General features: G+C 74.0%; 47 protein-coding genes and 1 pseudogene (2 of these 48 cut by a window edge). 16 read left to right on the top strand and 32 right to left on the bottom strand.

Features of this window, described 5'->3' with window-relative positions:
• From IEZ20_RS35890 to IEZ20_RS35820, 16 genes and pseudogenes are all read right to left on the bottom strand, one after another.
• Positions 1–46: the beginning of a hypothetical protein gene (locus IEZ20_RS35890; protein WP_189306618.1), read on the bottom strand. It extends 335 nt beyond the left edge of the window; 46 of the gene's 381 nt are visible here — the first part of the coding sequence; the start codon lies at positions 44–46; its stop codon lies off the left edge, out of view.
• Between the two features lie 155 nt (positions 47–201).
• Positions 202–621, bottom strand: a complete 420-nt coding sequence (locus tag IEZ20_RS35885) for a YbaB/EbfC family nucleoid-associated protein (protein ID WP_189306616.1) — start codon at positions 619–621, stop codon at positions 202–204.
• Positions 622–801: 180 nt separating this feature from the next.
• On the bottom strand, positions 802–1,482 hold the full coding sequence (locus IEZ20_RS35880; protein ID WP_189306614.1) for a type VII secretion system-associated protein: 681 nt from the start codon (positions 1,480–1,482) through the stop codon (positions 802–804).
• Positions 1,483–1,625: 143 nt separating this feature from the next.
• Complete coding sequence (locus IEZ20_RS35875) at positions 1,626–5,243, bottom strand: WXG100 family type VII secretion target (RefSeq protein ID WP_189306612.1); 3,618 nt, start codon at positions 5,241–5,243, stop codon at positions 1,626–1,628.
• 143 nt (positions 5,244–5,386) lie between these two features.
• On the bottom strand, positions 5,387–5,998 hold the full coding sequence (locus tag IEZ20_RS35870; protein WP_189306610.1) for a hypothetical protein: 612 nt from the start codon (positions 5,996–5,998) through the stop codon (positions 5,387–5,389).
• Positions 5,999–6,000: 2 nt separating this feature from the next.
• Entirely contained in the window at positions 6,001–6,294 is a 294-nt protein-coding gene (locus IEZ20_RS35865; RefSeq protein WP_189306608.1) for a hypothetical protein, read from the bottom strand.
• An 81-nt stretch (positions 6,295–6,375) separates the two neighbouring features.
• The gene (locus tag IEZ20_RS35860) at positions 6,376–6,678 is read right to left on the bottom strand and encodes a WXG100 family type VII secretion target (RefSeq protein WP_189306606.1); all 303 of its coding nucleotides are present in this window, start codon (positions 6,676–6,678) and stop codon (positions 6,376–6,378) included.
• 228 nt (positions 6,679–6,906) lie between these two features.
• Positions 6,907–7,026 (bottom strand): annotated as a pseudogene (locus tag IEZ20_RS40915) (IS481 family transposase); the annotation flags it as partial.
• Positions 6,983–10,342, bottom strand: a complete 3,360-nt coding sequence (locus tag IEZ20_RS35855; RefSeq protein ID WP_189306594.1) for a right-handed parallel beta-helix repeat-containing protein — start codon at positions 10,340–10,342, stop codon at positions 6,983–6,985. The gene IEZ20_RS35855 and the pseudogene IEZ20_RS40915, both read right to left, overlap by 44 nt.
• Positions 10,339–13,809, bottom strand: coding sequence for a hypothetical protein (locus IEZ20_RS35850; protein WP_189306592.1), 3,471 nt, complete (start codon positions 13,807–13,809; stop codon positions 10,339–10,341). The genes IEZ20_RS35855 and IEZ20_RS35850 overlap by 4 nt, the downstream gene beginning before the upstream one ends.
• Entirely contained in the window at positions 13,809–15,212 is a 1,404-nt protein-coding gene (eccB, locus tag IEZ20_RS35845) for a type VII secretion protein EccB (protein ID WP_189306590.1), read from the bottom strand. The genes IEZ20_RS35850 and eccB overlap by 1 nt, the downstream gene beginning before the upstream one ends.
• A gap of 9 nt (positions 15,213–15,221) precedes the next feature.
• Positions 15,222–16,613: a type VII secretion integral membrane protein EccD gene (eccD, locus tag IEZ20_RS35840; RefSeq protein ID WP_189306588.1), complete on the bottom strand. Its 1,392-nt coding sequence runs from the start codon at positions 16,611–16,613 to the stop codon at positions 15,222–15,224.
• Positions 16,614–16,683: 70 nt separating this feature from the next.
• The gene (gene eccCa / locus IEZ20_RS35835; protein WP_189306586.1) at positions 16,684–20,634 is read right to left on the bottom strand and encodes a type VII secretion protein EccCa; all 3,951 of its coding nucleotides are present in this window, start codon (positions 20,632–20,634) and stop codon (positions 16,684–16,686) included.
• A 206-nt stretch (positions 20,635–20,840) separates the two neighbouring features.
• Positions 20,841–21,944, bottom strand: coding sequence for a hypothetical protein (locus IEZ20_RS35830; RefSeq protein ID WP_189306585.1), 1,104 nt, complete (start codon positions 21,942–21,944; stop codon positions 20,841–20,843).
• A 237-nt stretch (positions 21,945–22,181) separates the two neighbouring features.
• Positions 22,182–22,832, bottom strand: a complete 651-nt coding sequence (locus IEZ20_RS35825; RefSeq protein WP_189306583.1) for a response regulator transcription factor — start codon at positions 22,830–22,832, stop codon at positions 22,182–22,184.
• Positions 22,833–23,138: 306 nt separating this feature from the next.
• Positions 23,139–23,498, bottom strand: a complete 360-nt coding sequence (locus IEZ20_RS35820; RefSeq protein ID WP_189306581.1) for an ArsR/SmtB family transcription factor — start codon at positions 23,496–23,498, stop codon at positions 23,139–23,141.
• A gap of 133 nt (positions 23,499–23,631) precedes the next feature.
• Here IEZ20_RS35820 and IEZ20_RS35815 point away from each other — a divergent pair, with 133 nt between their 5' ends.
• A complete protein-coding gene (locus tag IEZ20_RS35815) occupies positions 23,632–24,861 on the top strand; it encodes an MFS transporter (protein WP_189306580.1) in 1,230 nt (409 codons plus the stop codon).
• 132 nt (positions 24,862–24,993) lie between these two features.
• Here the strand turns inward: IEZ20_RS35815 and ku are convergent, their stop codons facing one another.
• Positions 24,994–26,001, bottom strand: coding sequence for a non-homologous end joining protein Ku (gene ku / locus IEZ20_RS35810; RefSeq protein WP_189306578.1), 1,008 nt, complete (start codon positions 25,999–26,001; stop codon positions 24,994–24,996).
• 53 nt (positions 26,002–26,054) lie between these two features.
• Between ku and ligD the strand changes: the two genes are divergently transcribed.
• Positions 26,055–26,942, top strand: coding sequence for a non-homologous end-joining DNA ligase (gene ligD / locus IEZ20_RS35805; RefSeq protein WP_189306576.1), 888 nt, complete (start codon positions 26,055–26,057; stop codon positions 26,940–26,942).
• A 1-nt stretch (position 26,943) separates the two neighbouring features.
• Here the strand turns inward: ligD and IEZ20_RS35800 are convergent, their stop codons facing one another.
• Positions 26,944–27,747: a nuclease-related domain-containing protein gene (locus IEZ20_RS35800; protein WP_189306574.1), complete on the bottom strand. Its 804-nt coding sequence runs from the start codon at positions 27,745–27,747 to the stop codon at positions 26,944–26,946.
• 99 nt (positions 27,748–27,846) lie between these two features.
• Here IEZ20_RS35800 and IEZ20_RS35795 point away from each other — a divergent pair, with 99 nt between their 5' ends.
• The 5 genes from IEZ20_RS35795 to IEZ20_RS35775 all read left to right on the top strand — a co-directional run bounded on the left by IEZ20_RS35795 (position 27,847) and on the right by IEZ20_RS35775 (position 33,329).
• Entirely contained in the window at positions 27,847–28,353 is a 507-nt protein-coding gene (locus IEZ20_RS35795) for a protein-tyrosine phosphatase family protein (RefSeq protein WP_189306572.1), read from the top strand.
• Positions 28,354–28,438: 85 nt separating this feature from the next.
• Positions 28,439–29,185: a hypothetical protein gene (locus IEZ20_RS35790; protein WP_189306570.1), complete on the top strand. Its 747-nt coding sequence runs from the start codon at positions 28,439–28,441 to the stop codon at positions 29,183–29,185.
• On the top strand, positions 29,182–30,438 hold the full coding sequence (locus IEZ20_RS35785; protein ID WP_189306568.1) for an ATP-binding protein: 1,257 nt from the start codon (positions 29,182–29,184) through the stop codon (positions 30,436–30,438). Before IEZ20_RS35790 ends, IEZ20_RS35785 begins: the two co-directional genes overlap by 4 nt.
• A gap of 36 nt (positions 30,439–30,474) precedes the next feature.
• Positions 30,475–31,836: an FtsW/RodA/SpoVE family cell cycle protein gene (locus IEZ20_RS35780; protein WP_189306566.1), complete on the top strand. Its 1,362-nt coding sequence runs from the start codon at positions 30,475–30,477 to the stop codon at positions 31,834–31,836.
• Positions 31,837–31,871: 35 nt separating this feature from the next.
• The gene (locus IEZ20_RS35775; protein WP_189306637.1) at positions 31,872–33,329 is read left to right on the top strand and encodes a penicillin-binding transpeptidase domain-containing protein; all 1,458 of its coding nucleotides are present in this window, start codon (positions 31,872–31,874) and stop codon (positions 33,327–33,329) included.
• A 21-nt stretch (positions 33,330–33,350) separates the two neighbouring features.
• Here the strand turns inward: IEZ20_RS35775 and IEZ20_RS35770 are convergent, their stop codons facing one another.
• Both IEZ20_RS35770 and IEZ20_RS35765 read right to left on the bottom strand, forming a co-directional pair.
• On the bottom strand, positions 33,351–34,196 hold the full coding sequence (locus IEZ20_RS35770; protein ID WP_189306563.1) for a hypothetical protein: 846 nt from the start codon (positions 34,194–34,196) through the stop codon (positions 33,351–33,353).
• Positions 34,197–34,249: 53 nt separating this feature from the next.
• Positions 34,250–35,359 (bottom strand): ferritin-like domain-containing protein, encoded by a 1,110-nt coding sequence (locus tag IEZ20_RS35765; RefSeq protein WP_189306561.1) that lies wholly within the window; start codon positions 35,357–35,359, stop codon positions 34,250–34,252.
• 123 nt (positions 35,360–35,482) lie between these two features.
• Here IEZ20_RS35765 and IEZ20_RS35760 point away from each other — a divergent pair, with 123 nt between their 5' ends.
• The 4 genes from IEZ20_RS35760 to IEZ20_RS35745 all read left to right on the top strand — a co-directional run bounded on the left by IEZ20_RS35760 (position 35,483) and on the right by IEZ20_RS35745 (position 38,592).
• Positions 35,483–36,421 carry an AurF N-oxygenase family protein gene (locus tag IEZ20_RS35760; RefSeq protein WP_189306559.1) on the top strand — a complete coding sequence of 313 codons (939 nt, stop codon included), beginning with the start codon at positions 35,483–35,485 and terminating at the stop codon, positions 36,419–36,421.
• Between the two features lie 104 nt (positions 36,422–36,525).
• The gene (locus IEZ20_RS35755; protein ID WP_189306557.1) at positions 36,526–37,182 is read left to right on the top strand and encodes a TetR/AcrR family transcriptional regulator; all 657 of its coding nucleotides are present in this window, start codon (positions 36,526–36,528) and stop codon (positions 37,180–37,182) included.
• Between the two features lie 4 nt (positions 37,183–37,186).
• Positions 37,187–37,456, top strand: coding sequence for a DUF8847 domain-containing protein (locus IEZ20_RS35750; RefSeq protein ID WP_189306555.1), 270 nt, complete (start codon positions 37,187–37,189; stop codon positions 37,454–37,456).
• 95 nt (positions 37,457–37,551) lie between these two features.
• Entirely contained in the window at positions 37,552–38,592 is a 1,041-nt protein-coding gene (locus tag IEZ20_RS35745; RefSeq protein WP_189306553.1) for a C40 family peptidase, read from the top strand.
• Between the two features lie 8 nt (positions 38,593–38,600).
• Here IEZ20_RS35745 and IEZ20_RS35740 read toward each other — a convergent pair whose 3' ends face one another.
• The 6 genes from IEZ20_RS35740 to IEZ20_RS35715 form a co-directional block, all read right to left on the bottom strand.
• On the bottom strand, positions 38,601–39,104 hold the full coding sequence (locus tag IEZ20_RS35740; protein WP_189306551.1) for a hypothetical protein: 504 nt from the start codon (positions 39,102–39,104) through the stop codon (positions 38,601–38,603).
• A gap of 88 nt (positions 39,105–39,192) precedes the next feature.
• Positions 39,193–40,446 carry a styrene monooxygenase/indole monooxygenase family protein gene (locus IEZ20_RS35735; RefSeq protein ID WP_189306549.1) on the bottom strand — a complete coding sequence of 418 codons (1,254 nt, stop codon included), beginning with the start codon at positions 40,444–40,446 and terminating at the stop codon, positions 39,193–39,195.
• A 41-nt stretch (positions 40,447–40,487) separates the two neighbouring features.
• The gene (locus IEZ20_RS35730; RefSeq protein WP_189306547.1) at positions 40,488–41,144 is read right to left on the bottom strand and encodes a GTP-binding protein; all 657 of its coding nucleotides are present in this window, start codon (positions 41,142–41,144) and stop codon (positions 40,488–40,490) included.
• Entirely contained in the window at positions 41,125–41,550 is a 426-nt protein-coding gene (locus tag IEZ20_RS35725; RefSeq protein WP_189306545.1) for a DUF742 domain-containing protein, read from the bottom strand. The genes IEZ20_RS35730 and IEZ20_RS35725 overlap by 20 nt, the downstream gene beginning before the upstream one ends.
• Entirely contained in the window at positions 41,547–42,044 is a 498-nt protein-coding gene (locus tag IEZ20_RS35720; RefSeq protein ID WP_189306543.1) for a roadblock/LC7 domain-containing protein, read from the bottom strand. Before IEZ20_RS35720 ends, IEZ20_RS35725 begins: the two co-directional genes overlap by 4 nt.
• Positions 42,041–44,965, bottom strand: coding sequence for a sensor histidine kinase (locus IEZ20_RS35715; protein ID WP_229896432.1), 2,925 nt, complete (start codon positions 44,963–44,965; stop codon positions 42,041–42,043). Before IEZ20_RS35715 ends, IEZ20_RS35720 begins: the two co-directional genes overlap by 4 nt.
• A gap of 385 nt (positions 44,966–45,350) precedes the next feature.
• On the opposite strand from IEZ20_RS35715, the gene IEZ20_RS35710 reads away from it, so the two are divergent.
• Complete coding sequence (locus tag IEZ20_RS35710; RefSeq protein WP_189306539.1) at positions 45,351–46,139, top strand: protein phosphatase 2C domain-containing protein; 789 nt, start codon at positions 45,351–45,353, stop codon at positions 46,137–46,139.
• A 225-nt stretch (positions 46,140–46,364) separates the two neighbouring features.
• Here the strand turns inward: IEZ20_RS35710 and IEZ20_RS35705 are convergent, their stop codons facing one another.
• Positions 46,365–46,856, bottom strand: a complete 492-nt coding sequence (locus IEZ20_RS35705) for a MarR family winged helix-turn-helix transcriptional regulator (protein ID WP_189306537.1) — start codon at positions 46,854–46,856, stop codon at positions 46,365–46,367.
• Between the two features lie 242 nt (positions 46,857–47,098).
• Between IEZ20_RS35705 and IEZ20_RS35700 the strand changes: the two genes are divergently transcribed.
• Complete coding sequence (locus tag IEZ20_RS35700; protein WP_229896431.1) at positions 47,099–47,959, top strand: lysozyme; 861 nt, start codon at positions 47,099–47,101, stop codon at positions 47,957–47,959.
• Between the two features lie 513 nt (positions 47,960–48,472).
• On the top strand, positions 48,473–50,833 hold the full coding sequence (locus IEZ20_RS35695; RefSeq protein WP_189306535.1) for a SpoIIE family protein phosphatase: 2,361 nt from the start codon (positions 48,473–48,475) through the stop codon (positions 50,831–50,833).
• Positions 50,834–50,903: 70 nt separating this feature from the next.
• Here IEZ20_RS35695 and IEZ20_RS35690 read toward each other — a convergent pair whose 3' ends face one another.
• The 5 genes from IEZ20_RS35690 to IEZ20_RS35670 form a co-directional block, all read right to left on the bottom strand.
• Positions 50,904–51,107 carry a hypothetical protein gene (locus tag IEZ20_RS35690; protein WP_189306533.1) on the bottom strand — a complete coding sequence of 68 codons (204 nt, stop codon included), beginning with the start codon at positions 51,105–51,107 and terminating at the stop codon, positions 50,904–50,906.
• Between the two features lie 94 nt (positions 51,108–51,201).
• Positions 51,202–51,495, bottom strand: coding sequence for a hypothetical protein (locus IEZ20_RS35685; protein ID WP_189306531.1), 294 nt, complete (start codon positions 51,493–51,495; stop codon positions 51,202–51,204).
• Positions 51,496–51,632: 137 nt separating this feature from the next.
• A complete protein-coding gene (locus IEZ20_RS35680) occupies positions 51,633–52,712 on the bottom strand; it encodes a serine/threonine-protein kinase (protein WP_229896430.1) in 1,080 nt (359 codons plus the stop codon).
• A gap of 149 nt (positions 52,713–52,861) precedes the next feature.
• Positions 52,862–55,288 carry an endopeptidase La gene (gene lon, locus IEZ20_RS35675; RefSeq protein ID WP_189306529.1) on the bottom strand — a complete coding sequence of 809 codons (2,427 nt, stop codon included), beginning with the start codon at positions 55,286–55,288 and terminating at the stop codon, positions 52,862–52,864.
• A gap of 172 nt (positions 55,289–55,460) precedes the next feature.
• On the bottom strand, positions 55,461–56,258 hold the full coding sequence (locus tag IEZ20_RS35670; protein ID WP_189306527.1) for a rhomboid-like protein: 798 nt from the start codon (positions 56,256–56,258) through the stop codon (positions 55,461–55,463).
• 195 nt (positions 56,259–56,453) lie between these two features.
• Here IEZ20_RS35670 and IEZ20_RS35665 point away from each other — a divergent pair, with 195 nt between their 5' ends.
• Complete coding sequence (locus IEZ20_RS35665; RefSeq protein WP_189306525.1) at positions 56,454–57,131, top strand: spermidine synthase family protein; 678 nt, start codon at positions 56,454–56,456, stop codon at positions 57,129–57,131.
• A gap of 112 nt (positions 57,132–57,243) precedes the next feature.
• Positions 57,244–57,508, top strand: the 5' end (the start) of a protein-coding gene (locus IEZ20_RS35660; protein ID WP_189306523.1) for a response regulator transcription factor. The gene runs 476 nt beyond the window's last position; the window shows 265 of its 741 coding nt (coding positions 1–265); its start codon is at positions 57,244–57,246; the stop codon falls past the right edge of the window.

The raw sequence follows: 57,508 nt of genomic DNA, 5'->3' as shown, positions 1-57,508 counted from the left end.
CGCTCTGGAGCCCGTCGGGGTTGACGATGAACGTGTTGTCAGGCATGGCAGGCTCCGTTCCGAACGGGTGGGTCAGGGAGTCGGCTGGTGGGCCTGGGCGGGTCGGCGCCGCCGGGCCTCAGGGGCGGCGGGTACGGCCTGCCGCGGGAGGAAGGACGTGACGAGCCGGTTCCGGGCTGTCCGGGGACCGGCGCCGGCCCGTCACACCGCGCGGCCCCGTTCGACGTACTCCCGTACCGCGTCCGGCATGGCCGGCTCGGACGGAATCAGCTGCGTCACATCGGCCGTACCGCGCAGCAGTTGCTCCGCGTCGAGACCTTGGGGCAGGTGCGGGGCCATGACCTCGGCAACGGCCGCGGTGGCCTTGGCTCTTGCCTCCTGGACGGTGCCCACGATCAGATCGGCCAGCTCCTTGGGGGCCATGCCGCGGTAGGCACCGGTGGGGAACTCCACCGACAGCAGCTCGCCCTGCGGTCCGACCGTGACCTTCATGGCCTGTGCCTTGGCCGTGGCGGTGCCCGTCACCTCGCGCATGCGGTTCTGCAGCTCGCCGATCTGCGCCAACTGGGCCTCGTAGCCGGCCCGCAGTTCCTCGAGCTGCTCGTCGAACGGCGTGGACACCTGCTCGCTCCTCATGGGTCGGACGTCCGGGCGGTCCCCGGCGCGGAGCCGGCGGCGCGCGAGGCGGTCACAGCCTCTGCCCCCTACGGAAACACGGCCCGTGCCCGGCAGAGAACCGCAGCTCACAAGGCGTGCCCGCGCGAACACCGGCCCTGTCCGAACAGACGCGCGGCGAACGGCTCACACCGCGCCGTCGGCGTCCCCGGCCGTTCCTGGCTCCGACCGTGCGTCCAGTGCGTCCAGTGCGTCGAGGAGCGGCTGCGTCTCCACGGTGAGGGAGACGGCTCCGGCCGGGTTGAGGTAGAGCAGGTGCCCGGGCGGAAGCAGGGCGACGACGTCCCGGCAGGGCATGACCTGGTAGGCCAGTCTCCCGGCCGCGTCCACCTGGAGCTGGGCGGTGAAGGCGGGCAGTACCGCGGTGCCCTCCGGGGTCACCGCGGTGACGACTCCGCCGTCCGGGCGGACGTGCACGGCGAGTTCACCCACGACGAGGGCGCGTACGACCTCCTCGAAGCGGCCGTATCCGGTGGCGACCCGTTGCACCGCGTGGTCCGCCGGGTCCGTGGGCGGGGCCCAGCCGAGCGCGGCGGGCGAGGGGCGGTAGGTGTCGTTCTCCTGCCACTCGACGATCTCTCCGCTCGCGTCCGAGCGCCAGCGGCCGATGACGGCCCAGTCCGGCGGCGGTCCCTCGGCCTCGCTCCAGGCCGGGTCGACCATCCCGAGCCAGTGGTCGGGGGCCCGGCGTGCGGCTTCCCGGATGTCGTCGGGCGGTTCCGGCACGACGGGGCTGGCGGCTGTGATCGGTGCAGTGGGTGTGGCAGCCGGGACGGGCGGTGTGGGGCGGGTGCTGCTGACGCTCATGGATCCGTACTCCTTGGCGGCCGCGGCGGCCGGGGCGCTGTGGGACGTGGGGGGGGCGAGGAGGTGGATGACGGGCGAGCCGCCCGTGCCGGACGGTGGCGGGCCGTCCGGCACGGGCGGTGGAAGGACCGGGTGAACGGTGCCTAGCCGAGGGAGTCCGGTACGACGGGACGGGCGCCCCAGGTCGAGGCGTCCTGCGTCAGCAGGTCGACCATGCCCTTGTCTTCGGCGTCGTCGTCCTCCTGCTCGCCGTCCGCTGCGGTCCGCCCGGTTTCCCCGGCCTCCGGCTCCTCCGGCGGCTCGCCGGCCCCGTTCCCGCAGCGGATCTCGTCGGGGTCGAGGTGCACGGCCGCCGCGCCCTGAGCCGTTGTGCCGGCCCGCGCGGCCGGCCGCCAGGTGGTCAGCTCCGGCTCGGCGAAGGGAGCGGTGCCCGGGTCCACCGTGCGCTCGGCGGCGCGGACGGTGCCCGTGCCTTCCGCCTCCCAGACGGCGGGCGCGGCGGTGGCGTACCCGGTGGTGCTCTGTCCGTGCTCGTCGACGGCGCCGGAGCCCTGCCCCGCGAAGGCGAGCATCAGCATGCCGAATCCGGCCGCAGCCACGTCCCATGCGGAGGTGTCGTCGGCCGCTTCGGACCGCGCGGGCACGGGGACACGGTCATCGGGCAGGTCCGGCAGCGGGACGGCGATCGCCGGTTCGCCGGGAACGGCCTCCGCCCCCTCCGGCCCCGTGCCGGCCGCGGCCGCTCGCTGTGCGGTGACGGCCGCCTGCGCGACCGAGGGGGCCGTAGCGCCGGTCGGCACGACGGCGGGGAACCCCTGCGCCGGTGTGTCGGGGGATTCCTGCGCCGGTGCGGCGGGGGCCGACGGTGCCTCCGTCTCGGCTTCGCCGTCGGGCGACCACACCGCGGACGAACCGCCGAGCAGCGCGGACGACGTGGTGGGGCCGCCCTCGTCCTGACCGCTGCCCGAGCGCGCGTCCTCGGTTCCCCGGCGTGCCGCCGGCATGACCGGCAGGGGCAGCACGGGTACGGGCATCGCCGACGCGGTGCCGGCCGTGCCGGACAGTCCGGAACCGCCGGCCGGTGCTCCGGCAACCGGCCCCGTCTCCGCGCCCGCTTCTCCGGCACCGGTCCAGGGCGTGGTCCCGGCATCCAACAGCCCGGACGTGTCGGGCCGTTCGCCGCCCGACGTGTTCGCGGCCCCGGCGCCCGCGGCGCCCGTACCCGGAGCCATCGGCATGAACGGCATCCCTGCCGCCACACCAGCGCCCTCACCCGCACCGGGCACCGAGGACGCCTCCGGCTGCGCCGCCTCGGCCACACCCGTCACCGGCAGCGACGAACCCGCCCCCAGCCCGGACAGACCCGCACCACCGGCCGCCGCACCCGCCACCGGCTCCGCCTCCGGCAACCCGCCCAACTCCGCACCACCGGACCACGGCTTCACCTCACCACCCAACAGGCCGGAGGCGTCCGGACGTTCGGCACCCGCACCACCCTGCCCACCAGCACCCGGCGCACCCATACCCGGAGCCATCGGCATCATCGGCATCCCGGCCGCCACACCAGCGCCCTCACCCGCACCGGGCACCGAAGACGCCGCCGACTGCGCCGCCTCGGCCAGACCCGTCACCGGCAGCGACGAACCCGCCCCCAGCCCGGACAGACCCGCACCACCGGCCGCCGCACCCGCCACCGGCTCCGCCTCCGGCAACCCGCCCAACTCCGCACCACCGGACCACGGCTTCACCTCACCGCCCAACAGGCCGGAGGCGTCCGGACGTTCGGCACCCGCACCACCCTGCGCACCAGCACCCGGCGCACCCATACCCGGAGCCATCGGCATCATCGGCATCCCGGCCGCCACACCAGCGCCCTCACCCGCACCGGGCACCGAGGACGCCGCCGGCTGCGCCGCCTCGGCCACACCCGTCACCGGCAGCGACGAACCCGCCCCCAGCCCGGACAGACCCGCACCACCGGCCGCCGCACCCGCCACCGGCTCCGCCTCCGGCAACCCGCCCAACTCAGCACCACCGGACCACGGCTTCACCTCACCGCCCAACAGGCCGGAGGCGTCCGGACGTTCGGCACCCGTGCCATTCTGCGTCCCCGCGCCCGTACCCGGGGACATCGGCATCATCGGCATACCCGCGCCACCGGCGGAACCCAGCGCCGACGCATCGGGCAGGCCGGGGGCGGAGGCGAGACTGGAGGACGGCATCGCGGCGGGCGTGCCCACGCCGGGGGCGCTGCTCAGGAGGTCGCTCGGCAGCGCCGCCGCACCGGTGCCGCCGGCGGATCCGAGGTCCGGCGTGCCGATCGTCCCGGTCTCCGGGAGGGAGGCTCCCGTGCCGCCGGCGCCCAGCTGCGGCGCATCGGCCCCGCCGGTCCAGGCCGAGACGGGTGTGTTCAGGCCCTGACCCGAGGTCGAGGAACCGGTGTTCCCCGTCGTCGGCCTGCCCACGGAGCCGAACCCGGGCAGCGGGACGGCGCTGCCCGGGACGGTGCCGGTGCCGGTGCCGGTGGACGGATCGAGGTTCAGGCCGGTGCCCGTCGAGCCGGGGAACGGATCGACCGTGCCGGTGCCCCCGGTCCCGGTGGGCAGACCCGGTGCCGTGGTGCCGCCGGTGAACGGGTCCACGGTCCCGCCCGTGCCGCCCGCGTTGCCGGTGCCCGTGTCGGGGAAGGTCAGGTCGGGCGAGCCCGCCCCGCCGGAGCCGAGGCCGCCGGTCGAAGTGACGCCGGGGAACGGCGAGATCGAGCCGGTGGTACCGGGGTCCCCGGTCGTGCCCAGGTCGCCCGTCCCTCCCCCGCCGGTCGTGGCCAGGTCGGGCAGGGAGGTGCCGCCGGGGAAGGGGGACGGCGAGCCGGTACCGCCCTCTCCGCCGCCACCGCCCAAGGTGCTCAGATCGGGCGCGCCGCTGCCGCCGCCCCCGCCGCCCAGGGTGCTCAGGTCGGGTCCGCCGCTGCCGCCGCCCCCGTCGCCGCCCAGGGTGCTCAGGTCGGGTCCGCCGCCGGTGCCGCCGCCTCCACCCGTGCTCAGGTCGGGTCCGCCCTTGCCGCCGCCCGTGCTGCCGGGGTCCTTGACCGGCGAGACGACCGGCTTGGGCTGCACACGGCCGAGTACCTGGTTGACCTGGGCGTAGTTGGTGGCGAGTTTCTTCAGCTCGGCACGCATGTCGTCCGTCATCATCTGCACCAGCTCGGGCTTCTGGCTGATCGGCATGAGCCCGTTGGCCATGGGCTTGACGCCGAGCCGGGCCGCCTGGTTGGCGTACCAGGAGTCGATGGCGTGGATGTTGGCCTGGGCGACGGTGAGCGCGTTGGCGCTCCAGACGAGGTTCTGGGCGACGGAACTGCCGGTGGCACCGCCGCCGAGGGCTTCGGCGTTGGAGACGACCTGCTTCGAGAACGTGGTCATCGTGTCCAGGAAGGCGTCCGCCGCGCCGCCCTGCCAGGGCGCGCCGTCGCCACCGGCCAGGGCTTTCGCCTGGTCGGCCAGGCTCGTGGCGACCATCGCCATGACCTGCTGGACGAACTGGAAGTCGTTCGCCGCCGCCACCAAGGTCTGCGGGGAAGCCACGGACGAGGCGCGGGCGTCCCCGCCCTCACCGGGCACCAGGGCGGAGCCACCCGTGATGGCCGCCATGATCTGCTTCCAGTCCCAGCTGTCGTAGTCGGACGGGGAGCCCTGGACCGTGGGGTCGGCGTAGATCCCGGTGCCGTCGTCGTGGAATCCGCCCTGGTTGTAGTCCGGCATCAGCCTGCGCTCTCGTCTGGGGCCTCGGCCTCCGGCACGCGAGCACGACCACGGCGGAGGGACCGAGCGCTGTTTACGTCCATGCCTGAGCCGCTGTCGGTGGCACCGGGTCCCGGTGCCACCGACAGCGGCGGGTGTTGCGGTTATGCCTTGGTACTGCCTGTTCCGGAGCCCGTGCTGGTCGACGATCCACCGACGGTTGCACCGCTGTCGTTTCCCAGCCGCTGGAAGTCCGCCAGGGCGTCGCTCAGCGCGTCCTGGAGGTCGCTGGTCTTCAGCTTGGCGAGCTGGGACGCCGTCGTGTACTTCTTGCTGACCGACCGCATCCCGTCGCTGATGTCCTGGAGGCCTTCCGCCAGGTCGGCGAGGACGTTGTAGTACTTCTGCTGGAGACCGCCGCCGCCGTTGGCACCGGAGGTGGTGGACCGCAGCTGGTAGGCGTCGTAGAAGGCGCCCGGGTGGACGACCGCGGCCGAGCCGGATGCCATCCGGTTGCGCGCCTCGATGACGTGCGGCACGAGCTGGGCGATGTTCTTGGCGAACTGGTCCATGGAGGCCGTGTTGACGGCCTCCTTGCCGGAGCCTCCCTCACCGCCCTTGGGCACGGGCGGCGGGTCCGGAGCCTTCCCGCCGTCCGGGTTGTTGACCGTCTCCGGCTTGTGGACGGTCGTGGGGTCCCACGCCTGGGGCGGTCCGGGATCCGGGGCGGGACCCTTCCCACCGGGTGTGTCGGGACGGACCGGTATGGCCGCCACGGTCAGCCGGCCCAGGTCTTGACGCCGAAGTTGTGCGCATCGAGGTACTCGTCCCGGCACAGGGCGGCGGCCTTCTGGGCGGCCGCGGCCTGCTGCTGCATCTGGGTGACGGTGTCCCCCCAGTTGATCTTGCGCTGGTCGAACAGCTCCTTGACGTCGCTGATCCAGCCGGAGAGCGCCTTGGTGTTGCCACCGGCGAACTGCTGGTTGAGCTCGTTGATCTCTGACTGTACGGTGTTCAACTGATCCAGCGTCTCGTTGAAGGCCTGCCAGTCGACCGCATAGCTCTCGGCCATGTGCGTTTCCTCCTCAGGTGACGCGCGGTGCCCTTGAAGGTGTGTTCACGGCACGGCGCGGAAGTTGGTCGGGGGCGCCGCTCAGAAGCCCTGGAGCCGGACGGGCTCGACGCTGCCGCTGCGCAGGGTGGCCGTCGTCTGCGTGGTCGCGCTGTGGGCCTTGGCGTGGGCGTTACCGGTCCCGATGATGCGCTGGTGCATCTCGTCGAGGACCGAGCCGACCCTCTCGTAGTTGGCCATCCACCCTTCGAGCGCCTGCTGGAACGCGACGCCGGCCTCGCCCTTCCATCCCTGCTCCGCCCTATTGGCCAGTTCCCTCATGCGCTTGAAGGACGCCCTGTGCCTCTCCAGAGTCTGCAGGTGGACCTGTGCAGACTGATTCATTCCGAGTAGGTCTACGGCCTCGGTGGACGATGCCATACCGATCCCTCCAGTCAGCTCGAACGTGCCGCGCGGCTCGTTGCCCGCGTGATTCCATCCTGTTCGGCAAGCGGACCCGGGCACAGCGTCCGATGCCTGTCCTGCCCGGTGGGACAGGCTCTCTGCCCGTGCGCTCCGGCCGCGCGGCCCTCCCCGGACGCCGCGACGCCGGGGTGACCCGAACGACAGGCCCTAGGTGTCTCGACCCGCAGCGTTGTTCACGCGGCTGACGGGTGGCCGGCCGCCGAGTGCGGTGTGGCAGCGGCACCTAGGCGCTCGCCGTCGCCTCCCGGGCGTCGTCCACGGCCTCCTCGTCCAGCAGTGTGAGCAGGTCGGACACGTCCCCGGCGCGCAGGACACGCGTGACGGCCAGATCGGCCAGCCGGTCGGCGAAGGCGTGCGCGTCGAAGGCCCCCCTCGCCGCGGGAACCCGTGTGAAGTACTCGGTCAGGGCCTCGAACGTCCCGTCATCGGCCTCCAGACCGGTCACCGCCAGCCGTCGCACGGTCAGCTGCGCCAGTTCCCCGGGGGTGTACGGCGCGAAGTCGGTCCGTCCCGCGAAGACGGCGGCCAGTTCGGTGCCCGGCGCGCTGCCCAGCAGGCCGGCCAGCGGGCCGGGCTCGCCGGAGAGGACCAGCACCACGTCGTCCCGGAGGGCGGCCAGTTCCCGTACCGCGGTGAGCAGCGCCGTGCGCTCGGGGAGGGCGCGGGCGGCGAAGAACTCGTCGAGTTCCAGCACCAGTACGCCGCCCGTCGCCTCGTCGAACGCGGTCAGCACATTGATCTCCGCCTGACCGGGCCAGCGGGCCGGCCAGCCGGACATCGGCACCCGGTACACCGCGCCGGTGGGGAGCAGACCGAGTTCGGCGAGCGCCCGCGCGTACAGCACGGCCACCGCGTCCCGGCCGCTGCCCTCGGAGCCGGCGAACACCAGGTTGGCCCGCCCGGCCAGGGGTTCGCCCCGGCGGTGCGAGGGCACCAGCGCGGCCAGGCGGTCGTGGAGTGCCCGGCGCACGTCGTCGAGGCCGACGAGTCCGGCGAGGCGGGCGACGGCGTGGCCGGCCACGGACTCAGGCGGGGCCTGGCCCGCCGTCGCGGCCGCACCCGCACCGGCGTCAGCGGCAACGGGGGTGGGAGCGGGAGCGGCGGCGTCGTCCTCCGGGCCCCCGGGGGCCTCCGGTACCGTCTCGACGTCGGCCTCGGTCAGCCGGCTCAGCTCGGAGTCGCTGCCCGGCGGGGACACGGCGAGCCGGGACGCCTGTCTGTTGATCATCGACTCGAAGACCTGGCGGGCGACGCGGCCGTTGCCGAACGTGGGCCCCTTCGGGATGTGCGCGAAGTAGCGGCCCACGGCCTCCAGGGCGCCGTCGGTGAGTTCGTAGAAGTGCTTGGCGCACAGGCCCCGCACGATGGTGACCAGTTCCTCCACCGTGTAGTTGGGGAACTCCACCGTGCGCGAGAAACGCGAGGCCATTCCGGGGTTGGAGGCCAGGAACTGGTCCATGTGCTCGGAGTAGCCGGCGGCGATGACCACGACCTCGTCGCGGTGGTCCTCCATGAGCTTCATCAGGGTCTCGACGGCCTCCTGACCGAAGTCCGGGCCGGTGCCCTTGGACTGGTTGGTCAGGGTGTACGCCTCGTCGATGAACAGCACACCGCCGAGGGCCCGGTTGAAGACCTCCGTGGTCTTGATGGCCGTACCGCCGATGATCTGTGCGACGAGGTCGGCGCGGGACACCTCCACCATGTGTCCCTGGGTCAGGATGCCGAGTTCGGCGAGGACGGCGCCGTAGAGGCGGGCCACCGTGGTCTTGCCGGTGCCGGGCGGTCCGGCGAACACCAGGTGCCGGCTCATCGGCGGCATGGGCAGACCCATCTCCTCGCGCCGCCGCGCCATCTTGTTCAGGTTGATGAGGCCGGTGACCTCCTGCTTGACGCTCTCCAGGCCGACCAGCGCGTCCATCTCGGCCAGCGGGCCGGTGCCGGCGTGGCGGGAGGTGGGGCGCGCGTCGGGGCCGGGAGCGTTCCCGGTGTCCGACCACCGGTGTCCGGCCGCCGGTTCCGCGGTGCCGGCGTCGTCCGCGCCGGTCACGTCGACGGCCTCGAAACGGGGGTTGAGGCGCAGCTGGTGCAGTGCCTGGCCGCCGTTGTCCCGTATCTCGCAGTCCTGGATCCGCACCGGCTCCTCGGTGTTGGTGCGGATGCCGTCGCCGGTGTTGTCGAAGACCACGCAGTGGGTGACGTCGGCGCGGCCGCCGGCCTGGATGTGCACCCCGTGGCCGTGGGCGCCGTGCACCCGGCAGCCGACGGCGGTGAGGTCGCCGCCCCCCGCCACCCGGACGCCGTCCGCGTCCGACGCGACGACCTCGGTGTCCTTCAGCTCCGCCCGCGCGTCGGTCCCGACGAGCACTCCGCAGTCGCGCAGGACGCTCGCCGCGGCGACGGCGGTGGCCCCGGCGACCGCCAGGCCGGGCGCGCCCACGGCGCCGAGGCGCACGCCGGTGAGCCGGGCCGTCGCGCCCTCGCGGACGTCGACGGCCGGTCCTGACGCCGCCGCCAGCTCCGTGTCGCGCAGCGTCAGTTCGGCGCCGCCGGCCGCGCGGGCGCCGGTGCCGCCGGAGACGGACAGCTGCTCGCCGTCCACGGTGGCGCCGTCGACGAGGAGTCCCTCGCCGCTCGCGTCGCTCACCCGGACCGACCGGAGCACGGGCGCGCTGCCGCCGTCGACCCGGATGCCGACGGGTGAGCCGGTCACCAGGCAGTTCTCCAGGTACGGTCTCGCGGACTCGGTGATCCGTACGCCGGTGCGGGCGGCGCCCGTGATCGAGCAGCCGCGCAGGTGCGGGGCGGAGCCGGCGCTGACGAGGACGGACTCCGCGCCGGAGCCGGTGAAGACGCAGTCGGTGAGGGCGACCTCGCCGCGGCTGGTGAGGTAGGCGTCGAGTCCCGTGCTGGCGGTCACGGTGACCGCGCGCAGTTCGGCGCCGCCGCTCTGCTCGACGACCAGGGCGGGCTGGGCGCTGGCGGTGATCTCGGTGGTCTCCACGACGGCACGGGCGCTGCCGTTGACGCAGACGCCGTTGCCGCCGGTCTCCTCCAGCCGGCAGTCGCGCACGGTCAGCCGTCCGTGTTCGGCGACGACGATCGCGGAGGACCGGGTCCGGGCCACCGTGGTCTGTTCGACGACGTTGGCGCCGGACGACGTGACCACGATGCCCGCGCCGCCGGCTCCCGTCACCCGGCACGAGCGGGCGATGAGGGTTCCGCGCTGCCAGGCCAGGATGCCGGCCCAGGCGTCGCCGGAGACCGTGCACTGCTGGAGGGACGCCTCGCCGTGGCGTACCTCGACGACCGGTATCTGTTCGCTGCCGCCCTCCAGGGCGAGCCCGTTGAGCTGGGCCGCCTCGGCGGCGATCACCACGGCGCTGGCGGTGCCGCCGTCGACGCGGACGCCGCCCGGCTCGGAGCCCGCGGCCAGGGTGACGACCCGGTCGATGACGAGGGCCTCGCGGTAGGTGCCCGCGGCGATGGTGATCAGGGCGCCGTCGGCCGCGTCGGCCAGGGCCTGGCCGATGGTGCGGTACGGCGCGGAGCCGTCCTGGGAGACCAGCAGCATCTGCCGGCTCATGGTGCAGTCCTCTTTCCGGGCGGGGGCGGTGGGGCGGGGGGTGGGGGAAGGACGAGTCCGGGCGGGGCGGTGAACCGGACGGCCTGCTCGGGCGTAAAGCCCGAGGCCGTTCCGGGTTCGGCGGCCTGCCAGCTCCGGTCCGCCTGTTCGAGTCCCGACAGGGCCATGTCGTCCAGCGCGGTGCGGCCGGTGTCGACGCGGCCGTCGGCGGAGATCTCCGACGCGGACAGTTCGCGCAGCAGTACGGCCCGCCGGTCGCCGTCGCGGACCGCCAGCACCTTGAAGGTCGTGCCGGGCAGGAAGAGCACGCGGGCCGGCTGGTCGGGGGCAAGCAGGGCGGTGCGGCGCGCGGTCATCGACCAGATCAGAATGTCGGTGTCACCGGGCAGTTCCGGCGCGGCGGCGGTCAGCGCCCAGCAGAACGCCCACTCGGTGACGAGGGTGCGGTGCCGGTACCAGTCCCACTCGGCGCCGCCGAGCGCGGCGCGCAGGACGGTGGCACCCCGGTAGGAGGGCAGTCTGCGCACTCCCGCGGCCACGCAGCGGGCGAGCGGGATGTGCGGGCCCACGGTGGCCGCGCGCACCTGACGGTCCAGCAGGGCGCTGTCGCCGCGCAGGTAGAGGCGGGCGGCCACCAGGTCCGTGAGGACGTCCTCGGTGGGGGTCTGGGCGGTGCCGCGCAGACCCGGTACCTCGGACAGGAGGCGGGCGACCGCGCCGGCGCCGTCGTTGTACTGCTGCCGGAAGGCGCCCCGCAGCCACTCGCGTTCCCGCGCGACGCCGTCGCGGGGCGGCACCGCGCAGGCGGCCGGGCTCGGTACGGCCTGGACGCGGGCACCGGCGGCGGCTCCGGGCAACGCCCGCCCGCCCGCCACCGCCTGCGTCGCGTCCGGTGCCCGCCCGGTGGACCCACCGGTCCCGCCGCCCGGGGCCGGGGGCACGGCCCCGGCGCGGGCACGGCCGTCGGCGTCCGGCACGGGTACCGCCGCGGACTGCGGCACGGAGCCGGCCGAAGACTGCGGCACGGAGCCGGCCTGCGACGGTGGCACGAGAGCGACCTGCGCCGGCGGCACAGAGCCGGCCGAAGACTGCGATACGGGGTCGGCCTGCGACTGCGGCACAGGACCGGCCGGCTGCTGCGCGTCGGCGCCCGCGTCCGGTCGCCCGGTTCCGGGGTCGCCGGGCGCGGCACCGTCCACGCTTGGGGACGCGGGCACCGGGCCGGGCGCGGGAAGGCCGGGCGACGAGACCAGCCTGAGCGACGGGAGGGGCGGCGCCGACGGCAGGGGGCGAGACGATCTCCCGGGAGGCGGCGAGCCGTCCGGTACCCCTGCGGCGGGCGCACCGCCCGGGGACGGCGCACCACCGGAACCAGGACCGGCGGGCGCACCGCCCGGGGACGGCGCACCACCGGAACCCGGCCCGGCGGGCGCGTCCCGCCCGGACGGGACCTCGCCGGGAGCCGGGTCGGCGTGCTCCTCCGGCAGGGCAGCTGGCAGACCCGACGCGGGGCCCTCCGGCGGACCGGCGGGCAAGTGACCACGTCCGTCCCCGGAAGGGCCGGCGGGCAAGTGAAGACCACCTCCGTGCCCGGAAGGACCGGCGGACGGCTGAAGTCCACGCTCGCCCCCGTAGGGCTCCGCCTGCGGCGCCGTGACGGCACCCGCCGGGCCGCCGGGAACGTCCGGCCCGGGACCGGCCATGCCGTCAGGCACCGCAGGCCTCCGCTCCCCCGACAGGACCAGCTCACCGGCGCCCACCGCCTGTGCGGACACCGCTCCGGTCACGGCCGCCCCGGCCCCCCGCCCGGCGGGCACGTCACCGAAGGAGGGTGCCGCGGTCGCCAACCGGAGCCGCGGGCCGGTGCCACCCGGCGCCCGGGCGTCGCCCGGGGCACCTGAGCGGGCGGATGCTCCCATGGCGGCGGAAGCCTCGGCGTCGGCTCCGTACGCGTCGGCGGCCGGCCCCGGGGTCGCGCCGGCGGGGCCCTCCGTTCCGTACGCGTCCGCGGTCGGCTCCGGACCACGGCCGATGCCCGCGTCACCCACCGGTGCGAAGCTCTCGTCACCGATCCTTGCGGGGCCCGCGTCACCCGCCCTTGCGGGGCCCGTGGCCGGTTCGCGCGGGCCCGTCTCCCGGGCCAGTTGCACCGCCGGCACCAGTCTGGCCATGGCGCGCAGCGCGGGGTCGAGCCGTTGCAGCAGGCGCTCGGCGAGTTCGCGCATCCGGCCGCCACCGTGCCGGGAGGTGCCGAAGACGACGTTGACGTGCCGGGCGGACGGCGCGGCCGAACGGATGGCGGCGGCCTCCTCGTCGTCCTCAAAGACCGGCCCGGACGCCCTGGACGCCCCGGACGCCCCGGGTTCTTCGCCTTCCTCGCCTTCCTCGCCTTCCCCGGCCGGACGCAGCCACAGGCCGCTGGGCACCACTTCCAGCACGGCCCCGTCGTAGCGGTACCGGCCCGGGGCCGTCTCGGGGAGGTCGCCGAACGCGGAGCGGTGGCCGACCACCACGGGCGCGGTCGGCCGGCCGCCGGTCAGCCGGGCCGGGGCGAAGCGCAGTTGCCGCGCGAAGACCGCCCAGCCGGGAGAGCCGTCGGCGTCCAGGGCGTGCACGTCGGGTGCGTCCCCGGCGGCATGGCTCACCGGCAGGCCGTTGTCGAAGGTCACGGGGACGTCGAGCCGGTCGGCCAGGGCCTGGCCGGGGCCGGTGCCGTCCGGTACCGCGAGGGGCCCGTAGGGGACGAACCTGACCAGGTCCCGGACGCCGGGCAGCAGCGAGTGCCAGAACCGGGAGACGTCGTCCAGCGGCAGCGCGTCCCCGCCCGGGCAGCCGAGGACCACGGTCAGCAGGTCGGGCCGGTACGCCAGCCGGGAGACCAGCACGTTCCGGTGCGGGGAGAGCGCGCCGTCGTGGCCGTCGCCGTGCAGCCACACCCCGCTGGGCAGCGGATCGACCACCGTCCGGCCGCTGGTCCGCCAGGCCTGGTCGGAGACGGTGAACTCCCAGGCGGGCTTCGGGAACCGGCGCGAGAGGGGGGTGGGCGACCGGCGCGGCAGCAGACGTACCCAGCCCGGTCCGCGGTCGGCGGGGATGTAGAGCACACCGCCGGCCGCCGGGACCACCACGCCGTCGGGTACGACGACCGCGCGGTCCAGCCGGTCGGCGAGCCACTGCCCCACCGGTACGGTCCCGCCCGGCGGCGTACGGCCCATGACGAGGCGGTAGCCGTCGGAGGTGCCCCGGCCCAGCAGCCGGGCGACGACCGGCCAGGTGCCGTCGGCGGGCTCAGGGGGCAGGTCCAGGACGACGACCTGGTGGTCGGGGTCGTCGGGGAGTCCCTCGGCGAAGGCGAGGGCCTGCGCGTTCAGCTCGCCCCTGGGGTGGATCAGCAGCGCGTGGCCGGCCCTGCGGGAGCCCAGGTCGACCGCCGCGGCGTCCCGGCGCAGCCTCGCTCCGAGCGCCATCAGCGGCCCTTCGAGGGGGTGGCGGAGGGGGTGGACGTAGCGGACGGGTAGACGGGGACGGGCGCCAGGGCGGCGGGGCGGGACAGGGCCGGGCCGGTGGGCAGGAGGTCGAGGACGGCCCGGGGCACGGTGCGCGCCTGCCCGCTGCCGTAGCCCAGTGCGGAGAGCGCGTCGGAGTCCGCGAGCGGGTACTTCACGCCCAGGTCGGTGACCAGGTAGACCTGGGCGGCGGTGCCGCGCGGCGGCAGCGGCAGGGCCTGGAGCAGCAGTCCGCGGCCGACGGGGACGTCGACCGGCGGCGGGGTGGCGGCGGGGCGCTTCTCCAGGGTCACCGCGGTGCGCACGTGGGTGCCGCCGGTGACGCGCTGGCGCAGGCACACGGCCGACGTGCCCGGGCGCAGGACGGGGCCGGCGAGGAAGTCGGGCAGCCGGTGCAGCAGGGACCGGTCGGCCGAGGCGCCGGCGGCGGCGATGTCCCGGGGGGTCACCTCGCGGGGCTCGGCCGCGTCCTCGCTGGTGGCGAGCAGTTCGAACTCGGTACGGGTCAGGGGGGCCAGGCCGTCGGAGCGCAGCACGTAGAACTGGGTGCCGCCGCGGCCGTCGGGGGCGGAGGTGAACACGTCGCCGACGCGGGCCGGGCGGTCGGCGATCCGGGGCGCCTGTCTGCCGTGGCCGGGTATGCCGGCGGCGGCCACGGTGGGGCCGGCGGGCAGCGCCGCCAGCCAGCTGTCGGGGGCGGGCAGGGGGTCCTGTCCGTCCAGTTGCAGCGCGATGAGGGCGGAACGGTCGCCGACGCGGTACCGGACGCCGTTCCACAGCAGGTACTCGGTGCCGTCGGCGGCGCGCAGCAGGGCGCGCCGGGCGGTCACCGGGGCGGAGGACGCGGACGGGTCGTCGGGCGCGAGGTCCAGCGTCTCGCCCTTGTTCCGGCCCGGGGCCAGGCAGCGGGTCCAGTCGCCGGTCAGCAGCGCCGCGGCCTGGGGGACGGAGTCGGGGGCGGAGGGGATGCCGATCTCCGCTCCCCGGCGCACGTCGGCCAGCGAGTTGCGGGAGACGGTGTGCACGCCGGTGCCGCCGCCCCCGCCGGCGGCGCCGAGCAGCGCGGAGGCGTAGTTGGCGACCGGGTGCAGGACGCCGTCGACGTAGAGGAAGCGGGTCCCGGTCTCCTTCTCCACGACGATGGCGTTCGGTTTGGCCCAGGCCGTGTTGCCGCCGGGCTTGATCAGCCCGTAGACGGCGAACCCGGCGCAGGCGATGACACCGAACAGCACTCCGAGCACGACGCCCAGGACGCTCCGGCGGGCCGGCGGCTCCCCGGTGGCGGGTTCTCCCGACACCAGCGCTGCCGCGAGCCTCCCGGTGGCGAACTGGTAGGCGTGGACGTGGTCACGACGGCTTTGCACGGGGTCCTCTCAGCCGGCCAGGGTGCGGAAGTACCAGTACACGTGCAGGACCTGGAGCAGCAGCGGGATCAGGGCGACGGCGGTGACCGTCTCCAGGATGTCGGCGGTGTGGCCCCAGATCGGCAGGAGCCGCAGCGTGGCCGGGCGCCGGGCCGCGAGCAGGGCCGCGACGGCCGCGAGCAGGAGCACGGCCAGCACGGCGCGGGCCTGGGGGCCGCCGGGCACCAGCAGCCAGGCGAGGGTGAGGATCAGGCCGAGCGTGCCGGCGCAGGCCAGTGAGACGCGCTGCCAGATCTCGGTGACGCTGCGGGAGCGCAGGGTCACGGCGGCGGCGAGGGTCAGGGCGAGCAGCCAGTCGAACCAGCCGGCGCGGCGGGTCAGGAGCACGAGGTCCAGGGCGTAGACGACGGACGCGCCGACGGTGAAGAGGGTGAGGTGGGCGTCGGCTGCGGCGACCCGGCGGGCGACGGCGGGTTCCGTGGCGGGCTCGATGTCCTCCTGGAGTTCGTCGGCGTTGCGCGGCAGCTGGGGGACGCGCAGCCCGGCCAGGCGCAGGAAGAGCCGGGGGGCGACGGTGCTGAGAACGAACAGGGCGACGGCGACCACCGAACAGGCGGTGGTCACGGACCAGCCGAGGTCGAGGGTGAGCAGGGAGCCGGCCTCGGCGGCGACCGACGTCGTCAGCAGCGCGCCGAACACCTGGACGGGCACCTTGCCGGAGAGCAGCAGGGCGGTCGCGGCGACGGCCGCGCAGGCGGCGCCGACGAGGAGTTCGTGTCCGGTGGGCGCCAGGAGTCCGATCGGGCCGCGCCGGGCGGTCAGGCCGGCCGCCGCGGCGAACGCCCAGCCCGCCCCTCCGGTCACCAGCACGGTGCCCGTGTCGGCGCCGGCCCGTGCGGCCAGGACGCAGCCGGTGAGCAGGGCCACGGCGACGGCACCCGACTGTGCCGCCCCGGCTCCCGCGGATTCGGCGGCCAGGGTGAACAGGGCGAGCACCGCCAGCGCGAGGCAGGCCAGGGCCAGGAAGAGACGCCGGGTCAGCTCGGGCCGCCAGCGGTCGGGGCGGGTGCCGACGACCGTGGCGACGCCGTCGGCGATGTCGTCGAAGACGAGCGGTGGCAGGATCTGCTCCACCGGGCGCAGGTAGAGGACGTCGCCGTCGCGCAGCCCCAGGGACTCCGGGGTGTCGTCGAGGTCCAGCGGCTCCTCGCCCAGGCGTTGCAGGACGTATCCGCCGGGGGGCGCGCCGTCCGGCGCGAGCCGTGCGGTGAGTACGGGCAGCAGCGTGCCCAGGGTGACGGTCGCGGGCACGCCCAGGTCGGCGCGGTTCTCGGGTCCGGCCACGGTGATCCGGCAGACGGCCGTGCCGTCGAGGTCCGGCATGATGCTGGAGAGGGACATGGGGGCTTTGTCTCCTGTGGGGCGGCCTGGGCGGTGGCGGGGCGGCGGGGTCCGGTCCGCCGGTGGAGGGTCAGGCGTCGTCGACCAGGCCGGTCTGGACGAGCCGGATGCCGCGCCGGGTGACCAGCTGGGCGCGGCCGGGGACGAGGGTGCGGGGTCTCGCCTCGCCGATGAACTTGCCCTCCTCCTTGGGGTAGGAGAGCACCAGGGCCGGGTTGCCGAGTTCCCAGATGCGGAGCAGCAGCGGTTCCATCATGGCGCGCATGGCACTGGAGGTGGACCGGGCTATGACCATGTGCATGCCGATGTGGGCTCCCTGGGAGAGCAGCGGGACGAGCGGGGTGGTGGGGCTGTCCAGGCTGCTGGTGACGAACAGGTCGTAGTCGTCGAGCAGGATGAACAGGCGCGGCCCCTGCCACCAGTCGCGCTGGGCCAGTTGCTCGGGCGAGACGTCGGGGCCGGGCAGCCGCTTGGACATGGACACCACGGCGCTGTTGGCCAGCTCCCGCAGCCCGTCGGCGTCGACGGTGTACCCGGCGCGGTACTCCTCCGGCACGTCGGCGAGGAGTCCGCGTCCGGGGTCGCCGAGCAGGATCCGCGCCTCGTCGGGTGTGAAGCGGGTGGTGATCGCCCGGGCGATCAGCCTCAGGGCGTTGGTCTTGCCGGTCTCGCCGTCGCCGAAGACGAGCAGGTTCGGCGTGGCGGAGAAGTCGTGCCAGACCGGCTGGAGGCGCTGTTCGTCCCAGCCCAGGCTGACCCGCAGGTCGCCCTCGGGCGCGGGGAGCCGGCCGACGGGCAGGGTGCTCGGCAGCAGCCGTACGCCGGGGGCGGTGCGCCCGGTCCAGAAGGTGCCGATCTCGGCGGCGGCGATCTTGGTGGCGGCGGTGAGGTCGTCGGTGGCCGAGGAGCTGTCCAGCCGGGGCAGCGCGGACAGGAAGTGGTGGCCGGAGGAGGTCAGTCCGCGGCCGGGCTGCTGCGGGACGCCCGCGGCCTGGCGGCTTCCGACCTCGGACTCGATCGTGTCGCCGAGCCGCAGCTCGAACTTGGTGCCGATCAGGTCGCGCAGCTTGTTGCGGATCTCCGACCAGCGGACCGCGGACACCACGACGTGGATGCCGAAGGACAGGCCGCGCGCGGCGATGGCGGTGATGCGGTCGTCGAGGTCGTCGTACTCCTGGCGCAGCGTCCCCCAGCCGTCCACGACCAGGAAGACGTCCCCGTGGGGGTCGTCGACGCCGCCCCGCCGCCGCAGTTCGCGGTAGGCCGCCATCGACTCGACGCCGCGCGCGGTGAAGATCTGCTCGCGGCGCTCCAGGAGCTGGTCGATCTCCTCGACGCTGCGCAGCACCTTGTCGCGCTCCAGCCGGGTGGCGACCGAGCCGACGTGCGGGAGGCCGGCGGTGGAGACCAGGCCGCCGCCGCTGAGGTCGAGGCAGTAGAACTGGACCTCCTCGGGGGTGTGGGTGAGGGCCAGCGACAGCATCAGGGTGCGCAGCAGCGCGGACTTGCCGGTCTGCGGGGCGCCGGCCACGCCCACGTGCCCGCCCGCTCCGGAGAGGTCGGCGACGAGGAGTTCGCGGACCTGCTCGTGCGGTCGGTCGACCATGCCGAGCGGCGCCCGCAGGCTGCCCAGGTCGGGGGACTCGGCGGTCATGCCGCGCACCGGGTCGGGAACGATGCCGGGCAGCAGCTGGTCGAGGCTGGGCGACTCGGCGAGCGGCGGCAGCCAGACCTGGCGGGCGGGCGGACCGGCGTCCGCGAGGCGTTCGATGAGGACGTCCAGGAGGCTCTCGTCGCTGTCCGGCCGGGTGGCGGGCTCGGGTTCGGGGCGGGTCTCGGCCGGCTCTTCCGGCTCCGGTGCCGGGCGCTGCTGGTCGAGGCCGAAGTCCACGAGTTCGCCGGGGCGTGCCGTCGCGGGCGCGGCGGCCGGTCCCTCGGCGGGTGCCTCGGGGCAGGGACCGGAGACGTAGGCGGCCTTGAACCGCACCAGGTTGGTGGTGTCCACCCGCAGGTAGCCGTTGCCGGGTGTGGAGGGCAGCTCGTACGCCCCGGCGACACCGATGACGCTGCGGGACTCCATGGAGGAGAAGGTGCGCAGCGCGATGCGGTAGGACAGGTGTCCTTCGACGCGGTGGATGCGTCCCTCGTCCAGTCGCTGCGACGCCAGCAGCAGATGCACCCCGAGGCTTCGGCCCACGCGGCCGATCGTGACGAACAGTTCGACGAACTCGGGCTTGCTCGCAAGGAGTTCGGAGAACTCGTCGACGATGACCAGCAGGGAGGGCAGCGGGGCGAGGGGGGCGCCGGCCAGCCGTGCCTTCTCGTACTCGTACAGCGAGGCGTGCCCGCTGGCCCTGAGCAGTTCCTGCCGGCGGATCAGCTCGCCGTTGATGGAGTCCTGCATGCGGTCCACCAGCGGCAGTTCGTCGGCGAGGTTGGTGATGACGGCCGAGGTGTGCGGCAGGCGTTCCATGTTGAGGAAGGTGGCGCCGCCCTTGAAGTCGACCAGGACGAAGTTCAGGATCTCGGAGGAATGCGTGGCGGCGAGTCCGATGACGAGGGTGCGCAGCAGTTCGCTCTTGCCGGAGCCGGTGGCGCCGATCAGCATGCCGTGCGGGCCCATGCCGGACTGGGCGGACTCCTTCAGGTCGAGTTCGACGACCTCGCCGTCCTCGGTGACCCCGATGGGTACGCGCAGCCGCGCCGCCTGGTCGGTGCGGCGCCGCCACTGGGTGGCGACGTCGAAGGCGCGCGGGTCGCGGATGCCGAGCAGGGCGGTGAGTTCGAAGTCGGCCTCGAACGGGTTGTCCGTCAGGTCGATGGTGCCGCCGGTGCGCAGGGGGGCCAGCAGCCGGGCCAGGTTCTCGGCGGCGTCCACGCCGAGCGCGTCCGCCTCGGCCCGGGCCTGGGTGTCGTCGCCGACCGGGAAGGAGACGGTGCCGTTCTCCGCGGTCAGGCGCAGGACGGAGGGGCCGCCCGGCATGGCGCCCGTGAGGTCGAGCAGGACGGTGTTGCGCAGTCCGTTGCCCAGCAGGCGCGATTCGGCCGGGATCTGCGCCCGGTGGGCGACGACCACGACGAAGGGTTCGGCGACGCCGGGGGTCGCCTGGGGGTCGTGGTCACCCCGGTCGAGGACGTCCGGCCCGAGCAGCTCGATCAGCTCGGCGTGGTCGGTGGCCACCAGGCGCAGCGGGCCCGCCTGGTCCCGTTCCCGTGGGTGGGCGTTGTGGGGCAGCCACTTCACCCACTCCCAGGCGTCCCGGTCCCGCGGGTCGGTGAGGACGGCCACGCGCAGTTCGTCGGGCGAGTGCAGGGCGACCAGCTGTCCGAGCATGGCGCGCACCAGGTCAAGGGCGTCCTCGATGTCTCCGGCGAACTCCACGCTGGTGAAGCTGCGCAGGGCGACGGGGATCGGCATGCCCGGCACGGTCTGGAACGCCTCGGTGAAGCGGCGCAGCGAGATGGCGGTGAGCGGGTCGAGGTCCTCGACGGGCTTGGTCTGCGGCGGGATCAGCTCCAACGCGGCACGCCGGGTGCCGAGTCCGATGCGGACCTTGGCGAAGTCGTCGTGGGCGGCGCGGCGTTCCCACACCCGGGGGCCCTGGACCAGCGACCACAGCTGGCGGGGCGGGGGGTTGTCGTACACGGCGGCGGTGACCTGGGCGGCGGCGGCCTCGCGTACCTGGCCCCGCAGCTGGGCCAGGTAGCGCATGTAGTCACGGCGTTCCGCCCGCATCCGCCGTTTGCGTTCGAAGCCGGACCGGCCCAGCTGGCCGAGTCCCATGGACATCATGCCGATGCCCATCATCCCGGACATCATGTACGTCGACGTGGAGCCGCCGACGACGAACATCATCCCCATCGCTCCGGCGCCGATGCCCATGGGCAGCATGACGACAACGGAACCGAGGTCGGCCATGGCGGGTTCGCCGAGCACCGGGGGCTGGGCCAGCTCGATCTGGCCTTCCGGTGTCTGGGGTCCCGATGCGCGCGGCGGGCGCTTGACGATGGTGGTGTTCATCAGGTGGATCTCCAGCCGGCGAGACCTTGTGCGGGGCGGGGAATGGGGTGACGGGCACCGACCGGGGCCGACCGGGGGGAGGAACCCTGCCGTGCCGCCCGCCTCCGGGGAGAGGGACGGGCGACGCGGAGGGAGCCCGTCCCGGCCCTCGGGGGTGGCGGGTGGGACGGACGATCAGGAGGGGCGGCCCCTCGGGGGACGGGGCGTCACATGGCGGTACCCGTCGACCACAGCACCGCGCCGCCCGAGCGGATGGTGACGTTCCCGTCGGTCCCCAGGACGAGTTGGGCGCCGTCGTGGCCGTCGGTGCGGGAGGACCAGGCGGTCACCCCGTCCTGGGTGTAGACCGCGAAGTTGCCGTCGGCCTGGAAGACCGCCTTGGCGCCCTGCCCGACGGTGCCGGACCACCACAGCGGGGTGCCCTTCGTGTCGTAGAGCACGAGGTTGCCGTCGCCCTGGAAGGCGAGGGTGATCCGGTTGGTGGCCCAGCTCTGCCCGGGTTCGAGGACGGCGGTGCCGTTCACGACGGTCGAGGTCCAGTGCTGCTGCGGCGGCTGCTGCTGCCGTGGGCTGCCGCTGGTCCGGGGGGTCTTGCTCGGTGCCGGGCTGTTGCTCTGCGACATGGGGTGCGCGCTGTGCGTGTCCCGTGTGGGCGAGGCCGCCGCCACCTCGGCGATGCGGTGCCGCCGGCCGTCCGTGGAGCCGTCGTCGCGGGCGGTGTCGGAGGAGGCCCCGGGCCGGGGGGAGGCGCTGCTGCCGGGGCCGGGGTCGTGGTGGTCGGACGCGTAGTCCTCGCCGGCGTCCCCGGCCCCCGCCTTGAAGGTGTGGGCGGGCGCGTCGTCGCCGAACACGGCCGGTGTCAGCAGGAACAGGGCGCTGAGCATGCCCGCTCCGGCCAGGACCGGCTTGGCGAGCGCGAGGCGCAGCCCGCCGCGCCCGCCCCCCGCGGCCTCGGGTGCGGCGGAGCCCGCCCGGTCGCCCCGGTCCCGCCGGCGCCCCCCGGCGCCGGTTCCGGAGGCGTCGGGCTCGCCGTCGTCGCCCGGCACCCCGGTCATCGGCGTGAGGGGTGCGGTGGCGGTACGGTCCGTGGCCGCGGGGGCGGGTACGGCGTGCGGGGCGTCCGGGCCGGCGTCCGGTGCGGTGCGACCGTGGCCCGCGAACTCCCCGGCGGGGGCCGGGCCGCCCTGCCCCGCCTCACCCAGCGGAGCGAGCTGCCAGGGGAGTTCGTTCTCCCACACCGCCTGGCCGGCCGACGCCCCGGTGGTCTGGTCGGGGGGGCCGGGGTCCGGCTCACGGTAGTTCATCTGCATGCCTTTCCCGGTCGACGGGTGGGTGATCGATCTACGGCGACCGATGGGCGTCGCTCTGTGCGCGCCCCGGCCCGGCCGACGGCATCGGAGGACGGGCTGCGGAGGACGGCCGCACGTCTCAGGACGTGGCGGGGTGCCTCGCTGCCCCGACCCTAGGGAGGGCGTGGGACCGGTTACGGGTGTTGAACCGGATCGTGCACGAACGCACGACCGCTCTACCCTTTTCGCCATCCCGGGTCACAGGATGCCCATGCGGATGGCGTACGCGACGGCGTGGGTCCGGTTGCGCAGCTCCAGCCGCTTGACCACGGTCTGTATGACGCTCTTGATCAGGCGCTCGGAGTAGCTGAGCTTGCTGGCGATCTCCACCGTGTCCAGTCCCTCGGCGAGGAGCCTGAGCACGTCGACCTCGCGCTGCGCCAGCTCCACCGGCAGCAGTCCGGCGGGCGACTCGTTCTTCTGCATGGTGCGCATCCGGTCCAGCAGCATGTTCATCAGCACGGGCGGTACGACCGACCGCCCGTGGTGGGCCTCGACGACCGCGACGACGATCTGGCTGAAGCTGGTGAACGGCCGCACCAGGAAGCTCGCCAGGCCGTGGTTGACCGCGAGGGCGAGCTGCTGCTCGGAGATGTGGTCCGCGACCAGCACGGTCCGGATGCGCCCGCCGGTGGTCTGCACGGCCCGGCTCATCGCGGACAGCGTCTTGCCGCTGACCGAGGCGGTGAGCATCACCAGGATGTCGGCGTCGGCCAGTTCGTCGTCCGTCAGCAGCCTGACGCGCTCGTCCGCGGCCAGGAAGGCGGCCGTGCCGTCACGGGTGAGGGGATCGTCGGCCTGTACGACGACTCGCGGCACCGGGCGTGCTTCATCTGTGTACTCAGGCATGGGACTCCTTGTCGAGAGCACGGCACCGCACCCGGCGAGCGCAGAGCCCGGGCCGCTGCGGCGCCAGGAGCCGTGCCGACCGACGGATCGGTCCTGGTCCGCGCCGGACCCGTGGACTGCGGGGGTGCGTCCTCACTTGCTCGGAACCGATCCTGGCAGGAGTCCCGGCGGCTCCCCCGGCTTCGCAGTCGATCAGTGCACTGTGAAACAAGAGCCGTGCCCCGGTGTGCAATGTCACCGTCACTCGGGGCAGGGCAACGCCCGGCCCCGTCAAGGGGGTTCACGCCTGAGAACAGGTGGTGCCGGTCAGTCGCCGTCCGCCGGGGTCCAGGCGGCCACGAGGTCCAGCAGGCCGGGGAAGCGGGCGTTCAGGTCGGCGACCCGGACGTGGCTGCGGCGCTCCAGGCCGTACTGGCGCTGGCGGGTGACGCCGGCCTCGCGCAGGGCCCGGAAGTGGTGGGTGAGCGAGGACTTGGGGCGGTCCAGGCCGAACCAGCCGCAGGTGTGGTCGAAGTCCTCGGACTCCAGCAGCAGTTTGCGGACGATCCGCAGCCGCAGCGGGTCGCTGAGCGCGCTCAGCACCGTCTCCAGCCTGAGTTCGCCGACGGCCGGCTCGGGCAGCGGGTCGGGCAGGCCGGCCGGCTCCGGCAGCACCTCGATGGTCATGTGCGGCTCCCTCTCCCGGACTTCCTCTCCCGGACTTCTTGTACGACTCCGATCGTACTGCATGCTAAGTTCGACTCCGCACGTACAAGTACGAGTCAACTCGTACCGCCGGACGCACGGGGAGGACTGTGTCATGACGGAGACGACCACCGAGGTGCGGGCGCCGGGGGCGGCGCACGGCGGCGAGGTGCCCGCACGCTGGATCTGGCTCGCCGCCTGGCCGGTGACGGCGGTGTTCGTGCTGTCCAACGCGGCCACCCCGCTCTATGTGCTGTGGCAGCGCGAGATGGGCTTCGGCAGGGGCACGCTGACCGTGGTCTTCGCCTGCTACATCGCCGGGCTGCTCGGCTCCCTGCTGGTGTCCGGCGTGCTCTCCGACCGGATCGGCCGCAAGCCCGTCCTGCTGCCCGCGCTGGGGCTCGCCCTCGCGGCCTGCCTGGTCTTCGCGACCGCCGGGGGCGTGGCCGCGCTGGTCGTCGCCCGGCTGTGCACCGGCATCGCGGTCGGTGCCGTGGTGTCGGCGGGCATGGCCGCGGTGACGGATGTGGCCGGACCCGCCCGGCGCCGGCTCGCGGCGCTGCTCGCCTCCTGCGCGATGGTGTTCGGCGCGGGGCTCGGACCGCTGCTCGCGGGCGTGCTGTCCGAGACCCTGCCGGCGCCCACGGTCACCGTGTTCGGGGTGGAGGCGGTGCTGCTCGGCACGGCCGTCGCGGTGGTGCTGCGGATGCCGGTACGGCGCCCCGCCGCGGGCGGCACGGGCGCCTGGGTCCGTGTGCCGGGGGTGCCCCGGGGCGCCGGCCGGACCCTCGCCCTGGGCATCGCCGTCTTCGCGCCCGGCATCACCGCCACGTCCTTCGTCCTGTCGCTCGGCCCCTCGCTCCTGTCGGACCTGCTGGGCACGGACAGCCGGATGCTCTCCGGGACCCTGGCCTTCGCGATGTTCCTCGGCGCGACGGGCGTGCAGTTCGCGGTACGGCGCCTGGACCGCCGCACGATCCTGCTCGCCGGCGCCGGCGCCACCGCCCTCGGCATGCTCGCCCTCGTCACCGCCGTCCGCACCGGCTCGGTCCCCGCACTGGGCGCCGCCGCGCTGCTGGGCGGGGCCGGTCAGGGCATGGGGCAGCTGGGCGGCCTGTCCCTGCTGAACTCGACGGTACCGACGGACCGCCTGGCCGAGGCCAACGCCGCACTGAACGTCGGCGGCTACCTCCCCGCCGGACTCCTCCCGGTCACCGCGGGCTACCTGAGCGACGGGCTGGGCCTGGCCACGGGGGCGACGCTCTTCGCCACGGCACTGGCGACCGCGGCGGTGGCCGGGGGCGGCCTGGTACTGCTGGAACGACGGTCCACCGCACGGCGCTAGCGCCCCCGAAGGAGCGCGGGGAACGGCGCGACCGGCCACGACGCACCCGGAGCCCGACGACGACCGCCGCTGGACGGCGGGACCGGTCCCCGCCGACCCCCGCCGGCCCTCGCAGGCGCACGCCGTGCGCCCTCACGCCGACCGCTTGCGGGACGACGTCTTCTTCGCCGCCGCCTTCTTCGCCGTCGTCGCCGTCGCCTTCTTCGCCGCCCCCTCCCCCGCCTTGGACGCCGACTTGCGCGCGGGGGCCGCCTTCTTCGCCGCGGCCGTCTTCTTCGCCGTGGACGTCGACTTCTTGCCGCCGGTCTCCTTGGGTGCGGCCCGCCCCTGCCGCAGGGGTCTGACCTCGGCCTCCGCGGCGCCGGCCCCGCGGGACTCGCGGGCCGCGCGGACGCTGCTCTCCAGGGCCGCCATCAGGTCGAGGACCTTGCCGGCGGCGGGGGCCGGGGCCTCGGGCGGGACCTCCCCGGTGGTCTTCGCGGCGATGACCTCCTCCAGCGCCTCCCGGTACTCGTCGTGCAGGTCGGCCAGGTCGACCTCGCCGAGCGTGTCCATCAGGGCGTCGGCGAGGTCGAGTTCCTTGTCGCGGATGGTGACGTCGGCGTCCGGGGCGACGCCCTCGGGCGCGCGGACCTCGTCGGGCCAGAGCAGGCCGTGCATGGCGATGGCGTCGTCGACGACCCGGAGCATGCCGAGCCGCTCCCGGCCGCGCAGCGCGTACTTGGCGATGGCGACCTTGTTGCTGCGCTTGAGGGCCTCCCGCAGCAGGGTGTACGGCTTCGCCGCGGGCGCCCCGCTCGCCGCGAGGTAGTACGCCGCGCCCATCTGGAGCGGGTCGATGCGGTCGGCCGGCACGAAGGCCACGATCTCGATGGTCCGGGCGGTCGGGATGGGCAGGTGGGACAGGTCCTCGTCGGTGATCGGGATGATCGAGCCGTCGGCGTCCTCGTACCCCTTGCCGATCTCGGCCTGGCTCACCTCCCGGTCCTCCAGCTCGCACACCTTGCGGTAGCGGATGCGGCCGTTGTCCTCGGTGTGGATCTGACGGAAGGCGATGGCGTGGCTCTCGGTCGCGTTCACCAGCTTGATCGGGATGCTGACGAGCCCGAAGGAGATGGCGCCGTTCCATATCGATCGCACGTGCCGCACCCTTCCTTTGGAGATTTATCCGCTTTGTCTGGGATTGTCATCCTATGACGCCTATCACAGAGGTGGAGGGGCGCCGGGTCGCGCTCAGCAACCTGGAGAAGGTGCTGTATCCGGAGACCGGCTTCACCAAAGGGGAGCTGCTGCACTACTACGCGACCACCGCCGGGGCCCTGCTGCCGCATCTGCGTGACCGGGCGGTGTCCTTCCTGCGCTATCCGGACGGCCCGGAGGGGCAGCTGTTCTTCACCAAGAACGTGCCGCCGGGTACGCCCGACTGGGTCACCACCGCCGAGGTGCCGCGCTCCTCGGCGGACAGCCCGGCCCGGATGGTGGTGGTCCAGGACCTGCCGAGCCTGGTGTGGGCGGCGAACCTGGTCACCGAGTTCCACACGCACCAGTGGCTGGTGCAGTCCCCGCAGGAGGCGGACCGGCTGGTCCTCGACCTCGACCCGGGCGCGCCCGCGACCGTCGTGCACTGCTGCGAGGTCGCCCTGTGGCTGCGTGAGCGGCTCGCGGCGGACGGGATCGAGGCGCACGCGAAGACGGCCGGGTCGAAGGGGCTGCACCTGCTGGCGGCGGTGCGCGGGAGTTCCTCCGAACGGACGTCCGAGTACGCGAAGGCGCTGGCGGTGGAGGCCGAGCGGGCGATGCCCCGGCTGGTGGTGCACCGGATGACCAGGAGCCTGAGGCCCGGGAAGGTGTTCGTCGACTGGAGCCAGAACGCGGCCCGCAAGACCACGGCCGCCCCCTACACCGTGCGCGCCCGCCGGATCCCCCTGGTCTCGGCACCGGTGACCTGGGAGGAGGTCGCCGACTGCCGGAGCCCCGCGCAGCTGGAGTTCCGGCCGGAGGACATCGCCCCGCGCCTGCAGGACCTCGGCGACCTGATGGCCCCCCTGACGGATCCGGCGCAGGCCGCACCCCTGCCCTGAGCTACAGCCTCCCCCAGGTGTGGCGGTCCCGGGCCATCCCGTGCAGGGCCTCCACGTCCGCCGGCTTGAGCACCCCGCCCAGCCGGCCGAGGTCCGCCAGCTCGCCGTCCGTCAGGATCCGCACCCCGCGCGGCTCGGCCGTCACGGTCACCTCGGCCGGGCCGACCAGGGCCAGCAGCGGGCGGACCTCGGCGGTCAGGGCGTAGGCGGCGCGGTCGGCGTCGGCGCGCAGCCGGCGCAGCAGCGGCTCGGCCTCGCGGCGGCCGAGGGTGACCATCGGGTCGGCGACCAGCACCCGGGTCCTGCGGGCGTACAGGGCGTGGACGGTGAACAGGCCGCCGGGGCCGATCACCAGGTGGTGGATGCGGTCGCCGCCGGGCAGGGGGAGGGAGTGCAGGGTGTGCCAGCCGGCCCCCTCCAGGCCGTCCAGGGCCTCGCCGACGGTCTGCTCGGCGGTCAGGGCGCGCCGGCGCGGGTCGGGGCGCAGCCGGTGGGCAGGGCCGGGGTCGCGGTCGAGGGCGACGAGCAGGGCCTCGCCGGGGCGGTTGGGGGCCAGGTCGTCGTCCGGGTGCAGGGTGAGCCGGGCGAGTTCCGCGGGGGTGGGGACCGGGGGCGGGCCCACGGTGACCGGGCCGGTCAGGAAGGGGTACAGGGCGGCGAGGACCTCGTCCCCGACGTCCTCGCCGAGCAGGTTGACCCGGCCCGTCTCGCGGTCGTACCAGGCGACGCTGGTCCCGTCCTCGCGGCAGACGTACAGCCGCTCCCGGCCGTGCCGGAAGGCCGGCACCACGCGCAGTCCGCTCATGCGCCATCACCCCTCGACCATGGGAACAGGCGGGGTGCGCCGGGGGCAAGACCGGTTACCGTGGAGGCCGGCCCTGCGAGGGGAGTGGGGGAGGCACCGTTGCGGACCCGCGGAACGCAGCCCGACGTGCCGGCTCCGGAGAGCCCGTGGAACGAGATCGTGCCCGGCCTGTGGATGGGCGGGCACGAGTTCCGGGGCCGCTCCGGACGGCTGGAGTTCGCCGTCGTACGAGACGAGTTCGATCTGGTGCAGTCGCTGCTGCGGCTGCCGGGTTACGGACCCGATCCGGAGGTGGAGCACCATGTGTGGCCGATACCGGACGGACCGCTGGACGGGACGCAGCTCGCCGGGGTGATCCGGCTGGCGCGGGCGGTGAACGAGGCGCTGGACGCCGGCCGCCGGGTGCTCGTGCGCTGCTACCACGGGTACAACCGCTCGGGGCTGGTCGTCGCGCACGCCCTGGTCCAGCGGGGTGACTCGGCCGACCAGGCGATCCAGCTGATCCGGGCCCGGCGCTCGGCGTGGGCGCTGCACAACGAGCTGTTCGTGGAGTACCTGCGGGCGGGCCTGGCGACCGTGCGGCTGCTGGAGGAGCTGGCCGAGTAGCCTCTCCCCCGCGCCGCGCGCGCCGCGCTCACGTCACAGGTGGCGTACGAAGCAGTACAAAGCGTACTTCCGTCAGAATGTAAGGATGCCAGTCCGCCCAGCCGGTCGTGCCGTGCGCACCGCCCTCGCCGTGACCGCCGTCGCCCTGCTCTCGGCGACGGCGGCGGCCTGCGGGGACAGCGGCGCCCTGCAGAGCGCCGGACCGACGCCGACCGCGGCCAGCCCGGCCAGGCTCTGGCCCGATCTGCGCCCGGCGTCCAGCCCGGCCTACCCCTACGACGTGGCGACCCGGAAGACCGTCGAGGGCATCACGGTGCGCGGTGACGACATCCGGAAGGTGGACCCGGTGGACGTCGTCGAGGCGGAGCTGGCGGCGCGCCCCGACGACTACGGATCGAAGGGGGCGTACCACGCGACCGTGGACCGGATGAAGGAGTGCCGGCCGGGCGGGAACCGGGCCCGGTGTCCGCTGCTCAAGCCGTACTACCGGGACCTCACCGGGGACGGCCGGGCCGATCTGACGCTGGGCTTCCGGCTGTACCCGACCAACCAGACGGCGGTACGGGTGTACACGGTCGAGGGGCACAGACTCGTGCAGGTGCTGGCCGACAACGACGCGATCGTCGGGGTGGAGCTGGCCGGCCGGGCGCTGATCGAGCGCTCGCCGGCCGACATCTCCGGCTACGAGTACCGCACCACCTGGGTGTGGGACCCGGGCCAGCGCGCGATGGTGTTCTCCCGCGACGAGTACCTGCACGTCGGCGACGGCCGGCACGGCAGGACCCCGTCACCCTCGCCCTCCCCCGCGGACAGCGCGGCGAGCCCGCGATGAGGCTCACGCTGCCCCACTGGGCCGGGGCCCTCGCCGTCAAGGCCGCCGTGTTCATCACGGTGATGTGCTGTGCGCTGGCGGCGCTGCTCGGCGTCCTCGTCCACGTATCGGTGACCAACCAGACCGTCGGCCAGGCCCGCGACCTGGCGCTGTCCCGGCTCGCCGACGCCACCCAGGCGTACGAGGCCGGGGACACGCTGCTGCCGGGTGCCGGGGTGGACCCGGAGGGGCTGCCCGCGCCGCTGCGGTCGATGGCGGTGGCCGGGGAGCGCGGGACGATGGTGGCCGCCCACCGGGGGCGGCCGTCGATGTGGGCGGCGGGTCCGGTGGCCGGGCACCGGGCGCTGGCCGTGGAGGTCGACTACTCGCAGCAGGCCCGCACCATCGACGGTCTCGACCAGTCGATCCTGTGGTCGTCGGCGCTGGCGATCGGGGCGACGGTGCTGGTCGGCGTGTTCGCGGTGACCCGGGTGACCCGGCGGCTGCACGGCACCGCGCGGGTGGCCCGGCGGATCAGCGCCGGCGACCTGGACGCCCGGGTCGGCGACCCCCGCACGAAGGACCCGACCCGGCCGCAGGACGAGGTCGCCGCGGTCGCGGCCGCGCTGGACACGATGGCCTCCTCGCTCCAGGGCAAGCTGCTGAGCGAGCAGCGGTTCACCGCGGACGTCGCGCACGAGCTGCGCACCCCGCTGACCGGGCTGCACGCGGCGGCGGAGCTGCTGCCCCCGGGGCGGCCGACGGAGCTGGTGCGGGACCGGGTGGCGGCGCTGCGCACGCTCACCGAGGACCTGCTGGAGATCTCCCGGCTGGACACCGGGCGGGAGCGGCCGGCGGTCGGCACGGAGGCGCTGGGCGCGCTGGCCGAGCGGGTGGTACGGGCCTCGGGCACCGACACCGAGGTGCGGATCCTGCGGGACGTCCGGGTGGAGACCGACCGGCGGCGGCTGGAGCGGGTGCTGGGGAACCTGGTGGCCAACGCCCACAAGCACGGGCACCCGCCGGTGGTGCTGACCGTGGACGGGCCCGTGGTGACCGTGCGGGACCACGGGCCCGGGTATCCGGAGTACCTGGTGGCCCACGGCCCGCAGCGGTTCCGCACCGAGGGCGGGGCCAAGGGGCACGGGCTGGGGCTGACCATCGCGGCGGGGCAGGCGGAGGTGCTGGGCGCCGCGCTGACGTTCGCCAACGCGGTGGACGGGGGCGCGGTGGCGACGCTGACGCTGCCCGCAGGGGCGCGCCCGGCCCACTAACAGCACAAAGCCTCACCATTTCGGTAGGTTCCGGACATGACGAAGGCCGGAACCACCCTGGCGGCGGCCCCCGCTCCCGCGCGCGCCCCGCGCCTTCCCCGGCGCCGGGGCGTCGAACTGTCCCTGCTCGTGCTGGCCGTCCTGCTGTCCGTGTACGGCTACTGCGCGGTGGGGCTGGCGCGGACCGGTACCGTGCCGCCCGGCGCCGTCGGGTACGGCGCCGGGCTCGCCGTGCTGGCCCTGTTCGCCCACATCGCGGTCCGGATCCGGGCGCCGTACGCCGATCCGCTGCCCCTGCCCATCGGCGTGCTGCTCAACGGGCTGGGCCTGGTGCTGATCTACCGGCTGGACCTGGAGACCCCGCGCGACCAGGCGGCCCCCACCCAGCTGGTGTGGTCGACGCTCGGGGTGGGCCTGTTCATCGGTGTCGTGCTGGTGCTGCGCGACCACCGGGTGCTCCAGCGGTACGCGTACGTCTGCGTGGTGGCCGCCCTCGCCCTGCTCGCGGCGCCCATCCTGTTCCCGGCGGTGAACGGGGCCCGGATCTGGATCCGGATCGCCGGGTTCTCCATCCAGCCCGGCGAGTTCGCCAAGGTGCTGCTCGCGGTGTTCTTCGCCGCGTACCTGGCCGCCAACCGCAGCGCGCTCGCCTACACCGGCCGCCGGCTGTGGCGGCTGCAGTTCCCGACCGGGCGGGTGCTCGGGCCGATCCTGACGATCTGGCTGCTGAGCGTGGGCGTCCTGGTGCTGGAGCGGGACCTCGGGACCTCGCTGCTGTTCTTCGGGCTCTTCGTGGTGCTGCTGTACGTCGCCACCGGACGCACCGGCTGGATCGCGGTCGGCCTGGTGCTGGCGGTGCTCGGCGCCGTCGCCGTGGGGCATCTGGAGCCCCATGTGGGCGGGCGGATCGAGGACTGGCTGCACCCCTTCGCCACCATCGAGGCCGGACACGGCCCCAACCAGCTCTCGCAGTCGCTGTTCGCCTTCGCCGCCGGCGGGATCCTCGGCACCGGGCTGGGCCTCGGCCACTCCATCCTGATCGGCTTCGCCGTCAAGTCGGACTTCATCCTGGCGACCGCCGGGGAGGAGCTGGGCCTGGCGGGTCTCGCGGGGATCGTGCTGCTGTACGCCCTGCTGGTGGAGCGCGGCTACCGGGCGGGCCTCGCGCTGCGCGAGCCGTTCGGCCGGCTCCTCGCGGTCGGGCTCGCCTCGATCGTGGCGCTCCAGGTGTTCGTGATCGCGGGCGGGGTCACCGGGCTGATCCCGCTGACCGGCATGGCGATGCCGTTCCTCGCCCAGGGCGGCTCCTCGGTGGTCACCAACTGGGCGATCGTGGCGCTGCTGGTCCGGGTGAGCGACTCGGCGCGCAGCCAGTACGACGGCCGGGAGACGCCGTGACCGAGTACGGCGGCCTCCCCGACGGCGGGCGCCCGATGGCGAAGTACATCCGGCACGCCTGCGCCTTCTGCGCCCTGCTGCTGGCGGCCCTGCTGGCCAACGCCACCCGGGTGCAGGTCGTGCAGTCCCGGGAGTACGACGGCAACCCGGCCAACCGCCGCGCCACGATCGCCCGCTACCAGCAGCCGCGCGGGAACATCCTGGTGGGCGGGGCGCCGGTCACCGGGTCGGTGGACACCGGGGAGCAGCTGCGCTACGAACGCACCTACGTCGACGGCCCGTTGTACGCGCCGGTCACCGGCTTCGCCTCGCAGACCTACGGCACCTCGTTCCTGGAGCACGCCGAGGACGGGGTGCTCTCGGGCACCGATCCGCTGCTGACGCCGCTGCCGCTCTGGAACGACGTCACGCGCGCGCCGAACCGCGGCGGGGACGTCGTCACGACCCTCGACCGGCGGGCCCAGGAGGCGGCGTACCGGGGGCTCGCGGGGCGCAAGGGCGCGGTGGCCGCGGTCGAGCCGGCCACGGGCCGCGTGCTGGCACTGGTGAGCAGCCCCTCCTACGACCCGGCGGAGCTGTCCGGCAACAACGAGGCGGTGTCGGCGGCCTGGGACCGGCTGGGCCACGACCCGGAGAAGCCGATGCTGAACCGGGCGGTACGGCAGACCTATCCACCGGGATCGACGTTCAAGGTGGTCACCGCGGCGGCGGCGCTGGACGCGGGCGTGGTGACCGACCTGGACGAGCGCACCGACTCCCCCGACCCCTACCGGCTGCCCGGCACCACCACCCGGCTGACCAACGAGGGCGACGGCTGCCGGGACGCCTCGGTGCGGGACGCCTTCGAGTGGTCCTGCAACACGGTCTTCGCGAAGCTGGGTGTGGACGTGGGGGTGCGGGACATGGCGACCACGGCCCAGGCGTTCGGGTTCAACGACACCGACCTGCGCATCCCCTTCGCCGTGGCGCCGAGCACCTTCGACACGAAGGTGGACCGGGCGCAGCTGGCGCTGTCCTCGATCGGGCAGTACAACACGCGGGCCACCCCGCTGCAGATGGCGATGGTCGCGGCCGCGGTCGCGGACGGCGGCCGGCTGCGTCCGCCGTACCTGGTGGAGCGGACCACCCGGCACGGCGGCGAGACGGTCTCCGGCAGCGGGGCCCGGCCGGGCCGGCAGGTGATGCGGCCGGACACGGCGGCCCGGCTGAGGGAGCTGATGGCCGGTGTGGTGCGGGAGGGCACCGGCACCAACGCGGCCATCCCCGGCGCGCTGGTCGGCGGCAAGACCGGCACCGCCCAGCACGGGGTCGGCAACTCCGGCGTGCCGTACGCCTGGTTCGTGTCCTGGGCGCAGGCCGAGCGTGCGCCCGAGCCGCAGGTGGCGGTGGCGGTCGTGGTGGAGGACGCCTCCGCGGACCGGGGCGAGATCAGCGGCGGCGGCGACGCGGCACCGATCGCGCGGGAGGTGATGCGGGCGGTGCTGCGCCGGTGAGCGGGGCGGCCGGTCAGCGGGTCAGCCGACGGGCCGGAGCATCTCGGAGCGGATGGTGAGGGTCTTCCGGGCGGCGGCGTCCAGGTCCACGTCGCCGGGGTCCTTCCGCCCGAGGCTGACCTCGCCGACGATGGCCGCCGTGTTGCCGTCCGCCCAGGAACAGACCGGGTAGGTGATCGTCGTCCCGGACTGCTTCTGGGTGAGCACCTGGCAGCTGACGGTGGTGTCCGCGCCGGACGGGGTGACGTCCTGGGCGGATTCCTCGACCGTCACGCTGTCGGCCTCGGCGGCGCCCTTGAGCATGTTGTGCCGGACCTCGGACTCGTTCTTGAACCGGCCGTACATGCCGGACACGAGCAGCATGCCCTGGGTGTTGTCGCCGTCCGGGCTGTAGCGGCCGACCGCGGCGTGGATGTCCTTCGCGTCCCAGGCGCCGTCGGCCTCGTCCTCTATCTTCTTCCCCTCGGTGCCGGAGAGGTCCTCGGCGAGGGTGTACTTCCCGTCCAGCAGCGTGTGGGGCAGGGTCAGTTTGTTCTTCGCCGCGGGGAAACCGCTCTCGGCCACCGTGCCGATCACGAGGAGCAGCGCGATCCCGCCCGCGACGACACCGCCCACGATGCCGAGCACCAGCCCGACCCGCCGCTTCTTCGGCGGCGGGGCCATGGGCGGCGCGCCCCAGCCGGGGTACTGCGGCTGGGCCGGGTACGGCTGCTGCTGGGGGTAGGGCTGCTGGGGCGGGTACGGCGAGCCGTACGGCCCGGGGGCCTGCTGGCCGTACGGCTGTTGCTGACCGTACGGCGCCTGCTGGCCGTACGGAGGCTGCTGGCCGTACGGGCCCGGGTTCTGCGGCGGCGGAGGCGTGGACACGCCAGCACGCTACTGCACCCGGGTGACACGACCGGCACCGCACCCCGCGCGGGTCAGTCCTCCGCCGCGCCGGACTCGATCGCCGCCTCCACCTCGGCCACCCGCTCCCGTTCCTCCGCGGCGAAGCGCTCGGCGTCCAGCTGCTCGGCCAGTTCCTCGTCCCGGGCCATCAGCAGGTCCAGGTCGGAGTCGGCCAGCTCCAGGACGCCCATGTCCACGTAGGCCTGCTGGAGCCGCCTGCCCCACAGGCCGATGTCCTTGACGCACGGCACGATGCGGCTGAACAGCAGCTTCCGGAAGAGCCGGAGGAACTCGGACCGTTCGCTCAGCGCCTCCGCCTCGGCCTTCGGGATGCCGAAGTTCTCCAGCACCTCGACCCCGCGCAGCCGGTCGCGCATCAGGTAGCAGCCCTCGATGACGAACTCCTCGCGCTCGCGCAGTTCGGCGTCGGTGAGCTGCCGGTAGTAGTCGCGCAGCGCCATCCGGCCGAAGGCGACGTGCCGGGCCTCGTCCTGCATGACGTAGGTGAGGATCTGCCGGGGCAGCGGCTTGTCCGTGGTGTCCCGGATCATGCCGAACGCGGCCAGCGCCAGGCCCTCGATGAGCACCTGCATGCCCAGGTAGGGCATGTCCCAGCGGCTGTCGCGCAGGGTGTCGCCGAGCAGCGACTGGAGATTGTCGTTGATCGGGTAGACGAGGCCTATCTTCTCGTGCAGGAACCGGCCGTAGATCTCGGCGTGCCGGGCCTCGTCCATGGTCTGGGTCGCGGAGTAGAACTTGGCGTCGAGGTCGGGCACCGACTCCACGATCCGCGCGGCGCAGATCATCGCGCCCTGCTCGCCGTGCAGGAACTGGCTGAACTGCCAGGAGGCGTGGTGCCGGCGCAGCTCGCCCTTGTCCTTCTCGGAGAGCTTGGCCCAGTACGGGGTGCCGTACAGGGACATCGCCTCCTCCGGGGTGCCGAGGGCGTCGTACGGGTCGACCTCCAGGTCCCAGTCGATCCGGGTCCGCCCGTCCCACTGCTTGTCCTTGCCCTTCTGGTACAGGGCGAGCAGGCGGTCGCGTCCGTCGTCGTACTCCCAGCTGAACCGGGCCGCGCCGGCGGCGGGCACCTGCCAGGGGGAGGCTCCGGGGTCGTTGGCGTAGAGGTCATGCGTCGGCATACCCGGCAGGCTCACACGTAGACGCCGGGTCAACAAGTCGCGCGCAAGGGATTGACGGGCTTGCTGACAAGCAGTCTCATAAGAGGCCGGACGACTACCCCCGGGTAACGAGGTGAGGGAGCCATGACGACCCTGACGGAAGCGGACGCGCTCGACGGGCTGCGCGACGCGCTCGGCCTGCTCAAGGACCGGGAACAGGTGGCCGAACGGCTGCTCGTCTCTTCCGCCAAGCACTCCTTCGACCCGGACAAGGAGCTGGACTGGGACGCGCCCTTCGAGGAGGGCAAGTGGTTCTGGCCGCCGGAGCTGGTGTCCCTCTACGACACCCCGATGTGGAAGCGGATGAGCGAGGAGCAGCGGATCCTGCTCTCCCAGCACGAGGCCGCCGCGCTGGCCTCGCTCGGCATCTGGTTCGAGATCATCCTGATGCAGCTGCTCGTCCGGCACATCTACGACAAGGCGGCGACGAGCGCGCACGTGCGGTACGCGCTCACCGAGATCGAGGACGAGTGCCGGCACTCGAAGATGTTCGCCCGGCTGATCTCGCACGGGGGCACGCCCTGGTACCCGGTGAGCCGCGTCCACCAGAACCTCGGCCGCCTCTTCAAGACCATCTCCACGACCCCCGGCTCCTTCACCGCCACGCTCCTCGGCGAGGAGGTCCTGGACTGGATGCAGCGGCTGACGTTCCCGGACGAGCGGGTGCAGCCGCTGATCCGCGGGGTCACCCGCATCCACGTGGTCGAGGAGGCCCGGCACGTCCGGTACGCCCGCGAGGAGCTGCGCCGCCAGATGGTGACCGCCCCGAAGTGGTCCCAGGAGTTCACCCGGGTCACCTCCGGCGAGTTCGCCCGCGTCTTCTCGGTCGCCTTCGTCAACCCCGACGTCTACACCAACGTGGGCCTGGACAAGCGGGAGGCCATGGCCCAGGTGAAGGCCAGCGCACACCGGCGGGAGGTCATGCAGACGGGCGCGAAGCGGCTGACGGACTTCCTGGACGACATCGGGGTGCTGCGGGGCGTGGGGCGGCGCCTGTGGAGGGCGTCGGGCCTGCTGGCGTAGGCCGGCCGGTACGGCCCGGAGGGGTGCGGGAGCCCCCGCGGGCGGCCACGGCGTGCCGGCGGACGGAAGACGGCCGCGGGCGCGCGGCGATTAGGCTGCTGGCCATGACCCCGTCGGCCACCCCCGCATACCGCCGCCTGAGCGTCGAGGAGCGACGAAGTCAGCTCCTCGACGCCGCCCTGGGCCTCTTCGCGCACCGCGCCCCCGAGGAGGTCTCCCTGGACGACGTGGCGGAGGCGGCCGGAGTGTCCCGCCCGCTGGTGTACCGGTACTTCCCGGGCGGCAAGCAGCAGCTGTACGAGGCCGCGCTGCGCTCCGCCGCCGAGGAACTCCGGCAGTGCTTCGACGAGGCCCGCGAGGGCCCCCTGCTGCCCCGCCTGTCCCGCGCCCTGGACCGCTATCTGGCCTTCGTGGACCAGCACGACGCCGGCTTCAGCGCGCTGCTCCAGGGCGGCAGCGTGGCGGAGACCTCCCGCACCACCGCCATAGTGGACGGGGTGCGCCGGTCCGCCGCCGAGCACATCTACCAGCACCTCGGCGTCACCGGCCCCGGGCCGCGGCTGCGCATGACGGTCCGCATGTGGATCACGGCCGTCGAGGCGGCCTCCCTCATCTGGCTGGACGAGGACAAGCAGCCCCCGGCCGGTGAGCTGCGGGACTGGCTGGTGGACCAGTTCGTGGCCGTCCTCACCGTCACCGCGGCCCGCGACCCCCAGACCGCGGCACTCGTCGGCGCGCTCGCCGAGGATGGCCGAGACTGACCTCGTGAAGAGTCAGGACACCCCCTTCGAGGGCGGCCCCATGGACGGGCGGGTGCTGCCCGTCCTGCTCGGTCCCACCGGGCACCCCCCGAAGACGTACGCCATCCCCGTCCCGGACCCGGAGGGCGGCCCGCCCACGGTGCTGGTCTACCGGCGTGTGCCCCGGGGGCACAGCAGGAGGCTGGGGCTGGTCCAGGGGTGGAAGTACGCGTACGACCCGGACGACAGGTCCGGGGGCAGGCTCCGCTGGCCCTGGTCGCGACCGAACGGGTGAATCCGCCGCGCCGCACCGCGCGGGCCTGCTCCTCGCACCCCACCGAAGCGTCCGATTATCACCTTTGCGACTATCCCATCAGCAGAGGTGATGACGTGTCAGGAAGCCTCCTGCGGCTGGCCTGTGCGGCCACGGTGGCGGCCCAGGCCGTTCTCGTGCCCGTACCGGCCGTGGCCGCACCGGACCCGCAGCGGTCCGTGGCCCAGCTGCTGACGGATCTCCAGCGGCTGTACCGGCAGACGGAACAGGCCACCGAGACCTACAACGCCACGACCGAGCAGCTGGAGCGGCAGCGCGCCGAGGTGGCCCGGCTCGACGGCGAACTGGCCCGCGCCCGGCTCGCCCTGCAGGGCAGCCGGACCGATGCCGGGCGCCTGGCCCGGCAGCAGTACCAGAGCAGCGGCGGCCTCGGCCCGTACGTGCGGCTCCTCCTCGCGCCCGACCCGCAGCACGCGCTGGACGAGGGGCACGTCATCGGCGAGCTGGCACGCCAGCGGGCCCGTACGGTGACCCGGCTGGCCACCGCCGAGAAGCGCAAGGACGCGCTGGCCCGTGCCGCCCGCAGGGCCCTCGACACCCAGCTCGCCCTGGCCGGCCGGCAGAAGCGGCAGCGCGACGACGTCCGGGCCGGACTCGCCGACGTGGAACGCCTGCTGGCCGGTCTCACCCCCGACCAGCTCGCCGCGATCGCCCGCCTGGAACAGCAGGGGGTCGCCGAGGCCCAGCGCAGGCTCACCACCGCGGGCGCCCTCCCCGCCGACCGCCCGGCCACCGCGCAGGGCGACCGCGCGGTCCGCTACGCCATGGAGCAGGTCGGCAAGCCGTACGCGTGGGGGGCGGCGGGACCGGACGCGTTCGACTGCTCGGGGCTCACCTCGCAGGCGTGGGCCCACGCGGGGACACCGATCCCGCGCACCAGCCAGGAGCAGTGGGAACAGCTGGAGAGGATCACGCTGAACCAGCTCCGGCCGGGCGATCTGGTGGTGTACTTCCCCGAGGCGACGCACGTCGCCCTGTACGCCGGGGACGGCAGGGTCGTCCAGGCACCGAGGCCGGGCGAGAAGGTCACGGTCTCCCCGATCGCCGGCTACCCGATCCTCGGCGCGGTACGTCCCGGTCCAACAGGGCGGGGCTAGGACCTCTCTTAGCCTTCGCAGAACTTCTTCCCCGCCGCGGCCGCGCCGTCCTCGAATCCGTTCCGGAAGTTGTCGTTGACCGGTACGCGCTTGAGGTCCCGGACGTCGCAGTCGTTCTTCATGGCGGCGTAACCCGCCTTGTAGCCCGCCGCGTACTGCTCCTGGGCGTTCATGCGCGCCCCCTGCTCGGCCGTGCCGCACCTGACCTCGGGGCCACCGACCTGCCGGGCACTGACGGTGCCGGCGGCATGGCTGATCGTCGCGGAGAACGCGCCCGCGGCATCGGTCCGCACAGTGCCCTCGGCTCCGTGGGCGGACTCGACGAACACGGCCTTGCCCGGCTCGAAGTCCTCGCCGACGACCTCCAGGTGCATCGGGCCGTCGGCCCGCGAGACACCGCAGGTGGGCGACGCCGCCGCGGCCGGCGGGGCGGCGGCCGTCACGGCCCCCGCGGTCAACGCCGACACCGCCAGGGGAGTCAGCACCGCCAGGCGTACGCGTCGACCGTCCATGGGAACTCCTACGTGGCTCGTCCCCCTCCGGCCCCTTCACACCAGCGTCCCTCCGCCGGTGAGAGGTGTCAAAAGGGGGACGGTCCCGTCAGGCCCCGGCCACCGAGCCCAGGTAGGCGGCCGTCTTCTCGGGGTCGTAGAAGAAGTCCTCGAAGTCGGCCGGGTCGTTGAACGCGTTGGCGAAACGATCCGCCACCGGCTGGAGCTGTCCGGCCGCGCCGATGAGGTTCAGCACGTGCTCCGGCGGCGGCGCCAGCATGGCGTTGGTCCACTTGGTGACGTGCTGGGCGGTGGCCCAGTACCGGTCGAAGGTCTGCCGCATCCACTCCTCGTCGAACGGCTCGTCCCCGCGCTCCAGGATCGAGGCGAGGTACGCGGCCGCGCACTTGGACGCCGAGTTGGAACCCTGGCCGGTGATCGGGTCGTTGGCGACGACCACGTCGGCCACGCCGAGGACCAGACCGCCGCCGGGCAGCCGGCCGACGGGGTTGCGGACGGTCGGGGCGTACCGCCCGGCCAGCGTGCCGCCGGCGTCGGTGAGTTCGACCTTGGTGGCCCGCGCGTACTCCCAGGGCGTGAACCGCTCCATGAGTTCCAGCGTCAGGGAGAGGTGCTCCGCCGGGTCCTTGACACCCTTGAAGACGTCGAGCGGGCCGCCGGGTATGCCCTCCCAGAACAGGATGTCGGCGCGGCCGGAGGTGGTCAGGGTCGGCATGACGAACAGCTCGCCGACGCCCGGGACCAGGTTGCAGCGGACCGCGTCGAACTCCGGGTGCTCCGGGCGCGGGCCGAGCCCGTGGACGTACGCCACCGCCAGCGCCCGCTGCGGCTCGCTGTACGGGGAGCGTTCGGGGTCGCGGGCGAACATCGACACCAGCTCGCCCTTGCCGGCGGCGACCAGGACGAGGTCGTAGGTGCGGGAGAAGTAGTCCAGGTCGCCGACGGCCGCGCCGTGGATGACCAGCTGGCCGCCGCGCTGCGCGAAGGTCTCCATCCAGCCGGCCATCTTCACCCGCTGGTCGACCGACTGCGCGTAGCCGTCCAGCCTGCCGACCCAGTCGATGGCCCGCTGGGTCGGGCCCGGGTCGTGCGAGCCGGGCGCGGCGACGGAGACGCCGAGTCCCTCGATCTTCGGGGCCTGGGACTCCCAGAAGTTCAGCTGGAGGTCGCGCTCGTGCTGGAGGGCCGTGTCGAACATGCACTGCGTCGACATGACCCGGCCGGAGCGGATCTCGTCCGCGGTCCGGTTCGACATGAGGGTGACCTCGTAGCCGTGCGACTGCAGGCCGAGGGCGAGCTGGAGGCCGGACTGGCCGGCCCCGACGACGAGTATCTTCCGCATGCGGGTGGTGCCTCCTACGGGGGCTGGGGACGGTTCGTGGACTACTCGGGGGTTTCGTCCAGCGCGTGGGCCACCAGGGCCAGGAGGGTCTCGATCACCGAGATCCGGCGCCGCGCGTCCATGATCATGACAGGTATGTGCGGAGGAATCGTGAGGGCCTCGCGCACGTCCTCCGGCTCGAACCGCTCGCTGCCGTCGAAGTGGTTGACCGCGACGACGTAGGGCAGTCCGCAGCTCTCGAAGTAGTCCAGCGCCGGGAAGCAGTCCTTCAGGCGCCGGGTGTCGGCCATGACGACGGCGCCGATCGCGCCGCGCACCAGGTCGTCCCACATGAACCAGAACCGCTGCTGGCCCGGCGTGCCGAACAGGTAGAGCACCAGGTCGTCGTCGAGCGTGATGCGGCCGAAGTCCATGGCCACGGTGGTGGTGAGCTTGCCCGGCGTGGCCGACAGGTCGTCGGTGCCCTCGCTCGCCTCGGTCATCAGCGCCTCGGTCTGCAGGGGCGTGATCTCCGAGACGGAGGTGACGAGGGTGGTCTTGCCGACACCGAAGCCGCCCGCCACCACGATCTTGGTCGCGATGGGAGCGCGCGTTCGGTCCGTCTGCCAGGACCTCAGGTCCTCGTCCGGCTCGGCGAACCCGGCGACGAGGGGGGTGCCCCCGAAGGAGGCGGTGGCGTCAGAGACGGCGGAGTCCACTCAGCACCCTTTCCAGCAGAGCGCGGTCCGGGCGGCCGGTGCCGTGACCGGTTCCGGTGCCGTACACACGGATCTTTCCCTGGTCCGCGAGGTCGCTCAGGAGCACGCGGACCACGCCGAGCGGCATCTTCAGCAGCGCGGCGATCTCGGCCACCGTGCGCATACGGCGGCACAGTTCGACAATGGCCCGCATCTCCGGCATGACCCGGGCGGACAGCGGCGCACTTGTCAGTTCCCTGCGCTCCTCCGGGGCCTCCAGCGCGGCCACGAACGTCTCCACCAGGAGGACGTGGCCGAAGCGGGTACGGCCGCCGGTGAGCGAGTAGGGGCGGACGCGGGCGGGCTTGCGGTCGCCGCCGCGGACCGGGAGCTGTGTCCTCCCCGGTTTCCTCCCGGTGCCGGTCATCGGGCGCTCCCCGTCGACTCGGTCTCCAGGGACTTGCGGAGTTCGCTGCGGAGTTCGGGCGTCAGGACGTGCCCGGCGCGGCCGACGAAGAGCGCCATGTGGTACGCCACGACGCTCATGTCGCACTCGGCGGAGCCGTGCACGCCGAGCAGTGAGCCGTCGCTGATCGACATCACGAACAGGCTGCCCTCCTCCATCGCGACCATGGTGTGCTTGACCCCGCCGAACGCCAGCAGCTTCGCGGCGCCGACGGTGAGGCTGCCGATGCCGGAGACGATGGTGGCGAGGTCCGCGGAGGAGCCCCGGGGGCCCTTCGCGGGACGGGCCTGTCGGGACTGCTCGCTGTGGCCCGGGTCGGACGACAGCAGGAGCAGTCCGTCGGAGGAGACCACGGCGACGGACTGGATGCCGGGTACTTCCTCTACCAGGTTGGTCAGCAGCCAGTGCAGGTTGCGGGCTTCACTGCTCAGTCCGTAGGTAGTGGGCGCGGTCAACTGCTTGCCTCCTCGGCTGTGCCCCCCGTGGCTTCTTCGGCGTGTGCGCGGCTGGTCGGCCGCTTGGTGTTGGCCGTGTGTTCTGCGATCTCCGCCTCCACGTCGCGGTAGCCGGCCTGGGCTCCGCTGCGGAAGCCGCCGAGCCTGCGGCGCAGGGCCTCGGCGTCGACGGAGGTGCTGCGCTGGCGGGGCGGGGCCGCGGGGGCGGTGATCCTGGGTGTGCGCTTGGGGAGGCCCTTGCTGGTGAGCACCTCGGCCTGTGGCGCTTCGTCGGGGTCGTTCGCCCCGGCCCCGCCTTCGGTGTCCGTGTTCCCGGCCGCACCGCCCGTGCGGGCTGCGTGGTCGCCTCCGGGCGGCCCCTGGGGGGCGTCCTCGCCTGCGGCGACCGCCGGGCCGTGGGCGCTGTCCGCCGGCTCGTGGGCACGGGCCGACCGCTCGTGGGAACGGCCCGACAGCTCGTCGGCGCGGTCCGACCGCTCGTGGGGACGGTCCGCCGCCTCGTTCGCCGGCTCCGCCGGGGACTCCGGCAGCAGCAGCTCCATCGTCGTCTCGGCGGGCGTCTCCGCCGGGGGCTTCGGACGGGTCTCGGTGTCCCCGGCGGGCCGGCCGGCGTGTTCGTGGGTGGCCTCCGCGGCCTGTTCACGGGTGGCCTGCGCGGCCTGCTCCGACGCCTCCTCGGCCGCCTCCCGAACCGCCTGTTCCGCCAGGGTGACCAGGGGGTCCTCGTCCTTGGCGCGGGCGGGCAGGACGTTGGAGTTGGCCTCCGCGTCGGCGCCGGGGAGCGTGAGGGTGCCCGTGCCGCCGGGGGTGGTGGTCCGGGGCGGGAGGGCCGTGGGCGGGGCCTCGGTGAGGAGGCCGGACGGGAGGACGACCACCGCCGCGAGGCCGCCCTGCTTCTGCTCGCGCAGCTGCACGCGGACGCCGTGGCGGTGGGCCAGGCGCGCGACGACGTACAGGCCGAGGCCGAGGCCGTCGTCGCCCTCCTGGTCGTAGAGGGACTCGGGGTCGAACTCGGCGAGGCGGGCGTTGAGGCGGGCGAGGCGGTCCTCCGACACGCCGATGCCCTCGTCCTGGACCGACAGCATGACCTCGCCGGACTCCAGGAGCCAGCCGGAGACCTCCACCGGCAGGTCCGGCGGGGAGAACGAGGTGGCGTTCTCCATGAGTTCGGCCAGCAGGTGGGAGAGGTCGTCAGCGGCGAAGCCCGCCACGTGGGCGTGCGGGGGCAGGGCCGCGATGCGGACGCGCTCGTAGCGCTCGATCTCGCTGACCGCCGCCCGGACCACGTCGACCAGCGGCACCGGGCCGGGGTGCTGCTGGACGTGCTCGGTACCGGCGAGGACCAGGAGGTTCTCGCTGTGCCGGCGCATCACCGTGGCGAAGTGGTCGAGCTTGAAGAGCGTGGCGAGGCGGTCCGGGTCCTGCTCGCGGTCCTCCAGGCCCTCGATGACGGCCAGCTGGCGCTCGACCAGGCCCAGGGTGCGCAGCGCCAGGTTGACGAAGGTGGAGCCGATGCTGGTGCGCAGCCGCTCCAGCTGGGCTGCGGAGTCGGCGAGTTCGGCGCGCAGCTCCTCGCGGGCGTCGGCCATCTTCTGCCGCTGGCCGACCAGGTGCTTGCGGTCGGTCTCCAGGGTGGCGACCCGCTCGTGCAGGGCCGCCGCGTGCGCGTGCAGGGCGTTGACCGAGCGGACCACCTGGGCGAACTCGTCGTTGCGGCCCGTGAACGCGATCGGGTCCTGGGCCGCCGGGTCCTCGGCCTCGGCGAGGCGGGCCGAGCCGCGCCGCAGCACCGACAGGGGACGGGTCAGGCTACGGGCCATGGCGGTGGCGACGCCGACCGCGACCAGCAGCAGCACGCCGAGGACCGCGACCCGGATCTCCAGGGCGGTGACGTCGTCGTCGCGGAGCTTTTCGAGGTCCTTGGTGCGGTGGTCGTAGAGCGCGGACTCGGCGCCGCGCATCAGGTCGACGCGGGCGGACAGGGCCGCGTCCAGCTTCTTGGTGCTGGTGGTCAGCTCGCTGTCGGCGAGGGTGGGCTGGTCGGTGAGCGTCGCCAGGTACTTCTCGGCCGAGTTGACCTCGGGGCCGGTGACCGTCGAGGTGTAGGAGTCGACGGCGGCCTTGGGCGCGGTCGCGCGGAAGTCGGCGAGGGACGCGTCGGCGCGCAGCCGGGCCTGCTGGGCGGCCACGGTGAGCGCGTCGCGCTGTTTGCGGTCCGCTTCGCTGCTGGTGGCGGAGGTGGTGGGCAGGCCGGTGGCGGGGTCGATCACCGTCTGGCTGCGGGAGGGGACGTTCAGCGCGGCCAGCAGCAGGCCGCGGGCGGCGGCGGACTGCTGGACGGCGGCGTCCAGTTCGGCCAGGGCGTGGGCGCCGGAGCCGGCCCGCGGGGGCATCTGCTCGGCCAGCTGCTCGGCGAGCCGGTGCAGCGCGGTGATCGTCGCCGAGTACTCCTGGTGGGCCTGGAGGGCGGTGGTCTTGCCGGTGAGCGCGGCCCGGCGCAGCGCGTCGACGCCGTCGAGGGTGGTGCGCAGGTCCGCCGGGGTGTCGGTGTCGGCGCGCAGCTCCTCCACCTGCCGGTCCACGCGGGCGCTGCGGTCCTCGGAGGGCGCCTTGGACCTGGGGCGGCCGGCCGCGATGTACGAGGTGACCTCGTCGCGCTCGTCGGCCAGGGAATGGGCGAGGGTGAGCGCGTCCTGGGTGCGGGCGGCGAGTGTCACCAGCTCCTGGGAGTCGCTGACGTCCCCTGAGGCGGTGAGCAGCGCGGGCGCGCCGGCTCCCGCCACGGCGGCGGCCACCACGGCCACGGCGACGATCAGCCGGGTGCGCACGTGAGTGGGGCGGCCGGAGCCCACGGGGGTCTGGGGGACGGTCCCCTCGGGGGCCGTCTGCCTGCCTGTGCGCCGAGGCCGCTTCTTCTGCACCGGTGCTCGCATTCCTGAACTCGTCTACCCAGGGGCCCGGGTGGCACCCCGTCATCTCGGTGCCAAGTGGTGCGTACACCCGGTTCGTACGGTTCCCGACCCTCCCAGCGCCGGTGGGCAGTGGTCGCGCATCACCTGACCCGCCACCCGAAGGAGTGAACATCGGAGGGGAGTTGGCGGGCAAGTTCCTCTGGCGTGTGCGCGGCTGCCGTACGCCGTGCCGGTTGGACGCGCGCGGCAGGCTTTGGCAGTATTCGCCACCACACCTTCCCGGAGTGCCCCATTCCCGCCCAAACCAGGCGCCTGACCTGCACGGTCATGAGAATGCGCCGAGCGGTTGCCAGCCTTTGGCGGGGCGTGTGAAGGGCTCGTGCAGACTGGCCGGATGCGCACTGATCTCGTTTCGGAACCCGGCGACGCGGCCCGCCCCAACGAGGACTTCGCCGGTGTCGGACTACCCGCTTCCGGACAGGGCGGTTGCGTGATCGTCCTGGACGGGGTGACGCCGCCGAGCGGCGGGACGGGCTGTCTGCATTCCGTCCCCTGGTTCACCGCACGCCTGGGCGGAGCACTGACCGAACTGACCGTTTCCGTCCGAGATCTGACGCTCCCGGAGATTCTCGCGCGGGCGATCCGGCGCACCGCCGACGCCCACGCGGACACCTGTGACCTTTCTCACCCGCGAACCCCCCAGGCAACCGTCGTCCTGACCCGCTGGTCCGCCGCCGAGGTCGAGTACCTGGTGCTGTCCGACTCGGCGTTGCTGCTGCAGGGGCCCGACGGCGCGGTCACGCCGGTGCTGGACGACCGGCTGGCCCGGCTGCCGCGCGCCGCGCTCGCCACCGACGCCCTGGTCGACGCGAACCTGCGCAACAAGGAGGGCGGCTTCTTCACGGCCGCCGCCGATCCCGCGGTGGCCGCGCGGGCGGTCACCGGTGTCCTGCCCCGGCGTGAGGTCCGGGCGCTGGCCGCGCTGACGGACGGCGCGACCCGCTGGACGGAGACGTTCCGGGAGGGCGACTGGACGGCCCTGTTCGACGTGGTCGCGAAGGACGGCGCACGGTCGCTGGTGGAGCGGGTACGGGAGCTGGAGGCGGCGGACCGTGAGGAGCGGGCGTTCCTGGGACGGAGCAAGACGCACGACGACGCGACGGTGGTCTTCGCGGAGCTGTGAGCCGCCGTCCGGCCGCGGCCGACGGAGAGGGCCGCTCCACCGCGCCCCCGTGCCGGTCGCCGCGCCCCCGGGCCGGACCACGGCGACCCCGCGCCAGACCATCGCGGCCCCGTGCCAGACCATCGCGACCCCGCGCCGGACCATCCGGACCCCGCGCCGGACCATGGCGACCCCGCGCCCGGCCATCGGGACCCCGTACCCGGCCCCTCGGGACCCCGTGCCGGACTACTTCGCCATGACGTCGTTCAGCTCGTGGAGCAGCCGGGCCAGTTCCGCGACCTCGGTGCGGTTCCAGTGGGCCAGCTGGCGGACGTAGCGGGCGCGGCGGGCCTCGCGGACCGTGCCGACGCGGCGGCGTCCCTCCTCGGTGAGGGTGACCAGCCAGGCGCGGCCGTCGGCGGGGTCGGGTTCGCGGGCGATCAGGCCCAGGTCCTCCAGGGCCCGCAGCTGGCGGGACATGGTGGCCTTGCCGACGCCGATGTAGGCGGCGAGTTCCGTGGCCCGCTGACCGCCGAGTTCGTCCAGCCGGATGAGCAGGCCGTACGCGGAGGACTCCAGGTCGGGGTGGACCTCGCGGGCCATCTCGCCCTGGTTGGCGCGGGCGCGCCGGAGCAGCACGGTCAACTCGCGCTCCAGCGCCAGGAATTCCTGGTCTGCACCACTGGGCGTCACCTGGCCGGCGGCGCCGTGCGCGTCGCCGTTTCCGTCCTCGTGCACGTCAGCACCCCTGATCGGTTTCGCGGTCCTGAAAGTTTCTGTCAAATGTCGTCATAGCCGCAGCTCCGTAAGTATTTCGCAGGCGTAGACCAACGGCGTCCCCCGGACCCCCTTCCCACGCCGTATCTACGTGCGTAGCTTCTTTACCACGCCCTTAATGGCATGCCCACGCCCAGTGGGCGCGCCGGTGCCGTGAGCCCCCCACACAGCTCTCCCCCCACCCCACTCCCCGGAGGCACGACATGCCCGTGCTCAGACCCGGCTCGCCTCTCTCCCCCCTCTCCCCCCGCGTCCGCTCCCTCCCCCGCCCGCGCCCCCTCGCCGTCCTTCTCACGGCGCTGCTCGCGGCGCTCTCCCTCAGCCTCCCGCTCACCTCCGCGCAGGCCGCGAGCACCCCCAGCCGCGGCTCCGCCCACATGGGCATGGGCGTCCTCGCCCACGACGGCCAGGACGGCACCCCCAGCACCGGGGACGCCACCCAGACCGAGGGCGTGGACGTCTCTGCCTACCAGGGCAACGTCGCCTGGTCGACGCTGTGGAACAGTGGGGTCCGCTGGGCGTACACCAAGGCGACGGAAGGCACGTACTACACGAACCCGTACTTCGCCCAGCAGTACAACGGTTCCTACAACGCCGGCATGATCCGCGGTTCCTACCACTTCGCCACCCCGGACACCACCAGCGGCGCCACCCAGGCCAACTACTTCGTCGACCACGGCGGCGGCTGGTCCCGCGACGGCAAGACGCTGCCCGGCGCCCTCGACATCGAGTGGAACCCGTACGGCGCCGCCTGCTACGGCAAGACCGCGAGCCAGATGGTCAGCTGGATCACCGACTTCATCAACACCTACAGGTCGCGCACCGGCCGCTACCCGGTGATCTACACGGCCACCAGCTGGTGGACCCAGTGCACCGGCGACTACGGCGGCTTCGCGGCGAACAACCCCCTGTGGATCGCCCGCTACGCCTCCGACCCGGGGACGCTGCCGGCCGGGTGGTCGTACTACACCATGTGGCAGTACACCTCCTCCGGCCCGACCGTCGGCGACCACGACAAGTTCAACGGCGCGCTCGACCGGGTGCAGGCACTGGCCCTCGGCTGACTCACCCCCTCCGGCCGGGGGCCCGGGGGTCGCCCCCCGGACAAGCACAGCAACGGCGCGCTCGACCGGGTGCAGGCACTGGCGCTCGGCTGACACACCCCCTCCGGCCGGGGGCCCGGGGGTCGCCCCCCGGACAAGCACAGCAACGGCGCGCTCGACCGGGCGCAGGCACTGGCCCTCGGCCGACACACCCCTCCGGCCGGGGGCCCGGGGGTCGCCCCCCGGACAAGCACAGCAACGGCGCGCTCGACCGGGTGCAGGCACTGGCCCTCGGCCGACACCCCCCTCCGGCCGGGGGCCCGGGTGTCGCCCCCGGACAAGCACAGCAACGGCGCGCTCGACCGGGTGCAGGCACTGACCCTCGGGCCGACAGGCCCCGGCCCGCGGCCGGCGTCCGGGCGGTGGCCCCCGGCGGTGGGGGCCACCGGTTGCACCGCGCTGCGTTGGTGCTCCGCGCCGCCCGGGATCATGCTGGTCAGGAGAGCCTGCCGAGCAAGGGCGAGATGAGCGGCGATGGAGCGACAGTCGACGTACACGGCCACGGCCACCATCGATGAGCAGGGCATCCTGACCGGCTGGAGCGAGGGAGCCCGGCGGCTGCTCGGCTACGACTCCCCGGCCGTGGTCGGCCGGCCCGCCACCGCGCTCCTCGCCACCGACGCCGCCGCGGTCCGGCGGGCGCTGACCGGCCGCACCCGCTGGAACGGCACCGTCCCGCTGCGCCACCGGGACGGCCGGCACGTGGAACTCGGCGTGCTCGCCCACCGCCGCACCACGGGCGCCGGGGCCACCGACTGGCTCGTGGTGAGCGCCGTGACGGCCCGGCCCCAGCCGCCCCGGGGCGAACCGCTGGAGGAGTGGACGTTCCTCCAGTCCCCCTTTCCCCTGGCGATCTTCGACGCGGAGCTGTGCCTGGTGCGCGCCAACCGCCGGCTGGAGCACGCCCTCGCCCTGCCCGAGGCGGCGATGCGCGGGCTGAGCCTCGCCCACATCGTGCCGGGGACCGCGAGCGAGGAGGCTCACCGGGCGATGCGGCTGGCACTGGAGTCCGGCCGGCCGCAGGAGGCGCGGGGCAGGCTCGGCCCCGACCTCGGCCGGACCACCCTGCTCACTCCCCTGAAGGACGCCGACGGCCGGGTGCGGGCCGTCTGCCTGTCCGTGGAGCAGCCGTCCCCGGAGGCCACCGGTCACGCCCGGCCCCCCGCCGAGTCCGAATCCGCCGTGGGGACGGCGGCGGAACAGGCCCGCGCCGCCCAGGAACTGGCCGAGGTCACGGTCCCCCGGCTGGCCGACGCCATGGCCGTCGACCTGCTGGACTCCCCGCTGACCGACACCGGGGCCGGCCGCCCCGGGCCGGAACAGTTCGTGCTGCGCCGGGCCGCCCTGCGCGCCGTCCCCGACGGCCAGGGGTCCGGCTCCGGCACCGGTGTCGGCGAGGCGGTCGTCTGCCCGGCCGGCTCGCCGCCCGCCCGCTGCCTGACGCTGTCCGTCCCCCAGCTGTACGACACGGCGGACCCGGCGGTCGCCGAGTGGGCGGCGCTGGACCCGGGCGCCGCGTGGCTGCGCGCGTCCGGCGCGCACGCCCTGCTGGCGGTGCCCCTGCTCGCCCCGGGCGGCACGCTGGGCGTCGCCGTGTTCGGCCGGCACCCGGAGCGGGGGCCCTTCGGCCCGGAGGAGCTGCGGCTCGCCGAGGAGTTCGCCGCCAAGGCCGCCACCGGCATCGAGCAGGCCCGCGGCTACTCCCGTTCCCGTACCACCACCATGGCCCTGCAGCGCAGCCTGCTGCCGCACACACTGCCCGAGCAGGAGGCCCTGGAGATCGCCACCCGCTACCTGCCGGCCGCGACCCGGGCCGGCGTGGGCGGCGACTGGTTCGACGTGATCCCGCTGTCCGGGGCGCGGGTGGCGCTGGTCGTGGGCGACGTGGTGGGCCACGGCATCCGCGCCTCCGCCACCATGGGCCGGCTGCGCACGGCGGTGCGCACCCTGGCCGACGTCGACCTGCCGGCCGACGAGCTGCTCACCCACCTGGACGACCTGGTGCTGCGGCTCGCCGCCGACGAGGGCAGCGCGGACCCGGACGCGGACAGCGCCGGCGGCATCGGCACGACCTGCCTGTACGCCGTCTACGACCCGGTCACGCGCCGGTGCTCGGTGGCCCGGGCCGGGCATCCGCCGCCCGCCGTGGTGAGCCCGGAGGGCGTCGTCCGCTTCCTCGACGTACCCGCGGGGCCACCGCTGGGGCTCGGCGGGCTGCCCTTCGAGGCGTTCGAGACGGAGCTGCCCGAGGGCAGTCTGCTGGCGCTGTACACCGACGGTCTGCTGGAGGCCCGCGACCACGACATCGACGAGGCGCTGGAGAAGATGTTCACCGCGCTCGGCCGCCCCGCGAAGTCACTGGACTCGGTGTGCGACCGGGTCCTCACCGAGCTGCTCACCCGCCGCCCCGACGACGACATCGCCCTGCTGGTGGCCCGTACGCGGGCGCTGCACGAGGACCTGGTCGCCTCCTGGCAGCTGGACGACGAGTTCACGGTCGTCTCCCTGGCCCGCCGGTACGCCACCGAGCAGCTGTCGGCCTGGGGGCTGGACGAGGCCTCCTTCACCACCGAGCTGATGGTCAGCGAGCTGGTCACCAACGCCATCCGGTACGGCCGCCCGCCCATCCGGCTCCGGCTGATCCACCAGGGCACCAAACTGATCAGCGAGGTCTACGACTCCAGCGGCACCACCCCGCACATGCGGCGGGCCCGGATCTTCGACGAGGGCGGCCGCGGCCTGCTGCTGGTCGCCCAGCTCGCCGACCGCTGGGGCACCCGGCACGACCGGGTGGGCAAGACGGTGTGGGCGGAGCAGTCGCTGACGACACCCTGACCCCGGACGCCGGCCCCGGACGCGGACACACCCCCGCCCCGCCGCGGGGAGCGGGCGGGGCGGGGGCCGGCTAGTACCAGTGGGCCTCCCAGTCGAAATGGTTCCCGTGGTGCTCCAGGTGCCGGTGCTCGTGCGCCGGGGCGTGGACCACCGTCGATGTGACGGCGGGCAGCAGCACGCCTCCAGCGATCGCACCGACCGAGAAGACGATCACGGCCAACTGCCTGCTCCGCCGCCGGCCACCCTCCACGCAGGTCCTGATCAGGTGTTTCATGGTTCTCGCCTGCCTCGTTCGCGGGCCGTGGTCATGTCCGGTGTCGCCGGTGCGCCCCACACGTCCAAGGGGCCGCACCGGCGGGGCGAGGCGGTCAGTCCCAGTCGTTGTCCCAGTAGACCCACTTGCAGATGTACTGGTGGTACCCCTGGTGCCACCAGCAGTAGTAGTACTTGTGGTGGTGGTCGTGGTGCCCGTGGTCGTGGTCGTGGTGCCCGTAACCCTGGTGCGCCGATGCCTGGGCGACCGTCGGCGCCGGGGCCGCGCTCGCGCTGACGGCCGGCAGCATCACCCCGCCGGCGACGGCACCGGCCGAGACGACGATCGCGGCCAGACGCCTGCCCCGCATCCACTGGCGCACCGCGCAGGTACTGATCATGTGCTTCACGGTTCTCTCCTGCCTTGTTCCGCGGGCCCTGGTCGGTGTCCGGTGTCTCCGGTGCGGCCCGCACTTCCAGTAGGCCGGAACGGCGGGGCGGGGTCATGTTCCGAGGACTCGGGACTTGACGGCACGGAACGCGGCCCCTAGGGGGGTGCCCGGAGCACGGGACAGGCCCAGGACGGGGGCTCGGGCGGCTCGGCAGGCGCGGACGGCACGGCAGGGGCGGACGGCGCGGGAGGGGCGGGAGGCGCCGACGTCACGGGAGGAGCGGGCGGCTCGGCCCGCTGCTCGGCGGGGTCCGCGCAGCGGGCGGCCGGGGGCAGGTCCGCGGACGCCGGTACGGCCCCGCCCCGGCCCGCGCCGCCGACGGCGCCGCGCAGGGCCCCGACGAACTCCAGGCAGGTGGCGTAGCGGTCGTCGGGAATCTTCGCCAGGGCCCGGCGCAGGATCTCGTCCGCGGCGGCGGGGATGTCCGGCCGTCTCTTGCTCAGCGCGGGCGGCGGGTCGTACTGGTGGGCCCAGAGCAGCTCCAGGTGGTCCGCCCGCTGGAAGGGCGGGGTGCCCGCGAGGGTCTCGTGGACCACACAGGCGAGGCTGTACTGGTCGGAACGGCCGTCCACCGGGCGGCCGGCGATCCGCTCGGGCGCCACGTAGTCCAGCGTGCCGACGAACTCGCCCGCCGTGGTGAACCCGGTGAGCGACAGGGACTTCTTGGCCAGCCCGAAGTCGGTGAGGTACACGTGCTCCGGGTGGTCGCTGTCGACGCCCTTGGTGATCAGCACGTTGCCGGGCTTGACGTCCCGGTGCACCAGGTCGCGGGCGTGGGCCGCGTCGAGGGCGGAGGCGAGCTGGGCGGCGATGCGCAGCGCGGTCGGCACCGGGAGGGGGCCCTCGCGGTCCAGCAGGGCGCGCAGGTCGAGGCCGGCCACGAAGCACATGGCGATGTACAGCACCCCGTCCGCCTCGCCGGCCTCGAAGACCGGCACGATGTTGGGGTGGTCGATGGCGGCGGCCACCCGGGACTCCTGGGCGAAGCGGCTGCGGAAGGCCTCGTTGCGGGTGTACTCGGGGGCGAGCAGCTTCAGGGCGACCGTGCGGCCGAGACGCAGGTCCTTGGCGCAGTAGACGACGGCCATCCCGCCACGGCCGAGTTCGCGCTCCACCCGGTAGCCCGCGATCTCGGCCCCGATCAGGCCGGAGGCGCTGTCGGGAGCCCACGTCACGTCTGAATTCTACCGAGTGATCCCCTTCCGGGCCCATGGCGGAGACAGGGCCGGCGCGCACGGGGGGGGCCGGCGCGCACGGGGAAGGCCCGGGGCTCCCTCACGGGACCCGGGCCTCCCCCGTCCGGACGCTCGCCCGGAAGCGGTCGTCACGCCGCGAGCGGGACCTCCGGCGCCGCCTCGCTCGTGGCGGGCGCGAGCGCCAGCTCCAGGACCTGGCGGACGTCGGTCACGGCGTGGACGTCCAGCTTGTCCAGCACCTCGGCCGGGACGTCGTCCAGGTCGGGCTCGTTGCGCTTGGGGATGATCACGGTGGTCACCCCGGCGCGGTGGGCGGCGAGCAGCTTCTGCTTCACACCGCCGATCGGCAGCACCCGGCCGGTCAGCGAGACCTCGCCGGTCATGGCGACGTCGGTGCGGACCAGGCGGCCGGAGAGCAGCGAGGCGAGGGCCGTGGTCATCGTGATGCCCGCGCTCGGGCCGTCCTTCGGCACCGCGCCCGCCGGGAAGTGGATGTGCACGCCCCGGTCCTTCAGGTCGGCCACCGGCAGCTCCAGCTCGGCGCCGTGGCTGCGCAGGAAGCTCAGCGCGATCTGCGCCGACTCCTTCATCACGTCACCCAGCTGTCCGGTCAGGGTCAGCCCCGCCGCGCCCGTCTCCGGGTCGGCCAGGGACGCCTCGACGTAGAGCACGTCGCCGCCGGCGCCGGTGACCGCGAGGCCGGTCGCCACACCGGGCACGGCCGTACGGCGCTCGGCCGGGTCCTGGGCGGACTCGGGCACGTGGTGCGGCCGGCCGATCAGCGCGCGCAGGTCGCCGTCGGTGACGGTGAACGGCAGCTCGCGCTCGCCCAGTTCGTGCTGGGCGGCGATCTTCCGCAGCAGCCGGGCGATGGACCGCTCCAGGGTCCGCACGCCCGCCTCGCGGGTGTACTCGCCGGCGAGCTTGCGCAGCGCGCTCTCGTCCAGCGTGACCTCGTCCTCGCCCAGACCGGCCCGCTCCAGCTGGCGCGGGAGCAGGTGGTCGCGGGCGATGACGACCTTCTCGTCCTCGGTGTAGCCGTCCAGGCGGACGATCTCCATCCGGTCGGCGAGCGCCTCCGGGATCGCCTCCAGGACGTTGGCGGTGGCGAGGAAGACCACGTCGGACAGGTCCAGCTCGACCTCCAGGTAGTGGTCCCGGAAGGTGTGGTTCTGCGCCGGGTCGAGCACTTCGAGGAGGGCTGCGGCCGGGTCGCCCCGGAAGTCGGAGCCCACCTTGTCGATCTCGTCCAACAGGACCACCGGGTTCATCGACCCGGCCTCCTTGACGGCCCGCACGATCCGGCCGGGCAGCGCGCCGACGTACGTGCGCCGGTGGCCGCGGATCTCGGCCTCGTCGCGCACGCCGCCGAGGGCGACGCGGACGAACTTGCGGCCCATGGCGTGGGCGACGCTCTCCCCCAGGCTGGTCTTTCCGACACCGGGGGGACCGACCAGGGCGAGTACGGCACCGCCGCGCCGGCCGCCGATGACGCCGAGCCCGCGGTCGGTGCGCCGCTTGCGCACGGCGAGGTACTCGGTGATGCGCTCCTTCACGTCCTCCAGGCCGGCGTGCTCGGCGTCGAGGACCGCCTTGGCGCCCTGGATGTCGTAGGCGTCCTCGGTCCGCTCGTTCCACGGCATCTCCAGGACCGTGTCCAGCCAGGTGCGGATCCAGGAGCCCTCGGGCGACTGGTCGGAGGCGCGCTCCAGCTTGTCGACCTCCTTCAGGGCGGCCTCGCGGACCTTCTCCGGCAGGTCGGCGGCCTCCACGCGGGCGCGGTAGTCGTCGGACTCCTCGGCGGAGTCCTTGGCGTCCCCGTTCAGCTCGCGCAACTCCTTGCGCACCGCCTCCAGCTGACGGCGCAGCAGGAACTCGCGCTGCTGCTTGTCGACGCCCTCCTGGACGTCCTTGGCGATGGTCTCGGCGACCTCCTGCTCGGCGAGGTGGTCGCGCAGCTGCTGCGTGGCGAGCTTGAGACGGGCCACCGGGTCGGCCGTCTCCAGCAGCTCGACCTTCTGCTCGGTGGTCAGGAACGGCGAGTAGCCGGAGTTGTCGGCGAGCGCCGACACGTCGTCGATGGCCTGGACGCGGTCCACGACCTGCCAGGCGCCGCGCTTCTTCAGCCACGTGGTGGCGAGCGCCTTGTACTCCTTGACCAGCTCCGCCACCTGGCCCGGCAGCGGCTCCGGCACGCCCTCCGCGACCCGGGCGCCCTCGACCCAGAGCGCGGCGCCCGGTCCGGTGGTGCCGGCGCCGATGCGGACCCGGCTCCGGCCGCGGATCAGGGCCCCCGGGTCACCGTCGGCCAGCCGGCCGACCTGCTCGACCGTGCCGAGGACTCCGGTCTTGGCGTACGTGCCGTCGATGCGCGGCACCAGCAGCACCTTGGGCTTTCCGGGTTCGGAGCGGGCGGCGGCCTGCGCGGCCTCCACCGCGGCCCGCACCTCGGCGTCGCTCAGGTCCAGCGGAACCACCATCCCGGGCAGCACGACCTCGTCGTCGAGCGGCAGCACGGGCAGGGTCAGCGTGAACGCCGGTGACTCAGCAGCCATGATTTCCCCTTCGGCAGTCAACTTGAGCTATGCCGACTCAATGTTCTGGCGCCTCCCATTGTTCCCGAGGGGGTGTTCGCTGTGAGCGATCATGTGCGCCGAAGGGGTGCCACCGCGGCAGCGGATGCGAGCGCGGGTGCGTCGCGGCCGGCCCCGCGGCTGCCCGCGCGCCTCAGGCCGGCCGGCGCCGGCCGCGTACGAAGGGCCAGGCGGACACGCCGATCGCCAGGGCGATCAGGTGGCCCCAGTCGGTCAGGGGATCCGTGTACGCCAGCAGTCCGTCCACGAGTGCGCCGGCGACCAGCGCCAGCAGGGGCCAGCGCAACCAGGGGCGGAGCAGGCCCGCCAGGGCGCCGGTGCTCGCGGCCACGCCGAAGCTGATGCCGTAGTCCATGCGGTGCAACGAGGATCCGGGCAGGTGGCCGGCGAGGACGGCGAGACCCACCGGGCCCTCGGTGGCGAGGGTGGCCAGGACATGGCCGGCCAGGAAGACGCCGGCGGCCCGCAGCGCGCCCGCCCGCCGCTCCAGCGCGGTGAGCACCAGCACGAAGGCGAGCGCGTACGGCGAGAGGAGCCCGCCCGCGACCCACAGCGCGCTCGCCAGGAGCACCGGCACGGGCGCGCGTACCAGGTGGGCCACGTCCGTGCTGGACTCCTGGTGCAGGGCGTGCACCAGACCCGGGTGGGCGAGGGCCGCGACCAGGGAGGTGACGGCCAGGACGGCCGTGTAGGCGAAGGTGAACGGGGTGCCTGCGGGGGTGGGCAGCAGGTGCAGCGGGCGCCACGGGCGGGACAGCGGGCGGGAGGGGGGTCCGGCCGGAGCGGGGGGCGCGGCGCCGCGCTGGCGGGGTATGCCGTCCAGCAGACCCGCGAGGACCGGGGGCGCGGCGGCGGCCGTGCCGTCCGGAAGGGGCGCGCCCGGCGCCGGCGGGGACACGCCCGGCGAGGGGCCCGTCGTGCTCCGTTCCACGGTGAAGCGCTCCTTCCGTCGCGCCCCACCCTTCGCGCCCGGTGTGCCGCTGTCTATGACCGACGCCACGCGAGAGCGGATTCACAGCAACCTCTCACCGGCCCGCCGCGTCCGGGCCCCGTCCCGCACCACACGTCCGGGGGCGTCATGCGCAATTCCCGTGAACGCCGGGCGCTGTTCGAGCAGGATGGGGGCATGACTGCCGTGTACGACTCCCCTGTGGTCCTTGACCGGCGCGACGGCCCGTACGGCGAGGTGGTCCTGCGCAGGCACGGTGCGCTGCTGCAGATCATCGCCAACGGCTGTTTCCTGATGGACACCTCCGACGGCCGTTCGGAGCGGCTGCTGGTCGACGCGGCCCGTGGCGCGCTGGACGGGCGGCCGGCGCCCGGGGTGCTGATCGGCGGGCTGGGCGTGGGATTCTCGCTCGCACACGCCGCCGCCGACCCCGCCTGGGGGCGGATCACCGTGGTGGAACGGGAGCCCGCCGTGATCGGCTGGCACCGGGACGGACCGCTGGCCGAGGTGTCCGCGGACGCGCTCGCCGATCCGCGGGCCTCGATCGTGGAAGCGGATCTGGTGACGTACGTCAATGAGACATCGGACACGTTCGACGCGCTGTGCCTCGACATCGACAACGGGCCCGGCTGGACCGTCACGGAGGACAACGACAGCCTGTACTCACCGGCCGGACTCGCCGCCTGCGCACGGGTGTTGAGGCCCGGCGGGGTGCTCGCGGTGTGGTCGGCCGAGCCCTCTCCGGAATTTGAAGGAAGCTTGCGGAATGCCGGGTTCCAGCAGGTGCGTACCGAAGAGGTGCCGGTTGCCCGGGGCGTTCCGGACGCCGTCCACCTCGGCGTCCGACCTGGATAGCGACAGCGCGGCGAGTCCCCGTAATGTGCTGCCCTGACGCGGATCATTCAAGCGTCAATCGCAGACATGGGATCACCCCACGGATTCCGGAAAGCAACAACAGGGGCGGGCGATGGAGCAGACACACACCTCCCAGAGCGGCGCGGCGACGACCACCCCGGGCGCACAGCGCCGGGTGCTGGTCGTCGAGGACGATCCCACGATCGTCGACGCCATCGCGGCCCGGCTCCGCGCCGAGGGATTTCTGGTGCAGACGGCGGCCGACGGTCCTGCCGCCGTCGACACGGCCGAGGCCTGGCAGCCCGACCTGCTGATCCTCGACATCATGCTGCCCGGCTTCGACGGGCTGGAGGTGTGCCGGCGGGTACAGGCCCAGC

Origin of the sequence: Streptomyces cinerochromogenes (assembly GCF_014648635.1) — a bacterium.
Classification (GTDB): domain Bacteria; phylum Actinomycetota; class Actinomycetes; order Streptomycetales; family Streptomycetaceae; genus Streptomyces; species Streptomyces cinerochromogenes.
The sequence above is the reverse complement of the archived record's forward strand: the minus strand, read 5'-3'. Positions and strand labels throughout refer to the sequence as shown.

Excerpts from the sequence above, each read along its gene's own strand:
- IEZ20_RS35880 (WP_189306614.1), bottom strand. The coding sequence starts at position 1,482 with ATGAGCGTCAGCAGCACCCGCCCCACACCGCCCGTCCCGGCTGCCACA.
- IEZ20_RS35875 (WP_189306612.1), bottom strand. The coding sequence starts at position 5,243 with ATGCCGGACTACAACCAGGGCGGATTCCACGACGACGGCACCGGGATC.
- IEZ20_RS35865 (WP_189306608.1), bottom strand. The coding sequence starts at position 6,294 with ATGGCCGAGAGCTATGCGGTCGACTGGCAGGCCTTCAACGAGACGCTG.
- IEZ20_RS35860 (WP_189306606.1), bottom strand. The coding sequence starts at position 6,678 with ATGAATCAGTCTGCACAGGTCCACCTGCAGACTCTGGAGAGGCACAGG.
- IEZ20_RS35855 (WP_189306594.1), bottom strand. The coding sequence starts at position 10,342 with ATGAGCCGGCAGATGCTGCTGGTCTCCCAGGACGGCTCCGCGCCGTAC.
- IEZ20_RS35850 (WP_189306592.1), bottom strand. The coding sequence starts at position 13,809 with ATGGCGCTCGGAGCGAGGCTGCGCCGGGACGCCGCGGCGGTCGACCTG.
- eccD (WP_189306588.1), bottom strand. The coding sequence starts at position 16,613 with ATGTCCCTCTCCAGCATCATGCCGGACCTCGACGGCACGGCCGTCTGC.
- eccCa (WP_189306586.1), bottom strand. The coding sequence starts at position 20,634 with ATGAACACCACCATCGTCAAGCGCCCGCCGCGCGCATCGGGACCCCAG.
- IEZ20_RS35830 (WP_189306585.1), bottom strand. The coding sequence starts at position 21,944 with ATGCAGATGAACTACCGTGAGCCGGACCCCGGCCCCCCCGACCAGACC.
- IEZ20_RS35825 (WP_189306583.1), bottom strand. The coding sequence starts at position 22,832 with ATGCCTGAGTACACAGATGAAGCACGCCCGGTGCCGCGAGTCGTCGTA.
- IEZ20_RS35820 (WP_189306581.1), bottom strand. The coding sequence starts at position 23,498 with ATGACCATCGAGGTGCTGCCGGAGCCGGCCGGCCTGCCCGACCCGCTG.
- IEZ20_RS35815 (WP_189306580.1), top strand. The coding sequence starts at position 23,632 with ATGACGGAGACGACCACCGAGGTGCGGGCGCCGGGGGCGGCGCACGGC.
- ligD (WP_189306576.1), top strand. The coding sequence starts at position 26,055 with ATGACGCCTATCACAGAGGTGGAGGGGCGCCGGGTCGCGCTCAGCAAC.
- IEZ20_RS35800 (WP_189306574.1), bottom strand. The coding sequence starts at position 27,747 with ATGAGCGGACTGCGCGTGGTGCCGGCCTTCCGGCACGGCCGGGAGCGG.
- IEZ20_RS35790 (WP_189306570.1), top strand. The coding sequence starts at position 28,439 with ATGCCAGTCCGCCCAGCCGGTCGTGCCGTGCGCACCGCCCTCGCCGTG.
- IEZ20_RS35785 (WP_189306568.1), top strand. The coding sequence starts at position 29,182 with ATGAGGCTCACGCTGCCCCACTGGGCCGGGGCCCTCGCCGTCAAGGCC.
- IEZ20_RS35780 (WP_189306566.1), top strand. The coding sequence starts at position 30,475 with ATGACGAAGGCCGGAACCACCCTGGCGGCGGCCCCCGCTCCCGCGCGC.
- IEZ20_RS35775 (WP_189306637.1), top strand. The coding sequence starts at position 31,872 with ATGGCGAAGTACATCCGGCACGCCTGCGCCTTCTGCGCCCTGCTGCTG.
- IEZ20_RS35765 (WP_189306561.1), bottom strand. The coding sequence starts at position 35,359 with ATGCCGACGCATGACCTCTACGCCAACGACCCCGGAGCCTCCCCCTGG.
- IEZ20_RS35760 (WP_189306559.1), top strand. The coding sequence starts at position 35,483 with ATGACGACCCTGACGGAAGCGGACGCGCTCGACGGGCTGCGCGACGCG.
- IEZ20_RS35755 (WP_189306557.1), top strand. The coding sequence starts at position 36,526 with ATGACCCCGTCGGCCACCCCCGCATACCGCCGCCTGAGCGTCGAGGAG.
- IEZ20_RS35740 (WP_189306551.1), bottom strand. The coding sequence starts at position 39,104 with ATGGACGGTCGACGCGTACGCCTGGCGGTGCTGACTCCCCTGGCGGTG.
- IEZ20_RS35735 (WP_189306549.1), bottom strand. The coding sequence starts at position 40,446 with ATGCGGAAGATACTCGTCGTCGGGGCCGGCCAGTCCGGCCTCCAGCTC.
- IEZ20_RS35725 (WP_189306545.1), bottom strand. The coding sequence starts at position 41,550 with ATGACCGGCACCGGGAGGAAACCGGGGAGGACACAGCTCCCGGTCCGC.
- IEZ20_RS35710 (WP_189306539.1), top strand. The coding sequence starts at position 45,351 with ATGCGCACTGATCTCGTTTCGGAACCCGGCGACGCGGCCCGCCCCAAC.
- IEZ20_RS35700 (WP_229896431.1), top strand. The coding sequence starts at position 47,099 with ATGCCCGTGCTCAGACCCGGCTCGCCTCTCTCCCCCCTCTCCCCCCGC.
- IEZ20_RS35695 (WP_189306535.1), top strand. The coding sequence starts at position 48,473 with ATGGAGCGACAGTCGACGTACACGGCCACGGCCACCATCGATGAGCAG.
- IEZ20_RS35690 (WP_189306533.1), bottom strand. The coding sequence starts at position 51,107 with ATGAAACACCTGATCAGGACCTGCGTGGAGGGTGGCCGGCGGCGGAGC.
- lon (WP_189306529.1), bottom strand. The coding sequence starts at position 55,288 with ATGGCTGCTGAGTCACCGGCGTTCACGCTGACCCTGCCCGTGCTGCCG.
- IEZ20_RS35665 (WP_189306525.1), top strand. The coding sequence starts at position 56,454 with ATGACTGCCGTGTACGACTCCCCTGTGGTCCTTGACCGGCGCGACGGC.